Origin of the sequence: Pseudomonas sp. PvP009, from assembly GCF_017832995.1 — a bacterium.
Taxonomy (GTDB): domain Bacteria; phylum Pseudomonadota; class Gammaproteobacteria; order Pseudomonadales; family Pseudomonadaceae; genus Aquipseudomonas; species Aquipseudomonas syringae.
The window spans coordinates 5,342,310-5,398,609 of the sequence record NZ_JAFIBG010000001.1 but is presented as its reverse complement, the minus strand read 5'-3'; the positions used below and the strand labels follow the sequence as shown (position 1 = coordinate 5,398,609).

The 56,300-nt window shown below is 59.3% G+C and carries 52 protein-coding genes, 1 other RNA gene and 3 pseudogenes (2 of these 56 cut by a window edge); 37 read left to right on the top strand and 19 right to left on the bottom strand.

From position 1 onward, the window contains the following. From JOE29_RS23175 to JOE29_RS23160, 4 genes are all read left to right on the top strand, one after another. Positions 1-1,017: the 3' portion of an FAD-dependent oxidoreductase gene (locus JOE29_RS23175; RefSeq protein WP_074953812.1), read on the top strand. It extends 393 nt beyond the left edge of the window; only the last 1,017 of its 1,410 coding nucleotides appear in the window; the start codon falls outside the window, past its left edge; the stop codon is at positions 1,015-1,017. Continuing rightward, entirely contained in the window at positions 1,014-2,183 is a 1,170-nt protein-coding gene (locus tag JOE29_RS23170; protein ID WP_074996775.1) for an FAD-binding oxidoreductase, read from the top strand. The genes JOE29_RS23175 and JOE29_RS23170 overlap by 4 nt, the downstream gene beginning before the upstream one ends. Further along, on the top strand, positions 2,180-3,337 hold the full coding sequence (argE, locus tag JOE29_RS23165) for an acetylornithine deacetylase (protein WP_044312666.1): 1,158 nt from the start codon (positions 2,180-2,182) through the stop codon (positions 3,335-3,337). Before JOE29_RS23170 ends, argE begins: the two co-directional genes overlap by 4 nt. Before the next feature lie 114 nt (positions 3,338-3,451). Continuing rightward, positions 3,452-4,909 (top strand): NAD-dependent succinate-semialdehyde dehydrogenase, encoded by a 1,458-nt coding sequence (locus tag JOE29_RS23160; RefSeq protein ID WP_003437314.1) that lies wholly within the window; start codon positions 3,452-3,454, stop codon positions 4,907-4,909. Positions 4,910-5,301: 392 nt separating this feature from the next. On the opposite strand, the gene JOE29_RS23155 is transcribed toward JOE29_RS23160, so the two are convergent. After that, positions 5,302-6,249, bottom strand: a complete 948-nt coding sequence (locus JOE29_RS23155; RefSeq protein ID WP_024648092.1) for an IS110 family transposase — start codon at positions 6,247-6,249, stop codon at positions 5,302-5,304. A 772-nt stretch (positions 6,250-7,021) separates the two neighbouring features. Beyond that, a complete protein-coding gene (locus JOE29_RS23150; RefSeq protein WP_044312665.1) occupies positions 7,022-7,951 on the bottom strand; it encodes a glyoxylate/hydroxypyruvate reductase A in 930 nt (309 codons plus the stop codon). A gap of 285 nt (positions 7,952-8,236) precedes the next feature. Here JOE29_RS23150 and gabT point away from each other — a divergent pair, with 285 nt between their 5' ends. The 3 genes from gabT (at position 8,237) to JOE29_RS23135 (ending at position 10,815) form a co-directional block, all read left to right on the top strand. Further along, the gene (gene gabT, locus JOE29_RS23145; protein WP_210079901.1) at positions 8,237-9,541 is read left to right on the top strand and encodes a 4-aminobutyrate--2-oxoglutarate transaminase; all 1,305 of its coding nucleotides are present in this window, start codon (positions 8,237-8,239) and stop codon (positions 9,539-9,541) included. Positions 9,542-9,622: 81 nt separating this feature from the next. Beyond that, on the top strand, positions 9,623-10,279 hold the full coding sequence (locus JOE29_RS23140; RefSeq protein ID WP_032634241.1) for a 2-haloalkanoic acid dehalogenase: 657 nt from the start codon (positions 9,623-9,625) through the stop codon (positions 10,277-10,279). 47 nt (positions 10,280-10,326) lie between these two features. After that, positions 10,327-10,815 (top strand): Lrp/AsnC family transcriptional regulator, encoded by a 489-nt coding sequence (locus JOE29_RS23135; RefSeq protein ID WP_002555947.1) that lies wholly within the window; start codon positions 10,327-10,329, stop codon positions 10,813-10,815. A gap of 401 nt (positions 10,816-11,216) precedes the next feature. Here the strand turns inward: JOE29_RS23135 and JOE29_RS23130 are convergent, their stop codons facing one another. From JOE29_RS23130 to JOE29_RS23115, 4 genes are read right to left on the bottom strand one after another with little or no spacing between them, the layout of a single operon-like run. Continuing rightward, entirely contained in the window at positions 11,217-11,951 is a 735-nt protein-coding gene (locus JOE29_RS23130) for an amino acid ABC transporter ATP-binding protein (RefSeq protein WP_003317352.1), read from the bottom strand. After that, positions 11,938-12,588 (bottom strand): amino acid ABC transporter permease, encoded by a 651-nt coding sequence (locus tag JOE29_RS23125; RefSeq protein WP_032619528.1) that lies wholly within the window; start codon positions 12,586-12,588, stop codon positions 11,938-11,940. The genes JOE29_RS23130 and JOE29_RS23125 overlap by 14 nt, the downstream gene beginning before the upstream one ends. Beyond that, complete coding sequence (locus tag JOE29_RS23120; RefSeq protein ID WP_003317350.1) at positions 12,585-13,250, bottom strand: amino acid ABC transporter permease; 666 nt, start codon at positions 13,248-13,250, stop codon at positions 12,585-12,587. The genes JOE29_RS23125 and JOE29_RS23120 overlap by 4 nt, the downstream gene beginning before the upstream one ends. A 29-nt stretch (positions 13,251-13,279) precedes the next feature. After that, entirely contained in the window at positions 13,280-14,065 is a 786-nt protein-coding gene (locus JOE29_RS23115; RefSeq protein WP_003317349.1) for a transporter substrate-binding domain-containing protein, read from the bottom strand. A gap of 250 nt (positions 14,066-14,315) precedes the next feature. On the opposite strand from JOE29_RS23115, the gene JOE29_RS23110 reads away from it, so the two are divergent. The 6 genes from JOE29_RS23110 (at position 14,316) to JOE29_RS23085 (ending at position 20,401) form a co-directional block, all read left to right on the top strand. Continuing rightward, on the top strand, positions 14,316-15,020 hold the full coding sequence (locus JOE29_RS23110) for a FadR/GntR family transcriptional regulator (RefSeq protein WP_210079900.1): 705 nt from the start codon (positions 14,316-14,318) through the stop codon (positions 15,018-15,020). 121 nt (positions 15,021-15,141) lie between these two features. After that, positions 15,142-15,471 (top strand): thioredoxin TrxA, encoded by a 330-nt coding sequence (gene trxA / locus JOE29_RS23105; protein ID WP_044312661.1) that lies wholly within the window; start codon positions 15,142-15,144, stop codon positions 15,469-15,471. Positions 15,472-15,702: 231 nt separating this feature from the next. After that, positions 15,703-16,962, top strand: a complete 1,260-nt coding sequence (rho, locus tag JOE29_RS23100) for a transcription termination factor Rho (protein ID WP_002551560.1) — start codon at positions 15,703-15,705, stop codon at positions 16,960-16,962. A gap of 127 nt (positions 16,963-17,089) precedes the next feature. After that, positions 17,090-18,556, top strand: coding sequence for a 4-hydroxy-3-polyprenylbenzoate decarboxylase (ubiD, locus tag JOE29_RS23095; protein WP_003317344.1), 1,467 nt, complete (start codon positions 17,090-17,092; stop codon positions 18,554-18,556). Beyond that, positions 18,556-19,524, top strand: a complete 969-nt coding sequence (locus tag JOE29_RS23090) for a CDP-6-deoxy-delta-3,4-glucoseen reductase (protein ID WP_103694653.1) — start codon at positions 18,556-18,558, stop codon at positions 19,522-19,524. Before ubiD ends, JOE29_RS23090 begins: the two co-directional genes overlap by 1 nt. Before the next feature lie 208 nt (positions 19,525-19,732). Then, positions 19,733-20,401, top strand: a complete 669-nt coding sequence (locus JOE29_RS23085) for a gamma-glutamylcyclotransferase (RefSeq protein ID WP_003317342.1) — start codon at positions 19,733-19,735, stop codon at positions 20,399-20,401. Here the strand turns inward: JOE29_RS23085 and glpT are convergent, their stop codons facing one another. Beyond that, positions 20,402-21,751 (bottom strand): glycerol-3-phosphate transporter, encoded by a 1,350-nt coding sequence (gene glpT / locus JOE29_RS23080; protein WP_003317341.1) that lies wholly within the window; start codon positions 21,749-21,751, stop codon positions 20,402-20,404. A 292-nt stretch (positions 21,752-22,043) separates the two neighbouring features. On the opposite strand from glpT, the gene JOE29_RS23075 reads away from it, so the two are divergent. Continuing rightward, positions 22,044-22,691: an energy transducer TonB gene (locus JOE29_RS23075; protein ID WP_074954059.1), complete on the top strand. Its 648-nt coding sequence runs from the start codon at positions 22,044-22,046 to the stop codon at positions 22,689-22,691. Then, a complete protein-coding gene (locus JOE29_RS23070) occupies positions 22,688-23,323 on the top strand; it encodes an energy transducer TonB (protein ID WP_210079899.1) in 636 nt (211 codons plus the stop codon). The genes JOE29_RS23075 and JOE29_RS23070 overlap by 4 nt, the downstream gene beginning before the upstream one ends. A 451-nt stretch (positions 23,324-23,774) precedes the next feature. Here JOE29_RS23070 and JOE29_RS23065 read toward each other — a convergent pair. From JOE29_RS23065 to JOE29_RS23050, 4 genes and pseudogenes are all read right to left on the bottom strand, one after another. Next, positions 23,775-24,179: pseudogene (locus JOE29_RS23065) on the bottom strand (hypothetical protein); the annotation flags it as partial. Beyond that, positions 24,178-25,275, bottom strand: a pseudogene (locus tag JOE29_RS23060) (IS630 family transposase). The pseudogenes JOE29_RS23060 and JOE29_RS23065, both read right to left, overlap by 2 nt. Before the next feature lie 613 nt (positions 25,276-25,888). Continuing rightward, on the bottom strand, positions 25,889-26,266 hold the full coding sequence (locus JOE29_RS23055; protein ID WP_058444841.1) for a hypothetical protein: 378 nt from the start codon (positions 26,264-26,266) through the stop codon (positions 25,889-25,891). A 115-nt stretch (positions 26,267-26,381) separates the two neighbouring features. Further along, complete coding sequence (locus tag JOE29_RS23050) at positions 26,382-27,368, bottom strand: NADPH:quinone oxidoreductase family protein (protein ID WP_210079898.1); 987 nt, start codon at positions 27,366-27,368, stop codon at positions 26,382-26,384. Positions 27,369-27,498: 130 nt separating this feature from the next. Between JOE29_RS23050 and JOE29_RS23045 the strand changes: the two genes are divergently transcribed. Further along, complete coding sequence (locus JOE29_RS23045; RefSeq protein WP_003403230.1) at positions 27,499-27,906, top strand: flagellar basal body-associated protein FliL; 408 nt, start codon at positions 27,499-27,501, stop codon at positions 27,904-27,906. Between the two features lie 6 nt (positions 27,907-27,912). Here JOE29_RS23045 and JOE29_RS23040 read toward each other — a convergent pair whose 3' ends face one another. Beyond that, on the bottom strand, positions 27,913-28,362 hold the full coding sequence (locus JOE29_RS23040; RefSeq protein ID WP_210079897.1) for an EVE domain-containing protein: 450 nt from the start codon (positions 28,360-28,362) through the stop codon (positions 27,913-27,915). Positions 28,363-28,555: 193 nt separating this feature from the next. Here JOE29_RS23040 and JOE29_RS23035 point away from each other — a divergent pair, with 193 nt between their 5' ends. After that, a complete protein-coding gene (locus tag JOE29_RS23035; RefSeq protein ID WP_003317333.1) occupies positions 28,556-28,708 on the top strand; it encodes a hypothetical protein in 153 nt (50 codons plus the stop codon). Between the two features lie 45 nt (positions 28,709-28,753). Here JOE29_RS23035 and JOE29_RS23030 read toward each other — a convergent pair whose 3' ends face one another. The 4 genes from JOE29_RS23030 to JOE29_RS23015 all read right to left on the bottom strand — a co-directional run bounded on the left by JOE29_RS23030 (position 28,754) and on the right by JOE29_RS23015 (position 30,204). After that, on the bottom strand, positions 28,754-29,365 hold the full coding sequence (locus tag JOE29_RS23030) for a 5-formyltetrahydrofolate cyclo-ligase (protein WP_210079896.1): 612 nt from the start codon (positions 29,363-29,365) through the stop codon (positions 28,754-28,756). 94 nt (positions 29,366-29,459) lie between these two features. Then, positions 29,460-29,638: non-coding RNA, 6S RNA (ssrS, locus tag JOE29_RS23025), on the bottom strand. Between the two features lie 30 nt (positions 29,639-29,668). Further along, positions 29,669-29,998 (bottom strand): cell division protein ZapA, encoded by a 330-nt coding sequence (locus JOE29_RS23020; RefSeq protein WP_003317331.1) that lies wholly within the window; start codon positions 29,996-29,998, stop codon positions 29,669-29,671. Beyond that, positions 29,995-30,204: a TIGR02449 family protein gene (locus tag JOE29_RS23015; protein WP_002551573.1), complete on the bottom strand. Its 210-nt coding sequence runs from the start codon at positions 30,202-30,204 to the stop codon at positions 29,995-29,997. The genes JOE29_RS23020 and JOE29_RS23015 overlap by 4 nt, the downstream gene beginning before the upstream one ends. Before the next feature lie 150 nt (positions 30,205-30,354). Here JOE29_RS23015 and JOE29_RS23010 point away from each other — a divergent pair, with 150 nt between their 5' ends. From JOE29_RS23010 to JOE29_RS22995, 4 genes are all read left to right on the top strand, one after another. Next, entirely contained in the window at positions 30,355-30,909 is a 555-nt protein-coding gene (locus JOE29_RS23010; RefSeq protein WP_004414488.1) for a YecA family protein, read from the top strand. Positions 30,910-30,984: 75 nt separating this feature from the next. Beyond that, positions 30,985-32,319: a Xaa-Pro aminopeptidase gene (pepP, locus tag JOE29_RS23005; protein WP_003426021.1), complete on the top strand. Its 1,335-nt coding sequence runs from the start codon at positions 30,985-30,987 to the stop codon at positions 32,317-32,319. Next, positions 32,316-33,503 (top strand): 2-octaprenyl-6-methoxyphenyl hydroxylase, encoded by a 1,188-nt coding sequence (ubiH, locus tag JOE29_RS23000; RefSeq protein WP_003426025.1) that lies wholly within the window; start codon positions 32,316-32,318, stop codon positions 33,501-33,503. Before pepP ends, ubiH begins: the two co-directional genes overlap by 4 nt. Before the next feature lie 51 nt (positions 33,504-33,554). Then, entirely contained in the window at positions 33,555-34,784 is a 1,230-nt protein-coding gene (locus JOE29_RS22995) for a 2-octaprenyl-3-methyl-6-methoxy-1,4-benzoquinol hydroxylase (RefSeq protein WP_103362808.1), read from the top strand. A gap of 170 nt (positions 34,785-34,954) precedes the next feature. On the opposite strand, the gene JOE29_RS22990 is transcribed toward JOE29_RS22995, so the two are convergent. Beyond that, a complete protein-coding gene (locus JOE29_RS22990) occupies positions 34,955-35,947 on the bottom strand; it encodes an AraC family transcriptional regulator (protein ID WP_210079895.1) in 993 nt (330 codons plus the stop codon). 638 nt (positions 35,948-36,585) lie between these two features. Between JOE29_RS22990 and JOE29_RS22985 the strand changes: the two genes are divergently transcribed. The 4 genes from JOE29_RS22985 to JOE29_RS22970 all read left to right on the top strand — a co-directional run bounded on the left by JOE29_RS22985 (position 36,586) and on the right by JOE29_RS22970 (position 40,685). Continuing rightward, positions 36,586-37,869, top strand: a complete 1,284-nt coding sequence (locus JOE29_RS22985) for an MFS transporter (protein ID WP_210080034.1) — start codon at positions 36,586-36,588, stop codon at positions 37,867-37,869. A gap of 214 nt (positions 37,870-38,083) precedes the next feature. Continuing rightward, a complete protein-coding gene (locus JOE29_RS22980; RefSeq protein WP_003317322.1) occupies positions 38,084-38,665 on the top strand; it encodes an alpha/beta hydrolase in 582 nt (193 codons plus the stop codon). A gap of 83 nt (positions 38,666-38,748) precedes the next feature. Further along, a complete protein-coding gene (locus JOE29_RS22975; protein ID WP_058444829.1) occupies positions 38,749-39,699 on the top strand; it encodes a sigma 54-interacting transcriptional regulator in 951 nt (316 codons plus the stop codon). Positions 39,700-39,902: 203 nt separating this feature from the next. Further along, positions 39,903-40,685, top strand: coding sequence for a MetQ/NlpA family ABC transporter substrate-binding protein (locus JOE29_RS22970; protein WP_210079894.1), 783 nt, complete (start codon positions 39,903-39,905; stop codon positions 40,683-40,685). Between the two features lie 257 nt (positions 40,686-40,942). Here the strand turns inward: JOE29_RS22970 and JOE29_RS22965 are convergent, their stop codons facing one another. Next, positions 40,943-42,196: a lipase family protein gene (locus tag JOE29_RS22965; RefSeq protein WP_210079893.1), complete on the bottom strand. Its 1,254-nt coding sequence runs from the start codon at positions 42,194-42,196 to the stop codon at positions 40,943-40,945. A 178-nt stretch (positions 42,197-42,374) separates the two neighbouring features. Here JOE29_RS22965 and JOE29_RS22960 point away from each other — a divergent pair, with 178 nt between their 5' ends. Then, positions 42,375-43,601, top strand: a complete 1,227-nt coding sequence (locus tag JOE29_RS22960; protein ID WP_210079892.1) for an MFS transporter — start codon at positions 42,375-42,377, stop codon at positions 43,599-43,601. A gap of 115 nt (positions 43,602-43,716) precedes the next feature. Here the strand turns inward: JOE29_RS22960 and JOE29_RS22955 are convergent, their stop codons facing one another. Continuing rightward, positions 43,717-46,815, bottom strand: coding sequence for an autotransporter domain-containing protein (locus JOE29_RS22955; RefSeq protein ID WP_210079891.1), 3,099 nt, complete (start codon positions 46,813-46,815; stop codon positions 43,717-43,719). Positions 46,816-47,033: 218 nt separating this feature from the next. Between JOE29_RS22955 and JOE29_RS22950 the strand changes: the two genes are divergently transcribed. From JOE29_RS22950 to JOE29_RS22900, 11 genes and pseudogenes are all read left to right on the top strand, one after another. Continuing rightward, positions 47,034-47,930 (top strand): TauD/TfdA family dioxygenase, encoded by an 897-nt coding sequence (locus JOE29_RS22950; RefSeq protein ID WP_003392455.1) that lies wholly within the window; start codon positions 47,034-47,036, stop codon positions 47,928-47,930. A 16-nt stretch (positions 47,931-47,946) separates the two neighbouring features. Next, complete coding sequence (locus JOE29_RS22945; protein WP_003392453.1) at positions 47,947-48,828, top strand: ABC transporter ATP-binding protein; 882 nt, start codon at positions 47,947-47,949, stop codon at positions 48,826-48,828. 232 nt (positions 48,829-49,060) lie between these two features. Beyond that, positions 49,061-49,927, top strand: coding sequence for an ABC transporter permease (locus JOE29_RS22940; RefSeq protein WP_003317308.1), 867 nt, complete (start codon positions 49,061-49,063; stop codon positions 49,925-49,927). Between the two features lie 38 nt (positions 49,928-49,965). After that, entirely contained in the window at positions 49,966-50,985 is a 1,020-nt protein-coding gene (locus JOE29_RS22935) for an ABC transporter substrate-binding protein (RefSeq protein ID WP_003341510.1), read from the top strand. 741 nt (positions 50,986-51,726) lie between these two features. Next, the gene (locus JOE29_RS22930) at positions 51,727-51,942 is read left to right on the top strand and encodes a hypothetical protein (protein WP_003392450.1); all 216 of its coding nucleotides are present in this window, start codon (positions 51,727-51,729) and stop codon (positions 51,940-51,942) included. Positions 51,943-52,052: 110 nt separating this feature from the next. Beyond that, positions 52,053-53,000 carry an RHS repeat-associated core domain-containing protein gene (locus JOE29_RS22925; RefSeq protein WP_137983484.1) on the top strand — a complete coding sequence of 316 codons (948 nt, stop codon included), beginning with the start codon at positions 52,053-52,055 and terminating at the stop codon, positions 52,998-53,000. Between the two features lie 71 nt (positions 53,001-53,071). Continuing rightward, positions 53,072-54,130, top strand: coding sequence for an RHS repeat-associated core domain-containing protein (locus tag JOE29_RS25530; RefSeq protein ID WP_245226739.1), 1,059 nt, complete (start codon positions 53,072-53,074; stop codon positions 54,128-54,130). A 196-nt stretch (positions 54,131-54,326) separates the two neighbouring features. Next, positions 54,327-54,556: pseudogene (locus JOE29_RS22915) on the top strand (RHS repeat-associated core domain-containing protein); the annotation flags it as partial. Then, entirely contained in the window at positions 54,530-54,703 is a 174-nt protein-coding gene (locus JOE29_RS22910; RefSeq protein WP_177205333.1) for a hypothetical protein, read from the top strand. The pseudogene JOE29_RS22915 and the gene JOE29_RS22910, both read left to right, overlap by 27 nt. 304 nt (positions 54,704-55,007) lie before the next feature. After that, positions 55,008-56,126, top strand: a complete 1,119-nt coding sequence (locus JOE29_RS22905; RefSeq protein ID WP_044312640.1) for an efflux RND transporter periplasmic adaptor subunit — start codon at positions 55,008-55,010, stop codon at positions 56,124-56,126. Further along, positions 56,123-56,300: the start of an efflux RND transporter periplasmic adaptor subunit gene (locus tag JOE29_RS22900; protein WP_024649145.1), read on the top strand. It continues 908 nt past the right edge of the window; the window shows 178 of its 1,086 coding nt (coding positions 1-178); it begins with the start codon at positions 56,123-56,125; its stop codon lies off the right edge, out of view. Before JOE29_RS22905 ends, JOE29_RS22900 begins: the two co-directional genes overlap by 4 nt.

Genomic DNA, 56,300 nt, shown 5'->3' with positions numbered 1-56,300 from the left:
CTGATGCCGATCAAGGGCTGGCAACTGGCAGGCACCTACAGCCTCGGCGGCTCGCAGATTGCGCTCAAGTCGCAATCGGTCTCGATTGGCAGTCGCGTGGTGTTCATGGGTAGCGGCCCGCTGCTGTACCTGGTCGCCAGCCAGTACGTCAAAGCCGGTGCCGATGTCGCCGCAGTGCTGGACACCTCACCGTTCGGCAAACGCGTCAGCGCGATGCCCAAATTGCTGGCGCGTCCCGGTCTGCTGTTCAACGGCATGAAACTGCTGGGCCAACTATACAGCGCCGGGGTGCCGGTGCATCTGGGCGTGCAGCCCGAGGAAATCATCGGCAGCGAACAGGACGGCGTGACCGGCGTGCGTGTGAAGCTGGCCAATGGCACCGCGCTGAGCGTCGATTGCGATGCCCTGGCGCTGGGTTATCACCTGCGTCCGGAAACCCAGCTGGCTGATCTGGCCGGCTGCCAGTTACGCTTCGACGAAGCGTCCGGGCAATGGCTGCTGGCAGTCGATGAAGAGGGGCGTACCTCGGTCAAAGGTTTTTACGCCGCAGGTGACGGCGCGAAGATTCGTGGCGCCGATGCGGCGGAACAGGCCGGTCGACTGGTGGCGATGGCGCTGCTGGAAGACCTTGACCTGCCTGTGGATAACTCGCGTCAGGCAGAAGTGCGCAAGAGTCTGGTGGCGATGGATCGCTTTCGGGTCGGTCTGGCCGAAGCGTTTCCGTGGCCTGCGGCCCAGGCGGCTGCCTTGCCCGATGACGCCATTGTCTGCCGCTGCGAGATGATCAGCGCAGGCGAATTGCGCGGCGTCGTACGAGAAAAGGGCGCCTGCGAAGTCAACCGCGCCAAGGCTTTCAGTCGCGTCGGCATGGGCCGCTGCCAAGGCCGTTACTGCTCGCAGGCCGGGGCCGAGGTGATCGCAGCCGAAGCCGGCGTGCCGGTCGAACAGGTCGGTCGTCAGCGAGGTCAGGCACCGGTCAAACCGTTGTCGATGCTGATCGACGAGGTGATGTCATGAAGCAAGCGAAGGTGGACGTACTGATTGTTGGCGGCGGCTTCATGGGCTCGGCATCAGCGTTCTTTCTGCGCCAGCGCGGCAAGTCAGTGACGCTGCTGGAGCGCGACGTGATCGGTCAGTACGCCAGCGGCGTGAACTTCGGCAACGTGCGACGTCAGGGCCGGCATCTCGGTCAGCTGGAACTCGCCAACCGCTCCAGAGCGTTATGGCAGCGGCTGCCGGAGCTGATCGGTGAAGACCTGGAATTTCTGCCCAGCGGCCACATGCGCGTCTGCTATCGCGAGGACGAAATCGCCGAACTGGAAGCCTACGCAGCGGCCCCGGAAGCCCGTGAGCTGGACCTGAAAATCTACAGCGGGAAAGCGCTGCACGAGCGCTTTCCGTTTCTTGGCCCTGACGTGAAGGGCGGTTCCTACGCGCCACACGATGGCCACGCCAACCCGCGTCTGGCGGCACCGGCTTTCGCCCGCGCAGCGATTCGGGCCGGGGCGCGGATCGAAGAGCGTACCGAAGTGGCCCATGTGGAAAAGGTCGGTAACGAATTCGAAGTCACCACCACTGACGGGCGCATTTTCAGCGCCGATCAGTTGCTGATCACCGCTGGCGCCTGGGGGCAGAAACTCTCCACGCAGTTTGGCGAATCCGTACCGCTGGACACCCATGGTCCGCAGATGGCCGTGACCGAGCCGGTGCCGTATGCACTGCCGACAGTGATCGGCGTGTTCACCAAAATCCCTCACGAAGTGATCTACTTCCGGCAGATCGCTCGCGGCAACATCATCATCGGCGGTGGTTTTCGCAGCAAGCCGGACATGATCAACCGCCGCGCCTATGTCGAGCCGCGCAGCATCGTCAATCAGGTGCAGCAGATGCGTCGCCTGTTGCCCGGTGTCGGCAACCTGAACATCATCCGCGTGTGGAGCGGCATCGAAGGCTACACGCCGGACTCGCTGCCAGTGATGGGCCGCAGCGGCAAGGTCGACGGACTGTTCTATGCGTTCGGCTTCTGCGGCCACGGCTTCCAGCTCGGCCCGGGCGTGGGCGACGTGATGGCCGAACTGATCAGCACCGGCACGACCAGCACCTCGATCAGCCCGTTCGACATCCGCCGGTTTGACGTAAGCCTTGTGGACAACCTCACCGAACAGACGAGTAAAGCCTCATGAGCCCCCGCGCACTGGAAATCCTCAAGCGTCTGATCGCCTTCGACACCGTGTCGTCGGAGCCGAACATGGCGCTGATCGAATACGTCCGCGAACTGCTGGCCAGCAAAGGCATCGAGTCGCTGATCGTCAAGGACGAGACCGGCAAGAAAGCCAACCTGTTCGCCAGCACCGGCCCGCGCGATGTACCGGGCGTGCTGCTGTCCGGCCACACCGACGTGGTGCCGGCGGCCGGTCAGGCGTGGACCATGCCACCGTTTCAGGCAACCCTGCGTGACGGGCGCATCTACGGCCGTGGCACCTGCGACATGAAAGGCTTTATCGCCCTGGCTATCGACGCAATGCTCGATGCCGCAGACATGACCCTGATGCGCCCGCTGCAACTGGCCTTGTCCCACGACGAAGAGATCGGCTGTGTCGGTGTGCGGCGTCTGCTCGATGTCCTGCATCTGGCACCGGTACGTCCGTTTCTGTGCGTGGTTGGCGAACCGACCCTGATGCAGTTCGCCGTCGGCCACAAGGGCAAGGCGTCCTATCGCACCTTCTGTCGAGGTCAGGAGGCGCATTCCTCGCTGGCACCGCGCGCGGTCAACGCGATTCACCTGGCCAGCGATTTCATCGCCGAACTGCGCAAGAGTCAGAAGCAGATCGAGCAGCACGGCGCGCGTGACGAGGGTTACGACATCCCTTACAGCACCGTGCACATCGGCCGTATCGATGGCGGCAAGGCGCTGAACATCGTGCCCAACCTGTGCACCATGGAATTCGAGTACCGCAACCTGCCGGGCGACAACCCCGATGCGTTGCTGGAGCAATTGCGCGAGCGTGCCGAGGTGCTGGTACGTGAAGCGCGACAGCTGTCGGGTGTGGCAGACATCGAGATCGAGGTCATGAACGAATACCCGGCGCTGGAGACCCATCCAAGCGTTGAGGCAGTGCGCCTGCTGCATGCGTTTGCCGAACCGGGCACACAGCACATCAAGGTCTCGTATGGCACAGAGGGCGGCCTGTTCGCCGGGCGCCTGAACGTGCCGGTGGTGGTCTGCGGGCCAGGCTCCATCGAGCAGGCACACAAGCCGGACGAGTTTATCGACGAGAGTCAGATGGACGCAGGCGAGCGCTTTTTGCAGAGTCTGCTGGGGTCGTTGAAGCAGTAGAGGCTGCCGTCCGCAGGCAAATTTCAGCATCGGACGCTGCCGTTATCGCGCTTTCAGCATCCTGGACTGTGGCGTCTGCCTAGACTGGCAGTCATCCCGGAACAGGACTTGATCATGCTCAAGAATCAGTTGAAAGACCCCAGCCTGCTGGTAGACCGCGCCTACGTCGATGGGCAATGGATCAGCGCTGACGATGGTGCAACCTTGACCATCAACAACCCGGCCACCGGCGAGGCGCTGGCGCAGGTGCCGGCCCTGCAGGGCGTCGAAACCCTGCGCGCCATCGAAGCGGCTGATCGCGCCTGGCCGGCCTGGCGCGCACGTCCCGCAGCCGAACGCGCGGCGCTGCTGGAGCGCTGGCATCAGGCGATGCTCGACAACGTCGAAGACCTGGCGCTGATCATGACCTTTGAGCAGGGCAAGCCACTGAACGAGTCGCGCGGCGAGATCCGCTACGGTGCCAGCTTCGTCAAATGGTTCGCCGAAGAGGCGCGTCGTTCGTACGGTGAAACCATTCCCGCGCCCAGTGCAGACCGTCGCTTGATGACCCTCAAGCAACCAGTGGGTGTCTGTGCCGCGATCACACCGTGGAACTTCCCCAACGCCATGATCACCCGCAAGTGTGCGCCGGCCCTGGCTGCCGGATGCCCGATCATCGTCAAGCCATCGGACCTCACGCCCTTGTCAGCCCTGGCGCTGGCGGTGCTGGCCGAACGCGTGGGCATTCCTGCCGGGGTGTTCAACGTCATCACTGGCATGCCCACCGGGATTGGCGAAGAGCTGACCAGCAACCCGGTAGTGCGCAAGATTTCCTTCACCGGTTCGACGCCGGTCGGCCGTCTGCTGATGCGCCAGAGCGCCGAACACATCAAGCGTCTGAGCCTGGAACTGGGTGGCAACGCTCCCTTCATCGTGTTTGACGATGCGGATCTGGAACAGGCAGTGACGGGCATCATGCTCAGCAAATTCCGCAACGCCGGGCAGACCTGCGTGTGCGCCAACCGCATTCTGGTGCAAAACGGCATTTATGACCGCTTCGCTGCACGGCTGGTGGAAGAAGTGAGCAAGCTCAAGGTCGGCAACGGACTGGAAGAGGGCGTGACCATCGGCCCGCTGATCAATCCGGCGGCGGTCAGCAAAGTCGCCCGGCATATCGACGATGCGCTGAGCCAGGGAGCGAAACTGCTGCACGGCGGTTCTCCAGACGGCACCAGCCAGTTCGTCCAGCCCACGGTATTGGGCGATACGCACGCGGGCATGCTGCTGGCCAACGAAGAAACCTTCGGGCCTGTTGCGCCACTGATGCGCTTCACAGATGAAGCCGAAGCCCTGGCACTGGCCAACGCCACGCCTTATGGCCTTGGCGCTTATTACTTCACCCAGGACCTGCGCCGCTCATGGCGTTTCGGCGAGGCGCTGGAGTTCGGCATGGTCGGCCTCAACACCGGCATCATCTCCATGGAAGTCGCCCCGTTCGGCGGCATCAAACAATCCGGCCTGGGCCGCGAAGGCTCCAGCTACGGACTGGATGAATACCTGGAAGTGAAGGCGTTTCATGTGGGGGGGTTGTAGAGGCGGAGAAAACAGCGAGTCCCCTTCGCGAACAAGCGAAGCGTCGCCCGGTTCGCTCCTACGGCCTGCGGCCAGAATCAAAAGCAGACCGTATTCGCCTTGGCTTCTGCCCGAAGGGCGTAGGAGCGAACTTGTTCGCGAAGACTGGCATTCACACAACCTGGCTTCCGGACATAAAACGCCCGTTTTCGAGGATCAAAGCGCCAAGCGCGCAACCATGCCGTTGAGGTCGATTGCCAGGCGTGGCAGTTGAGGCAGCTTTCGCGAACAAGCGAAGCGTCGCCCGGTTCGCTCCTACGGCCTCCGGCCAGAATCAAAAGCAGACCGTATTCGCCTTGGCTTCTGGCCGAAGGCCGTAGGCCGTAGGAGATTCTATGGTTTTGGGAAAGCCCTCAAGCCACTTTTGTTTGATATTCGCTCTGGTTCTTTAACAGAGCGAAGACTACTCGAGCCAACTTTCGGGAGAGCATGACCAGCGCTTGAGTTGTACTAAAGCCACGCTTTCTCTGCTCTTCATAAAAAGGCTTCCAGGCCGGCGTACGGCTCCCGGACATAGCCGCGTTGTGCAGCAACCGTCGGGCTTCTGGATCGCCGCGTTTGGTCAATCGACGAGGTCCATCACTTTGCCCTGATTTGGATACTCTCAGGTCCAGCCCAAGAAACGCGATAAAGGCGTTCGCTGCGCTGAACTCGCCTCGCTGAAAAGAAGTGACCAAACGAGCTGCAGTCAGAAAGCCGATCCCTTCTACTTTCATACAGCGGTTGACCTGCCTCATCAGCCCGGCTTCCTGCAGTACATCGCGAATCTTCTTTTCAACGAGCGCCTCAAATCGTTTCATCGAGTTGACCTGATTGGCGAACGCTGTTCTCAGAAAAGGCTCGTTGGTCCAGCTTTGTACCAGGCCAGTACGAGCCTGAACCAAGGCTGCACGACGTCGGAACAGGCTCAGAAGCTGCCGATAAAGCGGGCTCGCAGGTATCCAGGGCCGCAACTCATCAAGCTCGTTTTTCAGGTATCGGGCCAACAAACGAGCATCTTGGGCATCGGTTTTGGCGCGTATGTTGACGCCTTTACGGTAATGACTGAGCTGATAGCCATCCACCATATAAACGTCACAGCCTGCTTCGTGGGCCGCATCCGCGAACAGGACGTGATAGACGTTAGTGGCTTCGATGGCGATGGCGCAGCTGCTCGCCAAGGCCTTCAGCCATTGGGTGATGGCGACTTTGGTATTGGGGATTGCCTCAAGTCGATCATATTGATCGTGGTAGATCACCAGCTCATTCTTGGCGACATCTACACCGATGATCGGTTTTTCCAGAGTAACCCGCATTGCCATAACGCCTCCTCGGGGATAAGGTTTACAGACTTGAAGGGGCCACCCAGAGGCGCAGGCTTGTTTCTATCGTAGGTTGTGAGCCTTAAGCATTCTTTATCGGCGCTTGGGTGAAAGGAGGAGGGGTGAAATCTCCTACGGGTCTGTACTGCGCGAACAGTCAAAAGCGAACTAAGTCCCTCCTCCTCCCTTCAAGTCTTACCATACAAGCGAACTTGTTCGCGAAGGCGGTATTCCTGACGCAGAAAGTCCATCGACTGCAACGAACTCTTCGCGAGCAAGCTCGCTCCCACAAGGTACCGCGTGCTCCTGTAGGAGCGAACTTGTTCGCGAAGGCTATATTCCAAACGCAGCCAATGCATTGAATGTACCGCCCTCTTCGCGGACAAGTCCGCTCCTACAGGGCACCGCGTACTCCTGTAGGAGCGAACTTGTTCGCGAAGGCGGTATTCCTGACGCAGAAAATCCATCAACTGTACCGGCCTCTTCGCGAGCAAGCTCGCTCCCACAAGGTACCGCGTGCTCCCGTAGGAGCGAACTTGTTCGCGAAGACTGGCATTCACACAACCTGGCTTCCGGACATAAAACGCTCTTTTTCGAGGATCAAAGCGCGAAGCGCGCAACCATGCCGTTGAGGTCGATTGCCAGGCCTGGCAGTTGAGGCAGCTTTCGCGAACAAGCGAAGCGTCGCCCGGTTCGCTCCTACGGCCTCCGGCCAGAATCAAAAGCAGACTTGTGTATGACGCTGGGTACGGAGCGTGGGAACGATCATCCGTCAGTAACCCTGGCCGCGATCCACCTGTCCTTGCATCGCTTCACCGCGTTCAAAGCGGCGGATGTTATCGAGCAGGCCAGGAAAGGCGCTTTCCGGCTGGGTCATGGCCGCCACATGCGGGGTCAGCAGGATCTTCGGGTGGTTCCAGAACGGATGGTCGGCTGCTGCCGGTTCCTGCTGCAGCACATCCAGCACTGCAGCGCTGAGTTGGCCGCTGTCCAGCGCTTCAATCAGATCCGCTTCCACCAGATGCCCACCACGGCCCATATTGATCAGTGCAGCACCTTCGGGCAGTTGCTCGAAAAGCCGGCGATTGAGGATGCCCTCGGTCTGGCCGGTCAGCGGCAGGACACACAGCAAAATGTCGCACTGCCCCAGAAATGCGTCCAGTTGCTCTTCCCCGGCATAGCACTGCACAGCGTCGATTCGATGCGCGCTGCGCGCCCAGCCCGACAGTTGGAAACCGAACGGTTTGAGGCTCGACAGAATATGCTGCGCCTGCAAGCCCAGCCCCATCACGCCGACTCGCCGTTGGTTCGCCGGTATCAGCGGGTGGGCTTTCCAGACGCCTTCAACCTGCTGCTGCCGATAACGCAGCATTTCCCGATGCAGGCTCAACACGGCGAAGGTCGCGTACTCACACATCGCGTGACTGATGCCAGGGTCCAGCAGACGCACCACCGGCAGTGCTTTCGGAATACGGCTCAGGTCCAGCTGGTCCACACCCGCCGACAGGGCAAACAGCACTTTCAGGTTGGGCAGCAGTTCCTGCAGATCATCGGGCGCCAGCCAGGCGCCCAGATAGTGGATGTCGGCCGGGTCGCCGATGTCCGGCCATACGCGCCATTCAATGTCCGGCGCGTGCTCGGCAAACAGGACGCGCCAGCGTTCGGCACGTGCGGGATCGGCTTTGTAGAGCAGGGCGGGCATGGGCGTTTCCTGAGCATGAAAGATGAGCCCCATCATGCCGTAAAAGCAAAGCACGATCTGTCGAAACGCCTGCTTCCAGGCCTCTCTAATGTCCGAAAAGCGCCGCTGCCCGGCAGATTGCATGGTGATTTGCGGGCATGAAGGAATCTGCCGTTTGCGAGGCGAAAAACAGTCGATATGGACATCTGAGGGTGCAAGTTCGGCGTAGATCATTTCGCTGAACGCTTAACCTGAACAACATCGCAGCCACCCCCGCCGGCTGCCTGGCCCATGATAGGTAAAACCATGAACAGCAAAGTCGACGACACCCCTCATCTGATCCGCCAGCGCGACCAGTTTGTGCCGCGTGGCATTGTCACAGCCCACCCGCTGGTCATCGACCGCGCCCAGGGTTCTGAATTGTGGGACGTCGATGGCAAGCGCTATCTGGATTTCGTCGGCGGTATCGGCGTGTTGAACATCGGCCACAACCACCCCAACGTGGTCGCGGCGATTCAGGCGCAACTGACCAAAGTCACCCACGCCTGCTTTCAGGTGGCCTCCTACCAGCCCTATATCGACCTGGCCAAACGCTTGAGCCTGTTGATCGCAGGCCAGAGCGGTATCGATCACAAGGCCGTGCTTTTCACCTCCGGCGCCGAAGCCGTGGAAAACGCGGTGAAAATCGCCCGCGCCCACACCAAACGCCCGGCGATCATCTCGTTCCGGGGCGGCTTTCATGGCCGTACGCTGCTCGGCACCACGCTGACCGGCATGAGCCAGCCGTACAAACAGAATTTCGGCCCGATGGCCCCCGAAGTGTTCCACACGCCGTACCCGAACGAATACCGCGGCGTGACCACCGACGTGGCGCTGGCGGCGTTGCACGAGCTGTTGGCCACTCAGGTCGCACCGGAGCGTGTGGCGGCGATTCTGATCGAGCCGATGCAGGGTGACGGCGGCTTCCTGACTGCGCCAGTCGAGTTCATGAAGGCCTTGCGTGCCCTGACCGAACAACACGGCATCGTGCTGATTGCCGATGAAATCCAGTCCGGTTTCGGGCGTACCGGCAAATGGTTCGGCTTCGAGCATTCGGGCATCCAGCCTGATCTGGTGACCGTGGCCAAGAGCCTTGCGGGCGGCATGCCGCTGTCGGGCGTGGTCGGGCGTGCCGAGATCATGGATGCACCGCTTCCGGGCGGCCTGGGCGGCACCTACGGCGGTAATGCGCTGTCCTGCGCCGCGGCACTGGCAGTGATCGACACCTACGAGCAGGAAAACCTGCTGGCGCGTGGCGAACAGTTGGGCGAACGCCTGCGTGCCGGCCTGCTCGCGCTCAAAGAGCGTTACAGCTGCATCGGCGACGTGCGCGGCACCGGTTTCATGCTCGCCATGGAGATGGTCAAGAATGACGCAGCCCGCAGCCCGGACGCCGACCTCAACCAGAAGATCATCGATCAGGCGCGCCTCGGTGGCCTGCTGGTGATCAAGTGCGGCGTGTATCGCAACGTCCTGCGTTTCCTCGCCCCGCTGGTGACCACCGAGCAGCAGATCGATGAAGCGCTGGGCATTCTCGACGCTGCCTTGGCACGAGTATTGAAGTCCAGCTGAGCGCCAGTGTGGTCGCGGCTGTCGTGAGACGCTGCGATCACCCGCGCTGGGGATCATTGTTGAATGGAGACGTTGCCTGCCATGGGGCTTATTGATTACCGCGCACTGTTGATCGATTGTGATGAAGTGCTGGTGGACCGTGATTCCGGTGTCTGGACGGCATTGCAGCCGTTGCTGGACAACGGTCTGAACACACCCGGCAAAGACCAGGTACTCGCTGAATTCAATGATGTCATTCGCACGTTGTACCCGCGCTTTGACGAATTGGGTTTCAGCGGGCTGCTGTGCTTTGCGCATCGCCAGCTGGCCGAACGACTGGGGATCAAGGCGAGTTGGGAGGAAGGCATGAGTTTCGCCCGCTCGGTGCCGAACTGGACGCTGTTCGAGGATGCGCCCGGCGCGATGCTCTACCTGCGCAAGTTCTACCGACTGTTGGTTTACGCCGACCGGGATCTGCAGGATCGCGGTCTCCTGTGCGAGCGATTGGGGCTTGAGGCTGACAGTTTGCTGTCGTTGACCACGCACCCGCTGGACGACACGCGCTGGCTTGCCAAGATGGATCTGGACACCCGAGACACCTTGCTGGTATCCCGCCCACCGGCCTCTGCTCCGGGCCTCGGCGGGCTGTGCCTGATCCGCCGCAGCCGCGAGCAGCACAGCCAGCCCTGCGCCGCAGATATCTGCATCAACAGCATGGCGGATCTGGTTGCTCAGCATCAGCTGTCTTTACGGCGCTGATTTTGCTAGAAGGTAGGCACGGTGAATGGCAATACATGAGGTAGGTAATGGAAGGCTTGGTCAAACTGGATCGGATTGATATCAATATCCTGGTAGAACTCCAGAAAGACGGGCGCATGACCAACGTCAGCCTGGCCGATGCAGTCGGGCTTTCCGCGAGCCCTTGCCTGCAACGCGTCAAACGACTTGAGTCGGCGGGTTACATCTCCAGTTACAAGGCGCATCTCAATCTCGCGAAAATCACCGAATCGGTCACGGTGTTCACGGAAATCTCCCTCAGCGACCATAAGCGCGAAGACTTCGCCAAATTCGAAGCCAACATCCGCCACGTCGACGAAGTGCTGGAATGCCACCTGATCAGCGGCGGCTACGATTACCTGGTGCGCTTCATGACCCGCAGCATTCAGCATTACCAGGAAGTGATCGAAGAACTGCTGGACAAAAACATCGGCATCTCCAAGTACTTCAGCTACATCGTCATCAAATCTCCGGTCATGAAAGACGGCGTACCGCTGCGCAAATTGCTGCGCCACTGAAATACCAGCCAGGAGAGGACGCTGAGCGTCCAGAACGGCATGCCCACGCTGGAGCATGGGCACGATAGCATTCGCCCGGACACCTCGCGCTACACCCGTTCCGCGATCTACCTGCCGACTATCGTTCCTCACGCTCTGAGGAACGATAAGTGCCCGCAATATGCTCCGCGCTCAGCGTTACACACAATTCTTCGTGGGAGCGAGCTTGCTCGCGAAGAGGCCGGTGCAGCACCCGGAAATATGGCGTTTGGACCAAAGTCTTCGTGAGCAAGCTCACTCCCACAAAGATTTCTGTCCAGCCAGACACTGCCGCTTCAGCCCTTTTCCAGGCTCTTCGGGGTTTGTGTATAACGCTGATCGCTTCGCGTGGACATGCTGTTCCGGACGCTCTGCGTTCAGCGTCAGGCGTGCTCCACTGTGCCGATGAAGTTCGCCAGTTCCGGGGTTTTCGGGTTGGCGAAGAGTACTTTCGGATCGCCCACTTCATGCACCTTGCCTTGGTGCATGAACACCAGCTTGTCGCCCACTTCGCGCGCGAAGCGCATTTCGTGGGTGACCATGATCAGGGTCATGCCATCGGCTGCCAGCTGGCGCACCACGCTGAGTACTTCGTTGACCAGCTCCGGGTCCAGCGCCGAGGTGATTTCGTCGCACAGCAAGACCTTGGGCGACATCGCCAGCGCGCGGGCAATCGCCACGCGTTGCTGCTGACCACCGGACAGGCGATCCGGAAAGGCGTCGAACTTCTCGCCCAGTCCGACGCGTTCGAGCATCTTCCTCGCCAGTTTGGCGGCCTCGGCCTTTGGTACTTTCTGCACGACCTGCGGCGCAAGCATGACGTTCTCGCCCACGCTCAGGTGCGGGAACAGGTTGAACTGCTGGAACACCATGCCGACCTTCTGGCGCAGCGTGCGCAGGTCGGCGCGTGCCGCATCCAGGTATTCGCCATCGACCTCGATCACGCCATCGTTGATCGACTCCAGGCCGTTGAGCGTGCGCAACAGGGTGCTTTTGCCCGAGCCGCTGCGACCGATGATCGCCACGACCTGGCCTTCTTCGACCGACAGATCGATGCCTTTGAGCACGTGATGATCGCCATAGTATTTATGCAGGGCGGAAATTCTAAGCAGAGGCATGCAGTCTCCTTTCCAGATGGCGCGCGCACAGCGACAAGGGGTAGCACAGGATGAAGTAGCCCAGAGCAACGAAGCCATAGACCATGAAAGGTTCGAACGTGGCGTTGGCCAGCATGCTGCCGGTCTTGGTCAATTCGGTGAAGCCGATGATCGACGTCACCGCCGTGCCTTTGACCACCTGCACCGAAAAGCCGACCGTCGGCGCGACCGCGATGCGCAACGCCTGCGGCAGAATCACATAGCGCATCTGTTCGAACGGAGTCAGCGCCAGGCTCGCGGATGCTTCCCACTGGCCCTTGGAGATCGATTCGACGCAGCCACGCCAGATCTCCGCAAGGTAGGCGCTGGTAAACAGCGTCAAGGCCAGTGCCGCCGCAGCCCAGGGCGAAATGTTCAGTCCCATCAGCGCGACACCGAAGAACACCAGAAACAACTGCATCAACAGCGGTGTGCCCTGAAACAGCTCTATATAGAGTTTCGCGGTCACGCGCGGGCCGGATTTTTCCGAGGTGCGCATGCCCATGATCAGCAAGCCGATCAGCCCGCCGCCGATGAAGGCCACCAGCGACAAGGCCAAGGTCCATTGCAGGCCGATCAGCAGATTGCGCACGATGTCCCAGAGGGTGAAATCCATCAGCGGTTCCTCGAGATATAGCGCCGCCCGATCCAGGCCAGCAATTGCCGGATCAGCAGCGCCATGGCCAGGTAGATCAGCGTGGTCACAATGTAGGTTTCGAACGAGCGAAAGTTGCGTGACTGAATGAAGTTGGCATAGAAGCTCAGTTCTTCAGTGGCAATCTGCGAGCAGACTGACGAGCCCAGCATGACGATGATGATCTGGCTGCTCAGTGCCGGCCAGACCTTGCCCAGCGCTGGAACCAGCACCACGTGGCGAAAGGCTTCATAGCGACTCATCGCCAGTGCTGCCGATGCTTCAAGCTGACCCTTGGGAATCGCCTGGATACCTGCCCGCACGATTTCAGTCGAGTAGGCACCCAGGTTGATGACCATCGCCAGCACCGCTGCCTGCCATTCCGTGATCTGCACGCCCAGCGACGGAAGACCGAAGAAAATGAAGAACAGCTGGACCAGAAACGGTGTGTTGCGGATCAGCTCGACATAGATGGCAAAGATCGTCGCAAAAGGCTGAATCTTCCAGGCCCTCACGACGGCACCGACAATACCGAGACTGACGCCCAGCAGCGTGCCAATGGCCGTCAGTTCCAGCGTGAACAAAGCCCCGCGCAACAGCAGATCGATGCTCTGCAGGACCGGCGTAAAGTCGAAGTGATAAGCCATTGGTGAATCCTGTTACCGGAAAGCGGTGATCAGAGATCGGCAGGCAGCGGTTGCTTCAGCCAGGTCTGGGAGGCTTTTTCCAGCGAGCCGTCAGCCTTGGCGGCATTCAGAATCTCATCGACCTTGCCCAGTAGTTCCGGCTGACCCTTGTTCACGCCGACATACACGGGCGAATCCTTGAGTTTCACTTTCAGCGCCGGGATGCGCTTGGGGTTGCGCTCGCTGATCGCGACCATCACCACGTTGCCGCTGGCGATCAGGTCGGTCTGACCGGCCAGATAGGCTGCGATGGTCGAGTTGTTGTCTTCGAAGCGCTTGATGACCGCGCCTTCCGGAGCCACTTTCGACAGTTCGATGTCCTCGATGGCGCCACGGGTGACGCTGATGGTCTTGCCTTTCAGGTCAGCGATGTCCTTGACCGGCGAATCAGGTGGACCGAATACCGCCAGGTAGAACGGTGCGTAAGCGCGCGAGAAGTCGATGACTTTCTCGCGGTCCGGATTCTTGCCCAGGCTGGAGATCACCAGGTCGACCTTGCCAGTAGTCAAGAACGGAATGCGGTTGGTGCTGTTGACCGGAGTCAGCTCCAGCTTGACCTTGAGCTTGTCAGCCAGCAGCTGTGCGGTGTCGATGTCCAGGCCGCGCGGCTTCATGTCCGGCCCGACCGAGCCGAATGGCGGGAAGTCCTGTGGAACGGCCACCTTGAGGGTGCCGCGCGCTACAACGTCGTCCAGGCCGTTGGCGTGGGCGGGTGTCTGGCTCAGCATCAGACTGGCAAACAGTGCAGTAAGCAGGGCGCTGTAACGCTTGGTCATATGAAGTCTCCGGGCGAAACGAAAGGTGTTGGCCTGTCTCCAGTGCACAGCGCATGCCATTCGCTCGTGAGCTGCCATGAATCAAGGTTTGCAGCGTGTTTATGGTCTTACTGGTCTGACCAGTCGAGCGGCTTCGCGCCCTGCTTTGGCGCGCTTTAAAGCCTTGCCGCCCCAGGGCTGGGCGTCGCTTGCCGAATGTTCGAGATGGGGATAAAAGGGATTTTTACTGGACTGACTGGCCTGAACAGTGATGCCGCACACTTCACTCGCAGTACCCGAATCAGCCCTCCGGGCCATTCGCAAATTGATCGCCGAGCAAGGGTACAAGCCCGGCGAAAGCCTGCCGTCGCAACGCGATCTGGCGGTTTTGCTGGGGGTCAGTCGGGCGTCTTTGCGTGAAGCTCTGTCATCGCTCAGCGCACTCGGAGTGGTCAGTGTCCAGCCCGGCAAAGGCGTCTTCGTGCAGTCGATTTCTGAACCAGAACAGCGCACGAGTGGTTTTTCCTGGCCTTATGAAGCTCAGGTTTCCCCGGCCGACACTTTTCAGTTGCGCTATGCACTGGAAGGTTTCGCAGCAGGCATGGCTGCCGTGACCCTGACCGCCGACGAGCGCGATGTACTGGAGGACAACGTCGAAGCCATGCGTCTGGAATTGCGTGCCGGTGACTTCGAGGCTGCGGCGCGGCTGGACTTCGAGTTTCATCGGCACATTCTGGTCGCCAGCGGCAATCAGGCGATGCTGGGGATCGTGACTGCCGGGGCCGACATCTTTCTGGAAAGCCAGAAGATGCCGTTCATCCGGGCGGCCAGGGTCATGGAAACCTGGCAGGAGCATCGCAAGATCCTCCGTGCGCTGGCCCGACATGCGTCAGGGTCAGCGCAAAAGGCTATGCAGGACCATATTCGTGGCGCGGCACTTCGCACCGGCATCGTGTTCGTGTCGCCTTCCAACTGAGCCCCTGCCATAACTCCAGTCATGCACCACCATAGCCAGACTCAATGAACCTTCGCTTCCTGAATGACTTGCAGCCCGCTATGATGAGCGTCGTTTTTCGCCTATGACCTCGGAGACTTCCATGAGCAACGAAAAGATCAAACACGTCACCGACGCTAACTTTGACGCCGAAGTACTCAAGGCTGAGGGTGCTGTGCTTGTAGACTACTGGGCTGAGTGGTGCGGTCCGTGCAAGATGATTGCCCCGGTGCTGGACGAAATCGCCGACACCTATGCAGGCAAGCTGACAATTGCCAAGCTGAATATTGACGAGAATCAGGAAACCCCTGCCAAGCATGGCGTGCGCGGTATCCCGACGTTGATGCTGTTCAAGAATGGCAACGTTGAAGCGACCAAAGTCGGTGCGCTGTCGAAGTCGCAGCTGGCTGCGTTCCTCGACGCCAACATCTGAAGCGTTTCAAAGCCCCGCAAATCGCGGGGTTTTTTTCGGGTGTCGTACTAGACGCCTGGAAAATCAGGTGGTACATTCGGCCCCGCAACGGCTTCTCCGTTGCCCCCTGCTAGCCGTCGCCGACGCTCTCCTTTCGATTTAGTACGCGATCCTGTCGCCTTCTCTGCGGCGCGGCCTCATTAAGCCAAAAGCTTAATTTCCCCCTCCATACATGATTACGTCATTCCCCATATGAACCTGACTGAACTCAAGCAAAAGCCGATTACCGAATTGCTCGAAATGGCCGAACAGGCTGGCATCGAGAATATGGCCCGTTCGCGCAAGCAGGACGTCATTTTCTCCCTGCTCAAACGGCACGCCAAAAGTGGCGAGGAAATATCCGGTGATGGCGTGCTGGAGATTCTCCAGGACGGCTTCGGTTTCCTGCGCTCTGCAGACGCTTCCTACCTGGCCGGCCCGGATGACATCTATGTCTCCCCCAGCCAGATCCGCCGCTTCAACCTGCGTACCGGCGACACCATCGTTGGCAAGATCCGTCCACCCAAGGAAGGCGAGCGTTATTTCGCTCTGCTCAAGGTCGACACGATCAACTACGACCGTCCGGAAAACGCCAAGAACAAGATTCTGTTCGAAAACCTGACGCCGTTGTTCCCGACGATCCGCATGAAGATGGAAGCCGGTAACGGTTCCACCGAAGACCTGACCGGTCGTGTGATCGATCTGTGCGCACCGATCGGTAAAGGTCAGCGTGGTCTGATCGTTGCTCCGCCGAAGGCGGGCAAGACCATCATGCTGCAGAACATCGCGTCGAACATCACGCGTAACAACCCGGAAGTGCATCTGATCGTTCTGCTGATCGACGAGCGCCCGGAAGAAGTGACCGAGATGCAGCGCACCGTGCGCGGCGAAGTGGTCGCCTCGACGTTCGACGAACCGCCAACCCGTCACGTACAGGTTGCCGAAATGGTGATCGAGAAGGCCAAGCGCCTGGTCGAGCACAAGAAAGACGTCGTTATCCTGCTCGACTCCATCACCCGTCTGGCACGTGCTTACAACACCGTCATCCCGAGCTCCGGCAAGGTATTGACCGGTGGTGTCGATGCTCATGCGCTCGAGAAGCCAAAGCGTTTCTTCGGTGCTGCGCGTAACATCGAAGAAGGCGGCTCGTTGACCATCATCGCCACCGCACTGGTTGAAACCGGTTCGAAGATGGATGAAGTGATCTACGAAGAGTTCAAGGGTACCGGCAACATGGAGTTGCCTCTGGATCGCAAGATCGCAGAGAAGCGCGTGTTCCCGGCCATCAACATCAACCGCTCCGGCACACGCCGTGAAGAGCTGTTGACCGCTGATGACGAGCTGCAGCGCATGTGGATCCTGCGCAAGCTCCTGCACCCGATGGACGAAGTCGCGGCTATCGAGTTCCTCATCGACAAGCTCAAGCAGACCAAGACCAACGACGAGTTCTTCCTGTCCATGAAACGCAAGTAACTGGCAGGCTGAAACAAAAATTGGTGTCCTTCGGGGCACCATTTTTTTTGCCTGCATGCCGCCGATTAGCTGCCTTGACGGGCTGGAGCAGGTACGATGTGCGTCTATTGGATAAATGGCCGGGTTAATGAAATTCAAAGATCTTAGGGATTTCGTGCAGCAGCTTGAGCAGCGCGGAGAGTTGAAACGCATCCAGATGCCGATCTCGCCTGTGCTGGAAATGACTGAAATCTGTGACCGTACCTTGCGTGCCAAGGGTCCGGCGCTGCTGTTCGAAAAACCGGTCGGTTTTGATATCCCGGTGCTGGGCAACCTGTTCGGCACGCCAGAGCGCGTAGCCATGGGCATGGGTGCCGAAGCGGTCAGTGAACTGCGTGAAATCGGCAAGCTGCTGGCGTTCCTCAAGGAGCCCGAGCCACCCAAGGGCCTGAAGGATGCGTGGTCCAAGCTGCCGATCTTCCGCAAGGTCATCGCCATGGCGCCGAAAGTCGTCAAGGATGCGCCCTGCCAAGAGGTCGTCATCGAAGGCGATGACGTCGACCTCGGCATGCTGCCCGTACAGACCTGCTGGCCGGGCGATGTTGCGCCCCTGATTACTTGGGGCCTGACGGTCACCAAAGGCCCGAACAAGGAGCGCCAGAACCTCGGCATCTATCGCCAGCAGGTCATCGGTCGCAACAAGATCATCATGCGCTGGCTCAGCCATCGCGGTGGTGCGCTGGACTTCCGCGACTGGTGCGTCAAGCATCCTGGCGAGCCTTATCCGGTCGCCGTCGCACTGGGCGCGGACCCGGCGACCATTCTTGGCGCCGTGACGCCGGTACCGGACAGCCTCTCCGAATATGCCTTTGCCGGTCTGCTGCGTGGCTCGCGCACCGAACTGATCAAGTGCCGTGGCAGCAATCTGCAAGTCCCGGCCAGCGCCGAAATCGTGCTCGAAGGCGTGATTCATCCGGGCGAGATGGCCGACGAGGGGCCTTACGGCGACCACACCGGCTATTACAACGAAGTCGACAGCTTTCCGGTGCTGACCGTCGAGCGCATCACGCACCGTATCAAGCCGATCTACCACAGCACCTACACCGGTCGTCCGCCTGATGAACCGGCGATTCTGGGCGTCGCGCTGAACGAAGTGTTCGTGCCGATTCTGCAAAAGCAGTTTCCGGAAATCGTCGATTTCTACCTGCCACCCGAGGGTTGCTCGTACCGCATGGCGGTGGTGACCATCAAGAAACAGTATCCCGGCCATGCCAAGCGCGTGATGCTGGGTGTCTGGTCGTTCTTGCGCCAGTTCATGTACACCAAGTTCGTGATCGTTACCGACGACGATATCAATGCGCGGGACTGGAACGACGTGATCTGGGCCATCACCACGCGCATGGACCCCAAGCGCGACACGGTCATGATCGACAACACGCCCATCGATTACCTCGATTTCGCCTCGCCGGTGTCCGGCCTGGGATCGAAAATGGGACTGGATGCCACGAACAAATGGCCAGGTGAGACCAGTCGCGAGTGGGGCAGGGCGATCGTCAAGGACGAAGCCACCACACGCCGGGTGGACGAAATCTGGACTCAGTTGGGAATAGATTGATGCGCGTAACCTTGCAGCCGTCAGGTGCGGTGCTGGAAACCCTGCCGGGCGAGCGGATACTCGATGCGGCACAGCGCCTGGGTTACGAGTGCCCACAGAGCTGTCGCAATGGCAACTGCCATGTTTGCTCGGCTCTGCTGGTCGAGGGCCAGGTAATGCAGTCGGGGCAGACGCTCGATCACGGCGAAATTCATACCTGTGTGGCCGAGCCGCTGACAGCGTGCGTGGTGCTCTGGGATGGCGTGCTGGCCAAGGGTGAGCTGCCGGTGCGCAGTTTTGCCTGCCAATTGAGCGAGTGCGTCGAAGTGGGTGGTGATGTCTGGCGGGTCGGCCTGCGCGCTCCGGCCGGCAAGCCACCGCGTTATCACGCCGGGCAGTACCTGATGATCGAGCGTGAGAACGGCGAGAAGTCGGCATTCTCCATCGCATCGGCGCCGCACTGCGGTCGTGAACTGGAGCTGCACGTACTGGCTCGTGAAGACAGTGCGCGCAGCCTGATCGAGCAACTGCAACGCAACCGCATGGCGCGGGTCGAGCTGCCCTTTGGCGACACCCACCTTGCCGAGCTGCCGGACGGGCCGCTGGTGCTGATCGCGGCCGGTACGGGCATGGCGCAAATGAACAGTTTGTTGGAACACTGTCGCTCCACAGGCTTCAGTCATCCCGTGCACCTGTACTGGGGCGTGCGTCGCCCCGAGGATTTCTACCAGGTCAGCCACTGGGATGAGTGGGCGAAACTGCCGAATCTGTTCCTGCACAAGGTCGTCAGCGACCTGTGCGGCTGGGAGGGGCGTTGCGGTCTGCTGCACGAGGCGGTTTGCGAGGACATCAAGGACCTGTCGGCCGTCCACGTCTACGCCAGCGGCTCGCCAGCGATGATCTACGGAACGCTGGACGCTCTGGTCGCCGCCGGAATGGACGCCCATCAGATGCGCGCAGACGTATTCGCCTACGCACCGCGTGCGTAATGCCGGACTGACGGCTGCAGGAGTGGAGTGTAAATTGCTTTAACTGATTAAAACCGATGGCGATGCCTGTTCGTCGCCAGGCAACTTTTAGTAGAGGCAGGCCGTTGGCCTGTGGCAACAACCGAACCACGACACCCTGATGCCGCTCAACCACGAGCGAGTCGGCGGGGCTCGGTAAAAACTGACAGTCAGACTGTCAGGGAGGCAAATGGAGAATCCAATCAACGAGTTGGCCGCTGCGGTGCATGACGGCCTTGGCCTGACGTACCCGCCCGTTATCGATATGGGCCCGCAGCTTACCCGCGAGCAACTGCTCGCATCCATGAACACCACCATGCGTCGTCACAAGGGCGGCCCGGTCTGGCTGTTCGCCTACGGCTCACTGATCTGGCGTCCCGAGTGCACCGCCGTGGAGAGCCAGCGCGCCCGAGTGCACGGTTATCACCGCGGGCTTTACCTCTGGTCGCACGAACACCGTGGCACGCCGGAAGTACCGGGGCTGGTATTCGGTCTGGACCGTGGCGGTTCATGCACCGGCTTCGCCTATCGTCTGCCGGATGAATGCCTGGAAAAATCGCTGCTGGCCTTGTGGGAGCGCGAGATGCCGTACCCCTCGTATCGCCCGCACTGGCTCAATTGCCGCCTTGAAGATGGCCGGAAGGTGCAGGCCCTGGGCTTCGTACTCGAGCGGCATCTGCCCAGCTACGCAGGCAACCTGCCGGACAGCGTGCTCAGCCAGGTGCTGGCCAGCGCCAGAGGGCGCTACGGGACCACCCGCGAGTACGTGGAGCAGACCGCCAAGGCCCTGCGTAGCCACGCCATGCCAGACCTGAATCTGGAGGCGCGGCTCAAGCGCTGCAAGTCGGAGACTGCCTGATTAGCCTTTGATGTCGCGGGATGTGCTGGCGACCTGTTTGTGCCGCAGCGTCGGCGCAAGGAACACCATCGCCAGAATGCACGCGCCGATCAACAGCACGAACCCACCATCCCAGCCAAAGTGGTCAACCGTGTAGCCCATCGCCGCGCTGGCCGCGACCGACCCGCCCAGATAGCCGAACAGCCCGGTAAAGCCGGCGGCCGTGCCTGCTGCCTTCTTCGGTGCCAGCTCCAGCGCCTGCAGACCGATCAGCATCACCGGGCCGTAGATCAGGAAGCCGATGGACACCAGCGCGATCATGTCGACGGTCGGATTGCCTTCAGGGTTCAGCCAGTACACCAGCGTGGCGATGGTCACCAGAAACATGAACACCATGCCGGTCAGGCCGCGATTGCCCTTGAAGATCTTGTCCGACATCCAGCCGCACAGCAGCGTGCCCGGAATGCCCGCCCACTCGTACAGAAAGTAAGCCCATGAGGTCTTGTCGACCGTGAAGTGCTTGGCTTCCTTGAGATAGGTCGGTGCCCAGTCCAGTACGCCGTAGCGCAGCAGGTAAACGAACACGTTGGCCATGGCGATGTACCACAGGAATTTGTTACGCAGCACATACTTGACGAAGATTTCCCGGGCGCTGAATTCTTCTTCGTGGCTGGCATCGTAGCCTTCCGGATAATCGTTCTTGTAGTGCTCGATAGGCGGCAGGCCGACCGATTGCGGGGTGTCACGCATGGTCGCGAAGGCGAACACCGCGACCAGCAACGCAACCGCCGCCGGCACGTAGAACGCCGCATGCCAGTCGTTGGTCCAGCCCATGCCAAGCAGGAACAGCGGGCCGATCAGGCCGCCGCCGACGTTGTGCGCCACGTTCCACACCGACACCACGCCGCCGCGCTCTTTCTGCGACCACCAGTGGACCATCGTCCGCCCGCTCGGCGGCCAGCCCATGCCCTGGGCCCAGCCATTGATGAACAGCAGCACGAACATGATCGTGACACTGGACGTCGCCCACGGCGCGAAGCCGAAGATGAACATGATCCCGGCAGAGACCAGCAGGCCGAACGGCAGGAAGTAACGCGGGTTGGAGCGATCCGAAACGATGCCCATGAGGAATTTCGACAAGCCGTAGGCAATCGCAATGGCAGACATCGCCACGCCCAGCTGGCCACGCGTATAGCCTTCGTCGATCAGATACGGCATCGCCAGCGAGAAATTCTTGCGCAGCAGGTAGTAACCCGCATAGCCGATAAAGATGCCTGCGAAGATCTGCCAGCGCAGACGGCGATAGGTGCTGTCGACCTTTTCTTCGGGAAGGGGTGCCTGATGCCTGGCAGGGCGGAAAAACCCAAACATGGAGAAGCTCCTGATTATTGTTGTTTTTGCGAATGCGAATATTACATTTTCATTACAGAAAAAAGCAGTGCCTTCGGGCTGATTCTTTGTAGGAAATGCAGGCAATCAGCTGTTGTTTTATGAACATTGCGCAAGTGTTTACAGACGTTTCAATTGTTTGGGATGGGTCCTACAGGCGTATCGGAAGTCGTGTGCTGACTGATGTGTCGGCAGGTTCATACCATCGTCATCACTGCGCCCTGGAGGTGCACCACGACGATGAGCCCCTACAACAATGAGAATCACCGCGTTCATGATTGCCGCAGCACTGGCCCCTCCCGTCGGCGCTGCAGAGCCATTTCTGGTGCCGATATACACGCCGACACCGGTTTTTCCACCAGAGCTGGTCAAGACCCACTATGCAGGCAAGGTCCGCGCCCAGCTGTGGATCAAATCCGACGGACAGGTTCGTGAAGCCAGGGCGATCGAGAGCGGGCATCCGCAGCTCGCCGCAGCGGTGGAGCGGGCACTCCGCCAATGGCGCTATAAACCCTGGGTCGGAACAGTCGGCGCGCCGCCCATGACCACGATCACCGTGCCCGTCATTTTCGGTTCCCACGGCTATCGGCGCTTCAACACCGAAGTGACCGTGGGCCTGGGAAACATCCGCTGCGGCTACCTGAACCACGAAGTGAAATCCGCCCGCCAGGACTATCCCAAGGAACCACTGAGTAAGGTCGACGTGTTCTGGTACACCGGGCAGGCGCTGTTCGGCAGCCATATTGCCCACCTGCGCAGCGAGCCCCAACGCCAGGTCCTGCTTGAGCAACTGGGCGCCGCGATACCGATGATGGTCAGCAATTGCCGAAGCAATCCCGATCGTCTGTACGGCGACTATCTGCCGACGCCGATCAAGGCATTGATGGTGGGGTTGGCCGAGCAAGCGGAGGGCAGCGAATGAGCTGCGTGCTGGGTTGCATGATGCTTACGGGGTTGCTTTCGGCGGGGGGAGCACAGGCGTTGCCGTCGTATCCGGTGCCGTTGCATATGCCTGAGCCGGGCTATCCGACATCGATGCTTCGTTCCTTCGTAAAACGCAGTGTCAGCATCAGAGTTTTCATTCAGGCCGATGGAGGCGTGCGCTTCCTCGAAGTGCTGGGCGCGCCCGATCCTAGGCTCATCAGCCTGACCCGAAGTGCTGTCGAACAGTGGGTCTTCGAACCCTGGCAGCCGTCTGCTTCTCATCCCGAGGGCGAAGCAGTTACGGTCACGTTCAATTTCACGGGGCGTCCACATACCAACCCGCCGCTGGCAGCCAATGTCGAGCTGAGGCAGGTGTTGTGCTGGCAGCTGAATACGGAAATGTTCGAGGGACGCAAATGGCGCAAGGACGTCAAACCGGATGCGCTGATGCGCACAGAGCTGTACCTGTCGAGCAGTCCGGTCATAGAGCATTTTCTCACCCTGGACGAGCGGCAGGCCCTGGTTCTTGAGCTGCTGGAAGCGACGCCGGGCATCGTCGCTCAATGCCAAAAAAATCCGATGCGCAGGTATGTTGATTATTTGCCGGAGAATGTGAGGAAGGCGCTGTAAGGGTTGAGCGGTATTGATTACGGACATCGTGCGCGCCGCGTACTTGTGGGAGTGAGCTTGCTCACGAAGGGGCCGGTACAGCCGACGGATATCTCTCGTTTCGCACGCGTCAGCGGGAACGCCTTTCTTAAGGCTCCGCGTCACCATTCGCTCCATGAGGCACATTCAAGATTGGACGCGGAGTCTCCAGAGAAGCATGAGCGAGCATGGCAACGAAAATTTTTGTTGCCCTGTGAATAAGCCTTCGCGAGCAAGCTCGCTCCCACAGTTCAGGTAATCCTCCTGCTTTTGAGTGAGTTTCAGTCTGGAGGTCTGAACCGGATATCGTCGTCAGTTACCAAATGATCCGACCTTCAGGTAGGTGGATTATTTGCCGGAGAATGTCAGATCTATCGTGTGGTGCCGGGGTCAAATCAGTGCTGACTTGACCCCGGCAACTTCAGCGAAATGATCAGTGAACCGCGCTCATATTTTGAATCGCTTCAAGCTGACTCATGTCGAACGCCCCGTGAGCGCTGATCGTATTCGAGAAGTCGGTGATCGCGATTTCGATAGTGCCTCTCAGCACCTTGATCGCATTATCGATTTCTCGCGACGCCTCAGGCCCGAACGTCATCTCTATCGCTCGGTTGGATTCGGCCTCTTTAGCGCGAGCTTCCTCGGCGTTGCGTAGGGCCAATGCGTGCTCGGCTTCTTCGACCTGACGCTGTGCAAGCTGGAACGCTGCCTCTATGGCTCGCTGCTGCGCAGCCTGTTCTTCCGTCTCGGCTCTTACGCGCGCTGCTTCTTCGGCTTGGCGTTGTGCGGCTTCCTGGGCAAGGCGCTCTGCGTGTTGGCGACCAAGTTCTACTAGCCTAGTGTGCTGTTTTCGAAATAATTTGCTTTTTGCCTGCGGTTTCAAGTGCTTCACGCGCCCGTTGAATTTTGTTCAAAATCTCCTCTCCCTTTGCGTTCCAAACGTATCGGGTCGGCTGAGCATTACGTAACGCCATGAACGCTGTAATGGAGCTCTCCAGCTCGCGAACCGAGGCAAAACTGCCGTCGCGAAGATACACCGTGGTGTCTTGAAAGAAGCGTTCAACCATGTTCATCCAAGAGCTGGAGGTCGGCGTGAAATGAATATGAAAGCGAGGATGTTTCGCCAGCCACGCTTTCACAGCAGCATGCTTGTGGGTCGCATAGTTGTCGACGATCAGGTGAAGCTGGAGGTGTTTGGGCGTTTCTTTATTGATCTTCTTGAGAAAATCCAACCACTCTTGATGCCGGTGCTGACGCTCGATGCTGCTGATCAGTTTTCCTTGGAGGTAATCCAGTGCGGCGAATAACGTGACCGTGCCATGGCGGGTGTAATCGTGCGATCTAGTCTGGATATGACCGATGCCCAAAGGTAAACCCGGCTGTGTTCGCTCCACTGCCTGAACCTGACTTTTCTCATTGCAGTACAACACCAAAGCCTTGTCCGGTGGGGCCAGATAAAGCCCGATCACATCCCAGAATTACTCCTCAAACTGCGGATCGTTAGACAACTTGAATGTGCGCGTCAGGTGGGGCTTTAAATCATTGGCAGCCCACAGTTTATGGACGGTGGTCGAGGAAATACCCGCCGCCTTTGCCATGCTCCGACAGCTCCAGCGTGGTTCTCCGATGCGAGGACGGGTGACCTGTTCCAGGACACGGCGAACTGTCTCGGCAGGCAAAGGCGACTTGCGTCCGCGTCCCGGTTTGTCGATCAGCCCATCAAGCTGATGTGCTTGGAAACGCTGGCACCAGTCGGTGATTGTCGGGCAGGAAAAACCGGTCAATCGCGCAATGCTGTCTCGGGTTTCGCCTTCGGCAGCCAGTAGAATAATCCGTGCTCGCCGGCCTTCTCGCTGAGGAATGGTGGCAGAGCGCATCCGTCGTTTCAGCTCGGTCTTTTCTTCGGGGCTAAGTGTGATGTCCAGAGCGCTCATGGCAAGCTCTCCAAGGCAGGGATAACGTTTGAAGTGTAGACGAAATGCACAGGAAATTATTTCGCGAACAGCACACTAGCGGCGGTGATGACGCGGGCAAAGATGAACTAATATGTTCATCATCACTCGCTGCATTGGCTTATAAAATTTACTTTAGAAGGTCGGCAAGTTCGCCGATGGTTTTAGTGTTTTTTATTTCGGGGCGGCCGTTTGCGCCAGGTGCTCTGTATCAGGTTGTTTTAAAGTGCGCTTCCGCGGGGTGATGAAAGACATGGCTCAGTTGACCGCGCTGTTCGCGTTGTCGAATCTGTGGACGGCACGGAAACACTGATGGGCATTGGTGAATTGCGCGCGTTTGATAGGGAAGATGATGCGAAAAAAATAAATCCCCCATGGGTTTTTCAAAAAAGTAGCTCATTTCGGGAAAAGTCCGGCTATCCGTCAATGCGCGGTAGGTTGGTCGGTAAAGCTTAGGCATTTCTGATTGAAGTTTCAGTAGAAGCTATTAAGGGTTTAATGCCTATATAAAGGTGCTGATATTTTTGAGGTTGGTAAATATAAGTGAGTAAGATGACTTTAGATGTATCTTACCCACTGCGTTGATTTTTCCATGTTACTCTAGAAATTTGGCAAGCTCACCAATGGTGCTGGTTTTTTCGATTTCGTCTTCTAGTGTGCTATTAAGTTTGATGTGGTTTAAGGATACGTAAGTATAGTCGTTGTCGTTCCATTCTTTAGTATAGTTCTCTTTAAGTTTTTCAGGGATTTTAATGTCGTCCTGCCTCATGATTTCAAATGATGCGTAGGCTAGGTCTATTTTACTTATGTTCTTGTACTTTCTGGTTAGATCAGAGAATTTAGTTTCACTGCTTATTTCAGTTCTTATTTCAGTCATGATTCTGGAGGCGGTTTTAGGATCTAGACCTGGTGTGTTTGCAATTGGAGCATAGATAGCTTTTTTAATTATATCTATATATAAACTCTGGGACATTTCACACCTCTCTTAGCACCGAAAATGGTGCGCTTGCATAATCTCTCCAATAGAGGTAGGTGCCTACTCTCATATCTACTAGGGTCTGTTCCCGTTCCCCTGCTGACGAGTAGGATCAGGCACTCTTCGCAACCAACACCACCACCTTCCCCACAGCCCTCCGTCCACCCAACAAATCAATCGCCTCCCCAGCCCTTTCCAGCGGATAAACCGTCGACACCAGCGGCTTCAATTTCCCTTCTTCAAACCACGCAAACAGCTGCTTGAAGTTCGCCGCATTGTCCTGCGGTTGTCGCTGCGCAAACGAGCCCCAGAACACGCCGACCACCGAAGCGCCCTTGAGCAGGGTGAGGTTGACGGGCAGTTCCGGAATGCGGCCGCTGGCGAAGCCGACGACCAGCAGGCGGCCGTTCCAGGCGATGCTGCGGATGGCCTGGTCGAAGAGGTCGCCGCCGACCGGGTCGTAGATCACGTCGGCGCCGTTGCCTTGGGTGAGGCGTTTGACTTCATCCTTGAGGCTGGTTTCGCTGTAGTTGATCAGTTCGTCGGCGCCTGCGTTTCTGGCGACTTCGAGTTTCTCGGCGCTGCTGGCGGCGGCGATGACGCGGACGCCGAGGGCTTTGCCGATTTCTACGGCGGCCAGGCCGACGCCGCCGGATGCGCCGAGTACCAGCAGGGTTTCGCCGGGTTGCAGGCGGGCGCGTTGTGTGAGGGCGTGCATGGAGGTGCCGTAGGTCATGCTGAATGCGGCCGCCGTGGTGAAGTCCATGCCCTGTGGAATCGGCAGCACGTTGTAGTGGGGCACGGCGACCTGCTCGGCAAAGCTGCCCCAGCCGGTGAGGGCCATGACGCGGTCGCCGGTTTTCAGGTGGCTGACGTTCTCCCCGACGGCGGCTATCACGCCTGCGGCCTCACCCCCCGGTGAGAACGGGAAGGGTGGTTTGAACTGGTATTTACCCTCGATGATCAAGGTGTCGGGAAAGTTGACCCCGGCGGCGTGCACGTCGAGCAGAATTTCGTTCTTTTTGATCGCGGGGCCGGGGACGTCTTCGAGCACCAGTGTGCTGGCAGGACCGAAGGCTTTGCATAACAGGGCTTTCATCGGGCTATTCCTTTTCCGGTAATGGCCGATAAAGTCAGTTAAGCGGGTTCCCGGGTCAACAAGCATGGCCCTGCCTGATAAGCACACATAAGCTGTAAGCTACGTGGCAAACCGTATTAAGGAGTGGACTGTGAAAGCGTGGATTCTGATGTTGCTGGCCTTGTCATTGCCTGTCATGGCGCAAGAGGAAGCCAAGGAAGAAGGCGGCCCGCCAAAAGCGGCCTATGTCTCGCTGACGCCTCCGTTCGTGGGTAACTACGCCCTTGATGGCGGCCCGAAGCTGCGTGTCTACAAGGCTGACATTGCCCTGCGTGTAACAGGTGCCGATGCCGAGGCTGCCGTGAAGCGCAATGATGCACTGATCCGCAATCAACTGGTGTCGCTGTTCACTCAGCAGACCGTTGATTCCATGAGCAGCGCCGAAGCGAAGGAAAACATTCGTCAGGAAGCGCTCAAGCAGGTTCAGCGCGTCATGAACGATGAAGAAGGCAAGCCGATTGTCGAAGACTTGCTGTTCAATAACTTCATCGTTCAATAACGTTCGTCAGCGCAATGTCAGGATCGCCGCCCATTGTTCGGCGGTCACCGGCATGACCGAGAGCCGGCTGCCTTTTTGTACCAGAGGCAGTTGCTCCAGCTGACTTTGTTGCTTGAGATAACCCAGCCCCAGCACGCGCTTGAAGGTCTCTACGAACTCGACGTCGATGGCACTCCACGGATTCTTTTCCTCCGTGGCCTTGGCGTCGTGATAGTGGCTCTCGGGGTCCAGTGCAGTGGGGTCCGGGTAGGCTGATCTGGCGATTTTGCCGATGCCGGCGATGCCCGGCTCCGGGCAACTGGAGTGATAGAAAAAGAACGCGTCGCCCTCTGCCATGGCTCTCAGAAAATTACGCGCCTGATAGTTGCGCACCCCGTCCCAGCGAGCGTTGCCCAGTCGTTGCAGGTCTCTGATCGAGAATTCATCAGGCTCGGACTTCATCAGCCAATAGGCCATTGTGCTCACTCCACAGACAAAAGGTTTACGGTATGACGAACAGTTTGATGACAAACCGACAATCGGTTCGCGCCACTATTTGCGTACTGGTTCACGTTACCGCAAAATGCCGCCCTTCAAAGTTCCACGCTGTTGCACGGCCTATACAAAACCGATGCTGACATCGTATTGATTTGCCTAAGGAGGGCAGTCAATGAAACGCAAGCCTGATTTACTCTGGATTCTGGTTATTCTGTTTGGCTTGGGTGTCGTGACAACCGGTTATGCACAGAGCTTGTGGTCCACCAAGGATGATGCTCCAGTCGAGATCACACAGCAGCAGCAAAAAGTCCCCGGCAGGCATTGAGCCCTGCTTGTACTCTGATCGTTGATAGCCTTGTTGGCTGAACGATCAGAGTGTCTGCGTCACATACCAGCCTTTATCCGATACCGTGCCTTGCAGCGGTACATCCCAACTGGCCTGCGCCAGTCGATCGACTTTCTGACACTCGTGAGCCAGCCCCAGTAACACCGGCTTGCGCCAGGTCTTTCTGCGCGCCAGGTACGCCAGGCTGCGGTCGTAGAAACCTCCGCCCATGCCGAGGCGACCGCCTTCGTCATCGAAACCTACCAACGGCATCAGAATCAGGTCGAGCGCCCATATAGTGCGCTGCTTTGCCCGGTCGATGCGCGGCTCAGGGATGCGGAAACGGTTGGGGATGAACGTCTCGCCGGGGCGTACGCGCTGAAAAACCATGCGGGTGCGCGGCCATGCGTTGAGCACCGGCAGATAGGTTGCCTTGCCGCGACGCTGGGCTTCGCGCAGTAACAGCCGCGGGTCGATCTCGCCATCCATCGGCAGGTACAGCGAAACATGCCGGGCACGTCGAAACAGCGGGTGCTGCGCCAATTGACGATAAATATCCCGTGCGGCTTTGCGTTGCTGGCGTTGACTCAGGGCTTTGCGTGCCTTGCGTAGCTGGCGGCGCAATTGCGGACGAGTAAGTGATTGGGCGCTGGTCATGAGCAGAAGGTCATGCAGGCTGATCCGGAAAGGAGGTTGAAGCCGGAGCGGGGTCGTCGTTGCCAGACAACAGGGCTGGCAACGAACTGAATATGGACTCCCCGACGAACCGCTGTCGGTTTAGCCCTTGAACCCGAAAGTTCAAGGTGGAGATTGCAGGAGGTTTTAAGGCTTTCCGTCGAGCGGACATGCACACCAACCCCAACGTGCAACCCCCGTGGTTGTGCGTATCGGCTCAGGGACATGACCGACTGGCAAGCACTCCAGGGAGCAGAGCGAGTATACAGAAATGCCCCGCAATAATCAGCCCCGAGTTGAATCCGGTGTGCCGGGCGTGTCTGTCGCCAGCACCAGATCGACCTTGTCGAGCAGATCGCGGACCTGTTCGCGGGTCGAACCGCTAGTCTGTACGTCAGGCAGATGTTCCTTGTGCAGCAGGTCGTGAGTGATGTTCAGGGCAGCCATCACGGCGATGCGATCTGCACCGATGACTTTGCCGCTGCTGCGGATCTCACGCATCTTGCCATCCAGGTAGCGGGCGGCGCTGACCAGGTTGGTGCGCTCTTCCTGAGGGCAGATGATCGAATATTCCTTGTCCAGGATCTGAACGGTAACGCTGTTGCCATTGCTCATGAGTCTTGCTCCAGGGCTTTAAGGCGCGAAATCATTGACTCGACCTTCTGCCGGGCGATTTCGTTTTTTTCAATCAGTTGGGCACGTTCCTCGCGCCAGGTCTTTTCCTGAGCTAATAAGAGTGCGTTTTGGCCTTTAAGTTGCTCGGCATACTTCAGGAGCAGCTCCACACGTTTCATCAGCGCTTGCAGGTCGGTGTCTTCCATTGTTTTCCACTGAATACTTTCTGATGAATGGCAGGGGGAGCGATGCTTGTGCTCAAGCTCGAACCGCCGTCCGGGTGATCTTGTCGCGCGGATAGTCTAGGATACAAGGCCTTCATTCTAGACATTGCGCCGTTTGGCGACTAGCTACCCATGCCCATTCAGAATTCTCCGTACAAAGCGTTCGCCACTCTGCTCAACAGTGGCGGTCACCAGGTATCTCCCGCCGAGCTGCATGGCCTGTTGCTGGGGCGCAGTTGCGCAGGTGCCGGTTTCGACAACGAAGGCTGGTTCGCCGACGCGTCGGTCCTGCTCGAAACCGAGCCGCAAGACAATATCCGTCAGGCGCTCGTCGGCTTGCAAGAGATGGTCAAGGGCGAGCTCACCGGCGACGACATGACCGTCGTGCTGTTGCTGCCGGGCGACGACGAGCCGCTGACCGAGCGTGCTGCTGCGCTGGGCCAATGGTGTCAGGGGTTCCTGGCAGGTTTCGGTCTGGCCATTGGCGACAAGCCGCTGGGCACTGAAGCCAAGGCGGTTCTGGAGGATCTGGCGGCGATTGCCCAGGTTCAGGACGCGCTGGAAGAGTCCGAAGACGGCGAAACCGACTACATGGAAGTCATGGAGTACATGCGCGTAGCGCCGCTGCTGCTGTTCACTGAATTCAACGAGCCGTCCGCGCCGCAACCCAAGCCTTCACTGCACTGATAGCCGATCACTGCGACACCGGCCTGCGCTTGCCATAGCGCGAGCCGCTGGACTCCATCAGGACGCCCGCTGCCCATGATTCAGATCCCGAAGTCCGAGTACGCCCGCCGCCGCAAGGCTCTGATGGCTCAGATGGAGCCGGACAGCATTGCCATCCTGCCTGCCGCTGCGGTTGCCATTCGCAATCGTGACGTCGAGCACGTTTACCGGCAGGACAGCGACTTTCAGTACCTGAGTGGCTTTCCCGAACCGGAAGCGGTGGTGGTGCTGATCCCTGGTCGCGAATACGGCGAGTACGTATTGTTCTGCCGCGAGCGCAATCCCGAGCGCGAGCTGTGGGAAGGCCTGCGTGCAGGACAGGAAGGCGCGATCCGCGAGTACGGTGCGGACGACGCGTTTCCCATCAATGACATCGACGAAATCCTGCCCGGCCTGATCGAAGGCCGGGATCGGGTGTATTCGGCGATGGGTAGCAATCCTGAATTCGACCGGCACCTGATGGACTGGATCAACGTGATTCGCTCCAAGGCGCACCTCGGTGCCCAGCCGCCCAAGGAGTTCGTGGCGCTGGACCACCTGTTGCACGACATGCGCCTGTACAAGTCCGCTGCGGAAATTAAGGTCATGCGTTGCGCGGCGGATATTTCCGCGCGGGCCCATGTGCGCGCTATGCAGGCCTGCCGCGCGGGGCTGCATGAATTCAGCCTGGAGGCCGAGCTGGACTACGAGTTCCGCAAGGGCGGTTCGAAGATGCCTGCCTACGGCTCGATCGTCGCCTCGGGGCGCAACGGTTGCATTCTGCATTACCAGCAGAACGACGCGGTGCTCAGGGATGGTGATCTGGTGTTGATCGACGCCGGCTGCGAAATCGACTGCTATGCCAGTGACATCACCCGGACCTTTCCGGTGAACGGCAGGTTTTCCACCGAGCAGAAAGCCATTTACGAGCTGGTGCTCAAGGCCCAGCATGCGGCCTTCGAGGCCATTGGTCCCGACAAGCACTGGAACCAGGCGCACGAGGCGACGGTCAAGGTGATTACCGCCGGGCTGGTCGAGCTGGGCCTGCTGCGCGGCGACGTCGGCGAGCTGATCGAAAGCGAGGCCTACAAAATGTTTTACATGCACCGTGCCGGGCACTGGCTGGGCATGGATGTACACGACGTCGGCGAATACAAGGTCGGCGGCGAGTGGCGCGTACTGGAGGTCGGCATGACGCTGACCGTTGAACCCGGGATTTACATATCCCCCGACAACCTGGAAGTCGCGAAAAAATGGCGAGGTATTGGTGTGCGAATCGAGGATGACGTGGTTGTGACCAGGCAGGGGTGTGAAATTCTGTCCGGCGGCGTGCCCAAGACCGTCGCCGAGATCGAGGCGCTGATGGCGGCTGCACAGGAACACGTCGCATGAGCCGCTTCAATATCGCCATCGTCGGCGGCGGACTGGTCGGTGCAAGCCTTGCGTTGTCGCTGCAGGCCGGTGCCAAGGCGCGCGGCTGGAAAATCGTGCTCATCGAGCCCTTTGCGCCGGGTGAAGCCTGGCAGCCCAGCTACGATGCGCGTTCTTCGGCATTGTCGTTTGGCTCGCGACGCATCTATGAACGGCTTGGCCTGTGGCAGCAGATTTCCAGACGCGCCGAGCCGATCCTGCAAATCCAGGTGTCTGACCGTGGTCGCTTCGGCGCCACGCGCCTGTCTGCGATCGAAGAGGGCGTTCCGGCGCTCGGCTATGTGGTCGAAAACGCCTGGCTCGGTCAGGCTCTGTGGGCCGGGCTGGATCGTGATGTGGTCAGTTGGCGTGTGCCGGCCGAGGTCAAACACATGCAGCCATTGGCCGACGGTTATCGCCTGAGCCTGAGTGACGACAGCGAGCTGGACTGCGACCTGGCGGTGCTGGCCGACGGTGGCCGTTCCAGCCTGCGCGAGCAGTTGGGTATCGGGGTGCGGCAACGGCCCTACGACCAGCATGCGCTGATTGCCAATATCACGCCGAGCGAAGCTCACTGTGGTCAGGCGTTCGAACGTTTTACCGAGGACGGGCCGATGGCGCTGCTGCCATTGCCGGATAACCGCTGTGCGCTGGTCTGGACACGTCCGGGCAACGATACCCAGCGTCTGGCCGAGCTGGACGACCGCAGTTTTCTGGAAGAGCTGCAGGGCGTCTTTGGCTATCGCCTGGGCACGCTGCGTCAGGTCGGTGCTCGGCATGTCTACCCCTTGGCACTGATCGAAGCCGAAGAGCAGGTGCGCTCGCATCTGGTGATCCTGGGCAACGCGGCGCACAGCCTGCATCCGGTCGCCGGACAGGGGTTCAATCTGTCCTTGCGCGACGCCGATGCACTGGCCGAGACGCTGCTGGACAGCGACGCGCCGCCCGGTGAGCTGCCGACTCTGCAGCTCTACCGTGAGCGCCAGCGCCAGGATCAGCAATTGACCGTGGGCTTCTCCGACAAGGTGACGCGCCTGTTCGGCAGCTCCCGGTCGGCGGTTGCCACCGGGCGTAACGTCGGGTTGCTCGGGCTGGACCTGCTGCCTGCCGCCAAGCGCTGGTTTGCCCGCCAGGCCATGGGTTTGGGGACTCGATCCGATGTGTGAATCACACACTTTAAACACTGGGCTTCGGCCGCAAGCGAGAACGGTTTGACCATGGAAACGCGCGCAGATGTGCTGATTGTCGGAGCCGGAATGGTCGGCAGTGCCCTTGCCTTGGCATTGCAGGACAGCGGCCTTGATGTGCTGGTGGTCGACGGTGGGCCGCTGAGCGTCGAACCGTTTGATCAGCAGTCGAGCTTCGAGCCGCGGGTCAGCGCCTTGTCGGCGGCCAGCCAGCGAATCCTCCAGAGGCTGGGCGTGTGGGAAGGCATCGCAGCCCGGCGCATCAGCCCGTATGCGCATATGCAGGTCTGGGATGGCAGCGGCACCGGGCAGATTCACTTCTCGGCCTCCAGCGTGCATGCCGACGTGCTCGGTCACATCATCGAGAATCGTGTGGTGCAGGACGCGCTGCTCGACCGTCTGCATGCCAGCGACATCGGCCTGCTGGCCAACGCGCGGCTGGAACAGATGCGTCACTCCGGCGATGACTGGCTGCTGACCCTGGCTGATGGCCGTCAGCTGCGCGCACCGCTGGTGGTGGCTGCCGACGGTGCCAATTCCGCCGTGCGCCGCCTGACTGAAACGCCGACGCGTGAATGGGATTACCTGCATCACGCGATCGTCACCAGCGTGCGCACCGCCGACCCCCACAGAAAAACCGCCTGGCAGCGTTTCACCGATGACGGGCCGCTGGCCTTTCTACCGCTGGAGCGCGAGGGCGAGCACTGGTGCTCCATCGTCTGGTCAGTCACACCTGCCGAAGCCGAGCGCCTGATGGTGCTGGAGGATGACCTGTTCTGCCGCGAACTGGAGCAGGCATTCGAGGGACGACTGGGCCAGGTGCTGTCTGCCGATAGCCGCCTGTGCGTGCCGCTGCGTCAACGTCACGCCAAGCGTTACGTTGCCAGAGGATTGGCACTGATTGGCGATGCGGCACACACCATTCACCCGCTGGCCGGGCAGGGCGTGAACCTCGGTTTTCTCGACGCCGCAGTGCTGGCTGAAGTGCTGACCCATGCCGCAAAGCGTGGCGAGCGCTGGTCTGACCTGCGTGTGCTGGGCCGCTACGAGCGCCGCCGCATGCCGCACAACCTCGCGCTGATGGCCGCGATGGAAGGCTTCGAACGCCTGTTTCAGGCCGACCCGCTGCCCTTGCGCTGGTTGCGCAACACCGGCCTGAAAATGGTCAACCGCATGCCCGAAGCCAAGGCGCTGTTCGTCCGCGAAGCGCTGGGGTTGTCGGGAGATCTGCCCGAGCTGGCGCGGATCGAAGCACGCTAGAAGCCAACACATACCTGCGCGGAGCCCAGGCGCGACGGTGTTCTCAAGAACATCATCGTTCCTCACGCTCCAGCGTGGGAATGCTCTTCGTGACGCTCTGCGTCATGGATGTGCGCCGCGCCGCTTAATCAATAGTGGACGCGGAGCATGGGCACGATGGAGCCCCTCCATCAACGCACCACGGCGCTGCGGTACTGTTCCGGTGTCAGCCCGGTCCAGCGTTTGAAGGCGCGGCTCAGGCAGTCGGTGTCGGAAAAACCTAACAGGTAGGCGATTTCGTTCAGCGAGCTTTGCTGATCGTTCATGTGCAAAAGCGCCAGGTTCTGGCGGCATTGATTGAGCAGCAGGTCATAGCAGCAGCCCTCGTCGGCCAGATGGCGCTGCAGGCTGCGCGGGCTCAGGTGCAGGGCTTCGGCAATGCTTCTGACAGTGGGCTCGCCGTCCGGCAGCAGGGTCTCGATGGCCGAGCGTACGCGCTGCTCCCAGATCAGTGACGGTAGCGGATCCCCTTGGGATTCCTGATTGTTCAGCTGTACCGGGCCGTCATCCAGGTGGCTGTCGAATTGATCACCGTCAAACTCCAGCAAGTTCTCCTGCGCCGCAAACATGACCGGTGAACGAAACAGGTCGTGCCAGGGACGCGGGTCCTCGGGCGCGGGACGTTGCAGGTGCACGGCAAGCGGCGCATAGCCCCGGCCGAGCCGATTGCGGCAGGTGCGTACGTAAATCGCGGCAAATGCATCCAGCAGCTCATGAACCGGTGACTGACAGGAGGGTGGTGTACCGAAGCGGAATTCATAACGCTCGCCGACTGTTCTGAAGTCCAGCTCCAGAGAGTCCTCGGCCATCGAGCGGTAACGTACGATGCGCTCGAAGACTTCACGCAACGAGCCGCTGGCCACCAGTGTGTAGCCCAGCGCATGAAACGCCGTCGGGCTGACAAAACGTGAAACACGTAGACCCAGAGCCGGATCAAGGCTGGCCTGAACTGCGCGTTGCCAGAGCGTGGCGGTGACATCCGGCGAGAATTGCGCATTGGCCTCACTCAGCCTGTCCAGGTCAATGCCTGCGCTCTGGCACAACGCATCGCTGTCCATGCCCAAGGCCGTGAGCTGCTTGCGCAGAGCGGGGGTCCAACTGGCGAGACTGCTTGGCTCAGGCATGCACACGCCTCTTCCTGACATGGGGTGACTTCAGCGTCAGGCCCGTGCCGATAAGGTCTCACCGAGCAACTCCCTTGCCTGACGCCGCCTTCAAGAATGAGAGCATTTATGACAGTTGTGCAAGTGTCATAGACGCTTTTCTTGCCGTCAGGCAGAAAATTCCCGCGCTTTAATCACTAAGCGACGCCCGATAGACGCAGACAAGCGATGTGCAGACGCTGATTGCAGAGTCGTCGTATAACGCGAAACCGCTTCTTCCATTCTCGATCCCTCGCTAACCCATCCCTGATGCAGGTCATAGCGTTTCTGCCATTTGACACCGGAATGGCAAATGACTATAAGTTCACTATGTTGTACGACAACATAGGACTTGAAGAAAATTACAACCACAAAAATAATTCAAAGAGTAACAACCTCATGATCAGTCTGAATTCTCAGGCCATAGACGCGTGCTCCTCGTGCGAAAAATCTGTTTTTACGCATGATCGTCGGCAGAAAGCGCCTAAAAGTCTTCTGAAGAAACCGTAATCTGAAGTTACATAAAACCAGCCGCCTCACGGCCTTGGCCGCGGGACGCTCATCGCCAATCTAAAAATAAACAGGGTGAAGAGATGAAGATAAAAGGCATTCGGTGGTGGATGGTGGGGCTGGTAACGGCCGGCCTGGTCGTCAACTACCTGGCACGCAACACGCTGTCCGTCGCAGCACCGACGCTCATGAGCGAACTGAGCATTTCCACCGAGCAATACGCGCACATCGTGGTCGCCTGGCAATTGTGTTACGCCGTCATGCAGCCCGTGGCGGGCTATATCATCGATTTGATCGGCACCAAGATGGGCTTTGCGATTTTCGCCATCGCCTGGTCTGGCGCCTGCGCTGCCGCCGCATTTGCAACCGGTTGGCAGAGTCTGGCGATCTTCCGCGGCATGCTCGGCCTGACCGAAGCAGCAGGGCTGCCGGCAGGCGTCAAGGCGACCACCGAATGGTTTCCGGCCAAAGAGCGCTCGGTGGCCATCGGCTGGTTCAACATCGGCTCGTCGTTTGGCGCATTGCTTGCGCCGCCGCTGGTGGTCTGGGCCATTCTGCAGAGTGGCTGGGAGCTGGCGTTCCTGATTGTCGGCGGTCTTGGCATTGTGTGGAGCGGCCTGTGGCTGCTGCTGTACAAGCACCCGCGCGATCAGAAACGTCTTGGCGATGCCGAACGTGACTACATCCTCAGCGGCCAGGAAGCGCGTCTGAAGGATGCACCTGCCCAGAAAGGCAGCTGGAAGCGACTGTTCAAAAACCGTAATTTCTACGCAATTGCCTCGGCGCGGATCCTCTCCGAGCCTGCCTGGCAGACCTTCAATGCGTGGATCCCGCTGTACCTGATGACCGAGCGTCACATGAATATCAAGGAAGTCGCGATGTTCGCCTGGCTGCCGTTTCTGGCGGCTGACATCGGCTGCGTACTCGGCGGCTACCTCAGTCCGTTGTTCCACAAGTACTGCAAGGTGTCGCTGTTCACTTCGCGCAAGATGGTCATGCTGTTCGGCTGCTCCTGCATGATCGGGCCAGCGTGCATCGGGCTGGTCCAGAGTCCCTACACCGCCATCGCCTTGCTGTGCATCGGCGGCTTTGCCCACCAGACCCTGTCGGGCGCGCTGTATTCGATCACCTCGGATTCATTCGGTAAAAACGAGGTTGCAACAGCGACCGGGATGGGCGGAATGTTCGGCTTTTTCGGGGCGGCGGCGTTCACCATGGTATTCGGCGTGCTGGTCACCAAAATCGGCTACAGCCCGCTGTTCGTGGTGCTGGCGATCTTCGACATTATCGCTGCAATCGTGGTCTGGAACGTTGCCCGTGAAGTCCCGCAGCACGACGAACCATTACCGCTGGCTGCGGGCGAGCAGGGGCCGCGTACTGTGCCTGCAACCTGAGGCCGTCGTAATCCTGTAACGAAGTGTGGATAGTCTTTGCCCTGAAAGTGATTTTTATTGGAGGCCGTTCCTCGAAGGCAGGGAGTGGCCTCTTTTTTTTGCCTGTCAGCTGATATTCGTTTTGGGAATTAACAAATAGCTTCTTATTCCTTAGCGAATATACCTTCCATCCCTATACTCGTCTCATGAACGCATACATGCAGGAGGCGAATCCATGCATAACGAGTCGATCCGGTATCTGATCGTGCCAGGCTGGCAAGGGTCTCCTGATGATCATTGGCAGACCCACTGGCAGAACAGTCTGCCCAACAGCACGCGCGTGGAGCAGGCCGACTGGCTCAAGCCACGTCGTGAGGACTGGGTGGGTGAGTTGCAACGCACGATCGCCGCGCACGACACGCCAGTGATCCTGATCGCGCATAGCCTGGGTTGCGTCACCGTAGCGCACTGGGCCCGACTCGCGCCGCTGGAAACATTGCGTCAGGTGCAGGGCGCACTCCTGGTGGCACCGGCCGACGTCGATCGTCCGAATTGCCCGCCTGCGTTGCGTAATTTTGCACCGATCCCTACTGATCTGTTGCCGTTTCCGACGCAGATCGTCAGCTCTGACAACGACCCTGCGGTCAGCTCCCAGCGTGCCATGGAGATGGCGCGTCACTGGGGTGCCGAGCTAGGCTTTCTGAGTCAGGCCGGGCATATCAACGTCAAGTCCGGCCATCAACGCTGGGAGCAGGGTTTCGCCTACCTGTATCGCCTGCAAAACCGTCTGGAGCAACACGCGCGTCGTCGTGCATGACCGGGCAGCGTGTTTATCGGACTCACCGGGTCCCGTCTTTTTAAACGCTTGAGCCATCGCAAGGGCTCAGGCGGGAGTGTGTCATGAGCCTTCACGAAAACTTCGGTCAGCCGCTGCTGACCTTTCCCGATGCGGAAAAAAGCCCACTGAGCATTCGCGCCAAGGCGCTGGTGTTTATCGATCCACGCTCGCGCCGGTTGCGTGAAGAAATGGAGCAACTGGCTCCCCGTTCTTTACCGGTACTGATCCGTGGCGAGTCCGGGACCGGCAAGGAATTGCTGGCGCGGCATATTCATCGCGGCAGCGATCGCTCCGGGTTGTTCGTTTCAGTCAACTGCGGTGCCATCAGTCCGACCTATGCCGACGCCGAATTATTCGGCTACGCCGCCGGAGCTCACAGTGGGACGGTCAGCAGTCGCGCAGGCTGGTTCGGTTCAGCCAATGGCGGCACCTTGTACCTGGACGAGATCGGCGACCTGCCGTTGCCGATCCAGGTCAAGCTGCTTGCGGCCCTTGAAAATCACGAAGTCACGCGAGTGGGCGCCCAGCAGCCGAGCCCGGTCGATGTGCGTCTGGTCGCCGCTACCAGTATCGATCTGGCCCAGGCCGTGGCCGCCGGGAAATTCCACGAGCGTCTTTATCATTACCTGAGCGAGGGCCGCCTTGATCTGCCTGCTTTGCGCGAGCAGCCGGGCAATATCCTGCCGTTGGCCGAATATTTTGTGGGGATCTACAGCCAGCGTCTGAACCTGCCGGTGCAACTGATCAGTGAGGATGCGCAGCGCACGCTGGAGGCTCACAGCTGGCCCGGTAATACCCGTGAGCTGGAGAACGTCATTCACTTTGCCTTGCTGGTCAGCAGCGGTGATGAAATTCGCGCACACGATATCAATCTGCCGGACATCGCCGATCCGTTGACGCTGATCGAGCGCCAGACGCAGCTATTGCTCGATGGTGGTGATCGCAGGCCGCTTTCCGCGCTCAGGCAATTGCTTGAAGCAGTCACCTCGGAGCTGGCGCGGCGTCCCGCTTGAGCGTGAGCCAGCGTGGTCTTGATGAGGTAAAGTAGATCCTGATGCAAAAAAGCATAAGCACTCGATTAAAAAGTATTTTATCGGAATATAAAACACCGGTAATGTCAGCATGATGTCGCAGGGTTCATACAACTGTGGCAAACCATTGAATAATAAGGTGTCATTTTCTGGATGACGCTCTCGGATTTCGTTAAGGACATTGCATGAAAAAGACGTTTTTGCTGACCGCTCTGGCGGCTGTGTTCTCGATTGGCCTGGCTCACGCAGGTGAAAAGCTGGTAGTCGGCGCGACGCCCGTACCGCACGCGGAAATCCTTGAGCTGATCAAGCCGACCCTGGCCAAGGAAGGTGTGGACCTGGAAATCAAGGTCTTCACTGACTACGTACAGCCGAACGTGCAACTGAACGAGAAGCGTCTGGACGCCAACTACTTCCAGACCAAGCCTTACCTGGATGGCTTCAACAAAGCCAAGGGCGACAACCTGGTGACTGGCGTGGGCGTACACGTGGAACCGTTCGGTGGCTACTCCAGCAAGTACAAGACACTGGCGGATCTGCCTAAAGGCGCAACCATCGCCATTCCAAACGAAGGCAGCAACGCAGGCCGCGCACTGCTGCTGTTGCAAAAAGGTGGCCTGATCACCCTGAAGGATCCAACCAACGCCCTGTCTACGCCGAAAGACATCGCAACCAACCCGAAGAAATTCAAATTCCGCGAACTCGAATCAGCTGTACTGCCACGTGCGTTGAAGCAGGTTGACCTTGCCCTGATCAACACCAACTACGCGCTGGAAGCCAAGCTCAATCCGAAGAAAGACGCGCTGATCATCGAGGGTGCCGATTCGCCTTACGTGAACTTCCTCGTCACCCGCAAAGACAACGCCCACACCGACGCCATCGAAAAGCTGTCGAAAGCGTTGACCAGCCAGGAAGTCAAAGACTTCATCAACAAGAAGTACGACGGCGCGGTATTGCCTGCGTTCTGATCACTGACTCTCGCTCTCCCAACTATCGTGCGACGCTCCGCGTCACAGCTACATGCTGTATTGGGCTGGACAGAAATCTTGGTGGGAGTGAGCTTGCTCACGAAGGCGTTGGTCCAAACGCCATATTTCCGGGGGCTGCACCGGCCTCTTCGCGAGCAAGCTCGCTCCCACAAAGACATGTGTGTAAAGCTGAGCGCGGAGCATGTTGCGGGCACTTATCGTTCCTCACGCTCTGGTGTGAGGAACGATAACCTCAACTATCGTGCGACGCTCTGCGTCTCCCCACAATTCCCCGTCATAAACTCCCCCGAAAATGCTTTCTCGACAAAACGTGTCGAGTCCGGCAGTGAGCCATTCACTGCGCCGGAGTGATCCAGTTGCGGGTAGTAATGCCATTCGATGCGGTCGCCTGCCCTGCAAGCGTCCTTGACCAGCGCGATCTGGCTGCGAACAGGTGAGATGACGTCCTTGCCCCCGGTACCGATAAATACCGGAATGTCCGACTTTACCGTCGGGTAGTCCGAATGGCGATTGACCTGATCCAGTGCTTTCTCGGGTGAGCGTTTGAAACTGTTGTTGAACGTCAGTCCATCCGCGACCACCTTGCGCTCGATGGCTTGCAGGCATTCACGCTGGCTGGTTTCAAACGCGGGCTTCGCGCGGTCGCTCAGGTAATCGGCGGGATGCAGCAACGGGTTGATCAGCGCGGCGGTACTCAATCGCAACAGGTTGTAGGCCAGCGACGGCGAGACCTGATCGCGGAAGTTATCCGGTCCGGTATGTTTCTCATGCAATTGAGCCATCGGATAAGGCGTCCCGGTCGCGACCACACCGACAATGTTCAATTCGGGCGCGTAAGCCTTCTGATACACGGCCGTAGCGAAAGCGGCACGGCCACCCTGGGACTGCCCAAACACAACCACCCGCGAAGACAGCTTGAACCCAGCACCTTGAACGGCGCGAATGCTGTCGAGCACACCATATGCCAGCGGACTGCTCAGCCCGAACGGATGCAGCCCCGGCGTCCCCAAACCCTCATAGTCAGTAGCCACAATCGCATAACCCCGGCCAAGCCATTCATTCAGGTAGCGCGTATCGCGATCACTGCGCCCTGTGAATGAAGGCGCACAGATGTCCGCGCTACCGACAGTACCGTGCGCCCACGCCATCAGTGGCCATCCGCCCTTTGGCGACTTGCCTCTGGGCATGAACAGAGCACCTGACACTGCGACTGGCTGATTGTTGAGCCCGTCTGTTGAGGTGTACAGGATGCGGACATTCTGTCCGGCATTTTCGAGACTCTGCTTGTCCGTCAGCGGTTCGGAGCGCAGCAGTCGGCCCGGTGTCGGCGGCACTTTATCCGGCCATGTATAAAAGGCAGAAACACCGCCCTCGCCATATCTGGTCGCATTAACAGATGGCCTGGCAGACCCTGGTGCGGCGCTGCAACCTGCGAGCAGGACCGTCAACAGGATGGCCAGAATGGCCGAGGACCTTGACAATGAGTTCATCAGTATTTCTCCACGAGCTCACAGGAGAGGGCGTCTCAGCATGGATGTATCAAGCCAGGTATGACCTGAGGAATACTAACTGTCGCGAGCGCCGCCAGCATTAAAATCGTAAATCCAATAAGCTCCAACGCCTGGCTCGGTTAATCGCGATGCACATCCCGGCCTACAGGAGTTTTCCATGCGTAAGGATTACCTCGCTTTCTTCGTCTCGCTTTTCCTGTCCAGGCTGGCGGATCAGATTCTGTTGTTCATTGTGCCGCTGGTGGTGTTTCAGACCACCAACAGCGCATCGTGGGCCGGGCTGGCGTTTTTCGTTGAATCGCTGCCGAGGTTTCTCGCGTTTCCGTTGTGTGGTGCCCTCTGCGACAAATACCCGCCAGTCAAAATTCTGCATATCAGCCAGATCTACCGGGCATCGCTGTGCGTGCTGGCGATGGTGCTCTACGCCATCTTTGGCGGTATCGGATGGCTGGTGGTGCTGTCGGCATTGTGCGGGGTGCTGACCACGCAAGGCATCATGGCGCGCGAAGTGCTCATGCCGCATATCTTTCAGCACTACAGCTACACCAGAACGTTGTCCTATTCCCAGATCGCCGACCAGTCCGGGCTGGTTCTCGGGCCCTTGGTCGCGGCACTGATGCTTGAAGTGTGGGCCTGGCACTGGGTCGTACTGTTGACCGCTGGCCTGTTCCTGCTGGCAGACCTGAGCATGCTCGCGTGGCAACGTCTCAGCCGTATCACGCTGGAGGTGTTCGAGCAGCATCAGGACATCTGGCTGCAGCCGTTGCGGATTGCATTCGGGCATATCCGCAGCCAGGCGGAATTGAAAAAGATCATCACGCTGGCAGTAGGCGTCAACCTGATCGTCGGCGTCACGCTGGCGACCTCGGCAGCCATGGTGATCGGTGAGTACAGCGCCGGCAAAGATAGCTATGCCGGGCTGCAAGCGGCGGGCGCGGTGACGACCATCGTGATCCTGTTCTTCCTGGCCCGCGTGGCTCTGCCTATGCGCGTGCTGGGTGGCGTCGGCTTTTCGATGATCGCGACCGGGGCATTCATCAGCGCCGTGAGCCCGAACCTTACCGGTTATGCGCTGGGGTTTCTGTTGATCGTCGGCTTCGACAAGATGTTCAACGTCTACATGCGCACCCTCCGGCAGCGGGTGATACCGCCTCAGGACTTCGGCAAGACGGTGGGCGTGATCACGCTGCTCAACAACCTGTCGCAGCCTCTGGCGGGTTTGCTGGTGGCCCTGCTCGCAGCGCCCTTGGGCATCCGCCAGGTCATCCTGATGCTGGCCGTGCTGACGAGCGTTATCGGGGCGGGTGCCCTGTGGTGGTTTGCAAAGGCACGCAGCCCATTCCCGACCCCGATTGTTGAGGCTGATCGGGAGGCTGGGAAATGAAAGCGAGAGGGTTGGAGTGTGATGGAATTGAGGGTCAACGCAAGCGCGCTCAGACCCCCTGATAACTTCGGCAGGCTGCTCTCCGCCCCTACAGAGAGCAGCCGCCGCTTCAGCCTTAAAACGCCAATGTCACCCGGGCATTCAGAGACTGATCCGATGCGTCGTTGCTCACCTGACCGTCGTAGCTCAGGCCCACGCTCAAGGTATCGCTCAACCCCAGGTCGACACCTGCGCCGAGCACGGCTGCGCTGCGGGCGATGGGGGCGCCGGAGAGTTCGAAGGTGTCACCGCCGCTGAAGGCCGAGCGGCTTTCCGGGGTGACGTCGCCGTAGGCGCGACGCCAGCCCAGTGTGGCGTTGGGTTTGATCACGACGCTGCCTGCGTTCAGGCGGGTCGCTGCACGCAGGCCCAGGGTGCTGAAGGTGATGTGGTTGTCCTGGGATTTGTTCTGCAGGCTGATGGCGTTGCTGTTCTCGTCGAAGGCGTCGGTGTCCAGGCGTACGTGTGCCAGGTTGGCGAAGGGTTCAAGCTGTGCGTTGCCCATTTCCAGGGTGTAGCCCAGTTCGCCGAAGACCTGATTGGTCGCTGCCTTGTAGTCTTCCTTGAAGTGCTCGGACGAGCCCGGCAGGTCCAGCGTGCGCTTGGCGGTCAGCTCATGCCAGGTGCGTATCGCGCCGAGGCGCAGGCCCAGTTGGCCCCACTTCGCGCCGCCGTAGACACCCAGATGATAGTTGTCGCTGTCGGTCGAGCCGGACGCGTGGCGCAGGTCGAAGCTGCTGTTGCTGAAGCCTGCCAATGCACCCACACGCCAAGTGTCGTCGAGCGGTACGTCGGCGCCGAACAACAGGCCGCTGGTGCGGGTTTCGAGGCCCGAGGCGTCGCGGCTGCTGTCGGTCTGGCCGGTCGCGCCGATGGCCTGGGTCCACACCACACCGCGCGAGGCGTCACCGGCGAGGGTTTGCGTGGTGCTGCCGAATGCCTGTGCTGATTGGGCTTGTTGCATGCGAGCATTCATGGCATTGCGCACCAGCCGACTGTCTTCGATCAGTGCAGATTGGGTCGATGCATGCAGCTCGTTGGACAGCGCGCTGAACGTGGCCTGCGCAGTCGAGGCGTCGTCCTGTACCACCTGACGCCAAAGCGCGTTGGCTGCGCCCGCGCTGTCCAGACCCTGCGCGACCGCCTTGGCGTTGCGCGTGGTCGCCAGGCTGGCGAAGGTTTGTGCGTTGCGATCCAGCGTCAGCCCGACATCGGTGGCGGTGTAGTTCAGCGTCGGGGTAAGGAATGCGAAGTTGGTTTGTACGGCGGCAAATGCACCGCTCACGCCACCGGCTGCGGAGATGATCGAATAACGGCTGGCGGCCACCCAGTTACCGCCCTCGACCAGTGACAGCGTGCTGTTATTGATCGTCGCGCGGCCGCTGGCGACGATGCGGTCGGCTTTGCCACTGGCGTCCGACTCCACTTGATAAACCGAACCCTGAGCCAGGTTGACGTCACCGTTGACGTTCAGTTGCCCGACCGAATTACCCGGTGCGACCACGCCACCCTGAGCGATGTTGATGCCGCCGACGGTGCCGTTGCCACCCAGCGTTGCGCCTTGCTGCACGCTGACGATGGAGTTACCGAGGTTGCCATTCACTGCCAGGCGACCGGCCTGCACGGACGTCGCGCCGGACAGGCTGCTGTTGCCGGTCAGGTTCAGCGAGCCGATACCGCGCTTGATCAGCGCGCCGGTGCCCGTGAGGGTGTTGGCGAGGGTATCGTTGGTGGACTGATCGACCACCAGCGTTGCGTTGTCGGTGATCGTGCCGCTGCCGAAGGCCTGGGCATGACCGGTCAGGGTGCCGCCGTTGATCAGCGTGCCGCCCGAGTAGGTGTTGTTGCCGGTCAGGATCAGGTTGCCCGTTCCGTTCTTGATCAGCGCACCGCTGCCGCTGATGTCGTTGCGCCAGGCGTCGATGGCGTTATAGCCGCCAAGGCTGGCGTTCATGTTGACGGTGACGTTGGAATTGAACGCGCCGTAACCATCGCCTGCGGCATACAGGTTCAAGCGACCATAGCCACCTGACTGATCGATCACTGCGTAGCCCGATGACAGTTCGGTGGTCGCCAGAATCTCGCGGCGCTGGCTGGCGTCCAGGTACGGGAAGCGTGTTTCCAGCAGCACTTCAGCGTTGGTCGGCACAACCGGCGCGAGATTGGTCGGGCCGACCGGGTCGAAGCCGTAGGTCATGCGCGCGGTGTACAGCGCCTTGTCCTGTGCGTGCTGGGAAGTGCGGTCGGTGGCCGGGTCGATGGCCGTCATGCAATTGTTGACGTCGCCGCCGCACTGAGCAGTGAAATAGGCCAGCGCCTGTGCGCGAGCATCGGCGCGCAGTTGGGCGTTGGCCGGGTTGGACAGGTTGTCGATGGCGAAATAGGTCGCGGTGATTCGCCCACCCATCACGTCGAAGGGCGAGTGCATGCCCGCTTCGATGCGGTTGTCGCCGATCTCCGAAGCACGCAGCATCAGCTCGCTGAACCGCTCCGGGATCGCGTAGGCCAAGGCGTAGGCTGACAGGTAAGCGGCGTTGGTGTGACCGCTGGGGAAACCCGAGTCACTGGCCGGCGTGGTGCTTTCGGCCGGGCGCAGGGACGGCGCGACGACGAATGCCAGGCTCTGTCCGTCGAGGCTCTGCCGCCATGGCCGTGGATACAGATAGTGGGACTTGGCTGGAGTCGTGGAGGCATCGTTGCGCACGGCGCCGACCAAGTCGACCACCTTGCCCAGCGCTGAAGACGAACTGCCTGCGCCATTGCCTTTGTCGTCGTACTTGACGGTTTTGTTGCTGTCGTCGAATTGCGTGATGGTCGTAAACGCGCCCGCGCCTGCTTTGTAAGCATCGCTCAGCGAGCCCAGGCCGCTGATGGCGCTGTAGCTCTGGTCGCGGCGGTCATCGAAGTAGGCGGCGGTTTCCTGCGCCAGCGTGCGCGAGTTGGCACGGTCGACCACGATCTGCAGGTTGCGCCGAAGCAGGCTCTGACCGAGGGCCGTCGGCGTGCCAGTGTCCCAGGTTGCGCCGGTTGTCCACAGGGTGTTGAACCCGGAGAGCAGATCGACACCGTTTATACGATTGTCATTGGCACGGCTCGCAGCCTGAACCGAGACGGCAAGCAGCGACAGTATCAATGACGACACCATTACATGGACAACCGGTTTATTGGATCGCATAGCGGGCGCTTCACTCAGGTCGAATAAGGCGCCGACCCTAGCAAGCCGTTCTGACACTTCGATGTAACTGTCATGACACATTTATGCTGGATTGGGCCTGCGAGGCACCCGCATGAAATATTCGGCGCTATCGTTATTCCCCAACGGTATTTAAATTCTCTTTCTTATACCTATAGAGTTTCGTCTTTCAGTCACACAGTCCTGGAGTCGGAGTTCTCATGCCAGCAGCCTCCCTCGCTTCATCGTCCGCTCAACCGGCTTCGCAATCCTTCGAAGTGCGTCCATTCACCGAAAAGGTGGGCGCGGAAATCGTTGGGCTGGATCTGTCCAGGCCGTTGAACGATGCCGACTTCGCTCGTGTGCATCAGGCACATCTGGATCACCACGTGCTGGTGTTCCGCGATCAGCAGATCACGCCGCAACAGCAGATCGATTTCAGCCGACGCTTCGGGGTGCTGCAGATCCATGTGCTCAAGCAGTTTCTGTTGGCCAACCATCCGGAAATCCTCATCGTCTCCAACATTGTCGAGAACGATAAGCCTGTGGGCCTGGGCGATGCCGGCAAGTACTGGCATTCGGACCTGTCTTACAAGGAACTGCCGAGCCTGGGCTCGATGCTTTACGCTCAGGAGCTGCCGAGTGAAGGCGGCGATACGCTGTTTGCAGACATGCACCTGGCGTGGGAAACGTTGCCGCAACACCTGCGCGATGCAGTTGAAGGGCGTTCAGCGGTGCACAGTTACACCGCACGCTACGCCGAGGGCCACAACGCCGCCAACTGGCGTCCGACCCTGAGCGCCGAGCAACTGGCGCAGGTGGTCGAAGTCAGCCACCCGATCGTTCGCACCCACCCTGAAAACGGGCGCAAGGCGTTGTTCGTCAGCGAGGGTTTCACGACACGCATCCTCGGTCTGCCGGAAGACGAGAGCCGTCAGATTCTCAACGAGATTTACGCCCACAGCGTTAAGCCCGAGCACATCTATCGGCACCAGTGGCAGGCCAACGACATGGTGTTCTGGGACAACCGTTCCCTGATCCATCTGGCCGCCGGCTGCCCGGCGCATCTGCGCCGCAAACTGCATCGCACGACCATTCAAGGCACCGCGCCATTTTGATTCAGGAGAGCCGTTCATGAATGCTGTCGCGCAAGGCCACACGGCCAGCACCAGCACCCAACCGCAGCCGGCTGCACAGCCCACTGCTGAAGCCTTGCTGCAAGTTTGCGGCGTCAGCCTCGAATACCGCACGCCAGAACGCGTGGTGCGGGCGACGCATCAGGTCAGTTTCGAAGTCGATCCGGCCGATCGTTTCGTGCTGCTCGGCCCATCCGGTTGCGGCAAGTCGACGCTGCTCAAGGCGGTGGCCGGTTTTATCGAGCCCAGTGAGGGCGAGATTCGCCTGGCGGGGCATCAGGTCACCGAGCCTGGCCCGGACCGCATCGTGGTGTTTCAGGAGTTCGACCAGTTGCCACCGTGGAAAACCGTGATCGAGAACGTCATGTTTCCGCTGCTGGCATCACGCACGCTGAAGCGCCCCGAAGCGCTGGAGCGCGCACGTTATTACCTGGAAAAGGTCGGCCTCAGCGCGTTTGCCGATGCCTATCCGCACACCTTGTCCGGTGGCATGAAGGCCCGTGTAGCAATTGCCCGAGCCTTGGCCATGCAGCCGAAAATCCTGCTGATGGATGAGCCGTTCGCCGCGCTGGATGCACTGACCCGCCGCAAGATGCAGGAAGAGCTGCTGGAGCTGTGGGACGAGGTGCGCTTTACGCTGCTGTTCGTCACGCACTCCATCGAAGAAGCGCTGGTGGTCGGTAACCGCATCCTGCTGCTTTCGCCGCATCCGGGCCGTGTACGGGCGGAAATCAACAGCCATCAATACGACCTGAAAAGTCTCGGCGGCGTCGGCTTTCAGCAAACCGCGCAGCGTATTCATCGGTTGTTGTTCGATGAGGGCGAGGCCGGGCCGGTGGAGCAGGATCTGAATTTTCAGGACATCCGGATTGCTTATTGACTGGCTGCACTGGTACAGGTTTTTGATTCTGGCCGAAGGCCGTAGGAGCGAACTCGTTCGCGAAGACGGTAGTTCAGACAATGCATCTTTTGAGAATGTAACGGCCCATTCGCGAACAAACTCGCTCCACGCCCTGCGAGCAGAATCAAAGGCTAAATAATGAATGCTGTGCGTATTAACGCTTCCCAGAGCGTTCTGTATACGCTTTTTACGACTACCGAGAACCCGAATCATGAGCCTCGCACCTCCCGCTCGCGAAGAATATGAAATCACGCTGGAGCCTTTCACTCAGGAAGACCTGGCCCGCGATCTGCCTCTGGCACAGCGTATCTGGCAACTGAGCTGGGTGCGCAAATGCGTCATCATGATCGCCCTGGCGGTGATCTGGGAACTGGCCGCACGTCTGCAGAACAACGACCTGCTGTTGCCGAGCTTTCTACAAACGGCTGCCGCTTTTTATGACGGGCTGATCTCCGGTGAGTTGCCGGGCAAGGTCTGGATCTCCCTGACCGTGCTGATTCAGGGCTACCTGATCGGCATCGTGCTGGCGTTCGCCCTGACCACCCTGGCAGTGTCCACCCAACTGGGCCGCGACCTGCTCAGCACGCTGACTGCGATGTTCAATCCGTTACCGGCCATTGCCCTGCTGCCGCTGGCGCTGCTGTGGTTCGGGCTGGGTCAGAACAGCCTGATCTTCGTGCTGGTGCATTCAGTGTTGTGGGCACTGGCGCTCAATACTTACGCGGGCTTTCTGGGTGTCTCGGAAACCCAGCGCATGGCAGGGCGCAACTATGGTCTCAAAGGCTTGCGCTTTGTCTGGCACATCCTGATTCCTGCTGCCCTGCCATCGATTCTCGCCGGTCTGAAAATCGGCTGGGCCTTTGCCTGGCGCACGCTGATTGCTGCCGAACTGGTGTTTGGCGCGTCCTCCGGCAAGGGCGGTCTGGGCTGGTACATCTTCCAGAACCGTAACGAGTTGTATACCGACAAGGTTTTTGCGGGTCTGGCGGCGGTGATCCTCATCGGCCTGCTGGTCGAGAACCTGCTGTTCGCCAACATCGAGCGCCTGACCGTCAAGCGTTGGGGCATGCAGCGTTGAAACGCCGTCTTTTTTTGAATAATCAGGGTGAGAACCACATGAATACTGCATTTCAACGCCCGGCACTGACTGTGTTGGCAGCGACGCTCGGCTTGTTTGGCGCGCTGCTCAGCGGCGGCGCTCAGGCTGAAGGCAAGATCAGCATCGCTCAGCAATTCGGCATCGGCTACCTGATCCTCGACGTGGTGCGCGATCAGAAACTGATCGAGAAACACGGCAAGGAGCAGGGCCTGGACATTGAGGTCGACTGGAACAGCATCTCAGGTGCCACGGCGATGAACGAAGCGCTGCTGGCCGGCGCACTGGACGTGGTGTCGGCAGGCGTGCCGCCGATGCTGACCGTCTGGGACCGCACCAAGGGCAAACAGAACGTCAAGGCGATTGCCTCGCTGGGTTCGATGCCCAATTACCTGCTGACCAACAACCCCAACGTCAAGACCCTCAAGGACTTCACCGACAAGGACCGTATCGCCGTACCGGCTGCGGGCGTGGGCTTCCAGTCGCGCACATTGCAGATCGAAACCGCCAAGCTGTTCGGTAACGACAACTACAAGAAATTCGACAACATCTCGGTCAGCCTCGCGCACCCGGATGCGACTTCCGCGCTGATTGCCGGTGGTTCGGAAATCAACTCGCACTTTTCCAGCCCGCCGTTCCAGTATCAGGAACTGGAGAACCCCAACGTCCATAAGGTGCTCAGTTCCTATGACGTGCTGGGCGGCCAGGCGACGTTCAACGTGCTCTACACCACCGAGAAATTCCACGACAAAAACCCCAAGACCTACAAGGCGTTCTACGACGCGCTGGCTGAAGCCGAGAAGATCATCAAGGCCGACAAGCCCGCTGCCGCGCAGACCTACATCCGCGTCGAGCAATCGAAGCTGCCGTTGCCACTGGTAGAGAAAATCGTCGCCGACCCGGAAATCGACTTCACCGTCACGCCGCAGCGCACCTTCATCTACGCCGAGAAACTGCATGAGCTGGGTGTGTTGAAAAACAAGGCGGCGAGCTGGAAGGATTTCTTCTTCGAAGAAGCACACGGCACCGAGGGCAGCTGATCGGCGCGGTTTGCGGATGACGCGGAGCGTCACGAACGGCATTCCCACGCGGAGCGTGAGGAACGATAGGTGATCTCGGAAACATCATCGTACCCATGCGCGTGGGTATGGATTTCCGGACGCTCTGCGTCCGATCCTGAACGTGTGACGCGGAGCGTCACGAAGGGCGTTCTCACGCAGAGCGTGAGGAACGATAGGCGATCTCAGGAATGTCATCGTACCCATGCTCCGCGTGGGTATGCATTTCTGGACGCTCTGCGTCCGATCCTGAACGTGTGACGCGGAGCGTCACGAAGGGCGTTCTCACGCAGAGTGAGGAACGATAGGCGATCTCAGGAGCACCATCGTACCCATGCTCCGCGTGGGTATGCACTTCCGGACGCTCTGCGTCCTCTTCTGAAAGATTCAGGTTACTTCCGCTCACGAAAAACCTGTCCTGCAGGACCTTTCCTTCAGTCTTTTCTCTTTCCTGCGTATGACCTTTCCTAGAAAATCCCGGGCCCTTGTGCCTGCCAACTCTGCACACTAGGCTGCGTCGGTCGCTGATTTTTTCAGCGACCGGGTTTAGCAGCCTGTACAGAGATACGCAGCGCAATTACCGTTTTATGGCGGCTTTGCGTGGGGCACTTTCGAGTGCGCCGGGTCTGTGTTCTCTACCGGTCTGCTAACCCGCGTCAAAGTCGCCACCCTTGTTTGTTTAGCAGCGAACATCTGATGGCCCTACTCGCAGAGGCACACATGATGATCAACTCAACCCCGTCCCCGCCGCTCCCCAACTCTCTGGAAGACTCTCTGATGCAGGTCAGCGACATACTGCGCTGTGCCTCGGCCACCGCGTATGAAACCGGTGACAACCTCGATGGCCTGAAACGTGATCTGGCGTTCTCGGTGGTGCATCTGATCAATATGGCCAAGGCCGAGCTGGAGCGCTCGCTGGAATGCGTCCAGAACCCCTGAAAGCCCTGATGCAACCTAGCAGTTCTACGAGTAGCCGCTGCGGTCCCTGCAATGCATTGTGTGCTTGAAGAGGCCCGCCTCGCTGATCAAGACCACTCCGGTTACTCGCCATGCGCCAGCCAACCACATCGTGCCATTACCGCTACGACGCGCTTGACCGGCTCGCGGCTCGCACGCCTGCGATAGGAACCATTGCCCGTTCGTTCTATCAGTCCGACACGCTGGTCAGCGAAGTTCAGGGGGCGGAACACCTTCGTTTCCTGCATCGCGACCGTCAGTTGCTGGCCATGCAGTCAGCGCTAGCCACGTTGTTGATCGGCTCGGACCAACAGCACAGCGTGCTCCACACCGTATCGGCCGGATTGCCTGGCCCTATCGCCTACACCCCTTACGGGCATCGGCAAGCATTGAACCAGCTGCCAGGCTTCAACGGTGAGCGACCCGATCCGTTGACCGGTCATTATCTGCTGGGCAATGGTTATCGCGCCTACAACCCGGCACTGATGCGTTTCAACAGTCCGGACAGTATGAGTCCGTTTGGCAAGGGTGGTATGAATGCGTATGCGTACTGCGCGGGGGACCCGGTTAATCGGTCTGATCCGACCGGGCATGAGGTGGATGTTGGTCAGGTACTTTCATTTGTCTGGATAGGGCTCGGCTTGTTCGGTGCTTTCGTGGGAGTAAAGACGGCTGTTCCTGCGATAAAGGCTATCGCCAAGGGCAGTGCACCCTTATCAACGAAACTGACAGCGGCCTCAGCAGTCGGCCAGCTTGCAGCCAGCAGCGTATTTACAGTAAGCCGGGTAATCAATGCGGTCGATCCTGACGCTCCTGCTGCGAATATTTTGCTCGCGACGGCAATAAGCTTGTTGATTCCAGTGCTAGCTGTTCGGACAGTCAGCCCACGCATCAAGCGTTGGGAGGATGCAGGGACCAATATAGAGCTGGTTAAGCAAGGGCCTTCAAGGGGTGTAGTTGCTACTGCCGCTGTACACATTCGAAGACCATCCGTCAGGGGTCATCAGCCAAACGATTCTGATACAGCTATTTGGTATTGATATGTTTTATCTGTACATGATTTCTCCAGGCTGACTCACTTGAGTGCTTACTCCATCATCAAGGATCGATCATGGCTATTCTCTGCAAGTACACCTACGACCCGCTGGACCGCGTATCCACAGTGACGCCGTTGGCCCAGGCCGTCGCCAACCGCTTCTACAATGGCGAGCAACTGATGACCGAGTTGCACGGCGACAGGCAACGAACCTGTATCCGTGCAGGCGCACAATGGCTGGCGCAACAGAGTAGGGAGGGCGATGAGGTCGTGACAATGATGGTCGCCAGCGACCTGCACAACAGCGTTCTGCATGCGAGTGAAGACGGACACCAGGCGGACATTGCCTACTCGCCTTACGGTCACCATGACATTGCCCAGGCCCTCGATGGAATGCCCGGTTTCAACGGCGAACCGAGCGACCCTCTCACCGGTTATTACCTGCTTGGCAACGGTTATCGCGCCTACAACCCAGTGCTGATGCGCTTCAACAGCCCGGACAGCCTGAGCCCGTTTGGCAAGGGTGGCGTGAATGCGTATGCGTATTGCGCGGGAGATCCGGTCAACCGGGTTGATCCGACAGGGCATGAAAGCGCGTGGTTTTGGGTGGGTTTAGGTCTGTCGGTACTCGGCGCGCTTGGAGGGGTGCGAGGAATGATCGCATCGAGGGGGGCCAAGACAATGGCAGTCTCGGCCGCCGGCTTATTAACAGGTGGTGCTGGCGTTATTCCAACGATAGGGTCAATGTTGACGAAAGACGCGCACCCCGAGACCAGCTCAATACTTAACTATGTAGGATTTGGCTTAGGAGTCGCTTCGACAGTGCTTAGGCGGGGCTCCTTAGCTGCGAGACGAATCAGTAAAAGACGCATTATTCAAGCTAGAGCAAGGCAGAACGACGCGAAAAGAGCAGCGCAAGCTCCTAACCCCGACAACGATCTACCGCCTCCGTATGAGCTACCGCCATCGTATGATCAGGCATATCCAGATTCTCGCTCCCGAGACATCGCTAGGACGAGGGCTTTTGACACTTCTGGCTCATCAATAAGGTCAAGGGATTCGTCCGACATCCCTTTACAGAACGTGGGGAGCAACGCTCAGGCTACTAGCGCAGATATCAGAACGCCCACTTAGTGAGTGCCGTCTTGATGCCATCCAGCCTTCTGCCAGAACCTGGGCGATTTTACAGAGCCATGACAACCCATGAGCTTGTTACCCAGGTCACCCGGACTCTTGCTTTCGGGTGACCTACTGATAGTTTTGCCAGTGGACGGTCGGCCCCGACGGGCTCACGCTAAAGCCCTGACTTCGTCATCATCAGGGAACGATAATGGCCATCCTCTGCAAGTACACCTATGACCCGCTGGGCCGCGTATCCACAGTGACGCCCTCGGCCCAGGCCGTCGCCAACCGCTTCTACAACGGCGAGCAACTGATGACCGAGTTGCACGGCGACAGGCAACGAACCTGTATCCGTGCAGGCGCACAATGGCTGGCGCAACAGAGTCGGGAGGGCGATGAGGCCGTGACAATATGATTGCCAGCGACCTGCACAACAATTCAGAGCAGTTGCCTACCATTCATAGAACGGGCTATCCCAAAAACAAGAGGTTAACCAAGAAAAGATTCAAGCAACATTTGTCAGAAGTAGACAAGATGGAAGCAATAGTAGAAGAGCCTGTCGATTCAATTCGTGCAGGTCATTGAGAGTCGTTTAGTCCTGGTCGTTTAGTCCTATAAGCTACCTGCACTTTTTCAAAGAGGCCCAAGGTCATTTCTTTCCTGAAATTTGAACGGGCAACACTATAAAAGCCGGAGGCAGAGCGCGCCCGGACCTATCTTCAGGGCAAAGAGCTTGTGAATCAGCCGTCTCATGTCGCAACGTCCGAGTCATCGTAAACGTGTTCTGATCACTCCCCCAATGAACCCTCCCTCTCGCACACAGTCGCATACTCACGCTATTCTCTCGCCCTGATCACGCCCGCATCCGGCAGTTGCACAAGGAGTCTGCATGCCCGTTCGTATTTCAAGACTGGTTACGTTCGGTCTGGCCGCTGCATTGGCGGCGCTGGCCGGTTGTGGCGAGGAAAAACCGGCGGCGCCCGAACTGCCCAGAGTTTATGTGCAGACGGTAAAAAGTGCCGACTTCGCCGCCAGTGTCGCCCTGACCGGTGATGTTCAGGCGCGAGTGCAGACCCGTCTTTCGTTCCGGGTCAATGGCAAGATCATTCAGCGTAATGTCGATGTGGGCGATCGGGTCACTGCCCGGCAGGTGCTGGCGCGGCTCGATCCCAAGGATCTGCAGATCAATGTCGATTCGGCCGCTGCTGCTGTGGCCGCCGAGCAGGCCCGCGTGAATCAGGCCAGCGCTGCTTTCGTTCGACAACAAAAACTGTTGCCCAAGGGCTACACCAGTCGTAGCGAATATGACTCTGCACAGGCCGCCTTGCGCGGTAGTGAAAGTTCGTTGAAGGCGGCGCAGGCGCAATTGGCCAATGCCCGTGAACAACTGGGTTATACCGCTCTGGTGGCCGATGCACCGGGTGTGATCACCGCGCGTCAGGCTGAAGTCGGGCAAGTGGTGCAGGCCACCATGCCGATTTTCGATCTGGCGCGCGACGGTGATCGCGATGCGGTGTTCAATGTCTACGAGTCGCTGTTCGTCAAGCCGCCGACCAATCAGGCTGTGCAGGTCACGTTACTCGATAACCCGAACATCAAGGTCAGCGGCAAAGTGCGCGAAGTGACCCCGGCGGTATCCGCGCAGACCGGCACCTTGCAGGTCAAGATCGCTCTGGACCCGTTGCCTGAAGGCATGGACCTGGGCTCGGTGGTCAGCGTGGCGCTGAGCGCACCGGCCAACGCCAGTGTCGAGTTGCCATGGGCAGCGCTGACCAAGGACCTCGGCGAACAGTTGGGCAAGCCTGCCGTGTGGGTGGTGGACGAGCAGGGCAAGGTCAATTTGCGCAAGGTCACCGTCACCCGTTACCTGACCGCCAAAGTCATCATTGGCGACGGGCTCAAGAGTGGAGAGAAAGTCGTGGTGGCAGGCGGACAGTTGTTACATCCGGACATGCAGGTCGAAATTGCCGAACAGCCCAAGCAACAGAACGCACAGGTGCAGCCATGAAGCGTATGTCGTGCCTGCCGCTGGGCGGCCTGCTGTTGAGCGGTTTTCTATTGAGCGGCTGTGGCAAGGATGAAACACCTCCCGAGCCGGTGCGCCCCGTCGTCTTCGTCGAAGCAAAGCCTGAGTCGAATCAGGATTTCGGGCGTTTCGCCGGCAACATCCAGGCGCGTTATC

Coding starts and splice junctions, on each gene's coding strand:
- JOE29_RS22975 (WP_058444829.1), top strand. CDS start 38,749: ATGAGCCTTCACGAAAACTTCGGTCAGCCGCTGCTGACCTTTCCCGAT.
- glpT (WP_003317341.1), bottom strand. CDS start 21,751: ATGTTTGGGTTTTTCCGCCCTGCCAGGCATCAGGCACCCCTTCCCGAA.
- JOE29_RS22995 (WP_103362808.1), top strand. CDS start 33,555: ATGGAAACGCGCGCAGATGTGCTGATTGTCGGAGCCGGAATGGTCGGC.
- JOE29_RS25530 (WP_245226739.1), top strand. CDS start 53,072: ATGGCTATTCTCTGCAAGTACACCTACGACCCGCTGGACCGCGTATCC.
- ubiD (WP_003317344.1), top strand. CDS start 17,090: ATGAAATTCAAAGATCTTAGGGATTTCGTGCAGCAGCTTGAGCAGCGC.
- trxA (WP_044312661.1), top strand. CDS start 15,142: ATGAGCAACGAAAAGATCAAACACGTCACCGACGCTAACTTTGACGCC.
- JOE29_RS22970 (WP_210079894.1), top strand. CDS start 39,903: ATGAAAAAGACGTTTTTGCTGACCGCTCTGGCGGCTGTGTTCTCGATT.
- pepP (WP_003426021.1), top strand. CDS start 30,985: ATGATTCAGATCCCGAAGTCCGAGTACGCCCGCCGCCGCAAGGCTCTG.
- JOE29_RS23120 (WP_003317350.1), bottom strand. CDS start 13,250: ATGGCTTATCACTTCGACTTTACGCCGGTCCTGCAGAGCATCGATCTG.
- JOE29_RS22940 (WP_003317308.1), top strand. CDS start 49,061: ATGAGCCTCGCACCTCCCGCTCGCGAAGAATATGAAATCACGCTGGAG.
- JOE29_RS23055 (WP_058444841.1), bottom strand. CDS start 26,266: ATGTCCCAGAGTTTATATATAGATATAATTAAAAAAGCTATCTATGCT.
- JOE29_RS23030 (WP_210079896.1), bottom strand. CDS start 29,365: ATGACCAGCGCCCAATCACTTACTCGTCCGCAATTGCGCCGCCAGCTA.
- JOE29_RS23110 (WP_210079900.1), top strand. CDS start 14,316: ATGCCGCACACTTCACTCGCAGTACCCGAATCAGCCCTCCGGGCCATT.
- JOE29_RS23010 (WP_004414488.1), top strand. CDS start 30,355: ATGCCCATTCAGAATTCTCCGTACAAAGCGTTCGCCACTCTGCTCAAC.
- JOE29_RS23020 (WP_003317331.1), bottom strand. CDS start 29,998: ATGAGCAATGGCAACAGCGTTACCGTTCAGATCCTGGACAAGGAATAT.
- JOE29_RS22935 (WP_003341510.1), top strand. CDS start 49,966: ATGAATACTGCATTTCAACGCCCGGCACTGACTGTGTTGGCAGCGACG.
- JOE29_RS23075 (WP_074954059.1), top strand. CDS start 22,044: ATGATTGCCGCAGCACTGGCCCCTCCCGTCGGCGCTGCAGAGCCATTT.
- JOE29_RS22905 (WP_044312640.1), top strand. CDS start 55,008: ATGCCCGTTCGTATTTCAAGACTGGTTACGTTCGGTCTGGCCGCTGCA.
- JOE29_RS23135 (WP_002555947.1), top strand. CDS start 10,327: ATGGAAGGCTTGGTCAAACTGGATCGGATTGATATCAATATCCTGGTA.
- JOE29_RS23130 (WP_003317352.1), bottom strand. CDS start 11,951: ATGCCTCTGCTTAGAATTTCCGCCCTGCATAAATACTATGGCGATCAT.
- JOE29_RS22965 (WP_210079893.1), bottom strand. CDS start 42,196: ATGAACTCATTGTCAAGGTCCTCGGCCATTCTGGCCATCCTGTTGACG.
- JOE29_RS23140 (WP_032634241.1), top strand. CDS start 9,623: ATGGGGCTTATTGATTACCGCGCACTGTTGATCGATTGTGATGAAGTG.
- JOE29_RS23070 (WP_210079899.1), top strand. CDS start 22,688: ATGAGCTGCGTGCTGGGTTGCATGATGCTTACGGGGTTGCTTTCGGCG.
- gabT (WP_210079901.1), top strand. CDS start 8,237: ATGAACAGCAAAGTCGACGACACCCCTCATCTGATCCGCCAGCGCGAC.
- JOE29_RS23050 (WP_210079898.1), bottom strand. CDS start 27,368: ATGAAAGCCCTGTTATGCAAAGCCTTCGGTCCTGCCAGCACACTGGTG.
- JOE29_RS23160 (WP_003437314.1), top strand. CDS start 3,452: ATGCTCAAGAATCAGTTGAAAGACCCCAGCCTGCTGGTAGACCGCGCC.
- JOE29_RS23085 (WP_003317342.1), top strand. CDS start 19,733: ATGGAGAATCCAATCAACGAGTTGGCCGCTGCGGTGCATGACGGCCTT.
- JOE29_RS22955 (WP_210079891.1), bottom strand. CDS start 46,815: ATGCGATCCAATAAACCGGTTGTCCATGTAATGGTGTCGTCATTGATA.
- JOE29_RS23090 (WP_103694653.1), top strand. CDS start 18,556: ATGCGCGTAACCTTGCAGCCGTCAGGTGCGGTGCTGGAAACCCTGCCG.
- JOE29_RS23040 (WP_210079897.1), bottom strand. CDS start 28,362: ATGGCCTATTGGCTGATGAAGTCCGAGCCTGATGAATTCTCGATCAGA.
- JOE29_RS23170 (WP_074996775.1), top strand. CDS start 1,014: ATGAAGCAAGCGAAGGTGGACGTACTGATTGTTGGCGGCGGCTTCATG.
- ubiH (WP_003426025.1), top strand. CDS start 32,316: ATGAGCCGCTTCAATATCGCCATCGTCGGCGGCGGACTGGTCGGTGCA.
- JOE29_RS22985 (WP_210080034.1), top strand. CDS start 36,586: ATGGTGGGGCTGGTAACGGCCGGCCTGGTCGTCAACTACCTGGCACGC.
- JOE29_RS22950 (WP_003392455.1), top strand. CDS start 47,034: ATGCCAGCAGCCTCCCTCGCTTCATCGTCCGCTCAACCGGCTTCGCAA.
- JOE29_RS23150 (WP_044312665.1), bottom strand. CDS start 7,951: ATGCCCGCCCTGCTCTACAAAGCCGATCCCGCACGTGCCGAACGCTGG.
- JOE29_RS23035 (WP_003317333.1), top strand. CDS start 28,556: ATGAAACGCAAGCCTGATTTACTCTGGATTCTGGTTATTCTGTTTGGC.
- JOE29_RS23115 (WP_003317349.1), bottom strand. CDS start 14,065: ATGACCAAGCGTTACAGCGCCCTGCTTACTGCACTGTTTGCCAGTCTG.
- JOE29_RS23155 (WP_024648092.1), bottom strand. CDS start 6,249: ATGGCAATGCGGGTTACTCTGGAAAAACCGATCATCGGTGTAGATGTC.
- JOE29_RS22960 (WP_210079892.1), top strand. CDS start 42,375: ATGCGTAAGGATTACCTCGCTTTCTTCGTCTCGCTTTTCCTGTCCAGG.
- JOE29_RS22990 (WP_210079895.1), bottom strand. CDS start 35,947: ATGCCTGAGCCAAGCAGTCTCGCCAGTTGGACCCCCGCTCTGCGCAAG.
- JOE29_RS22930 (WP_003392450.1), top strand. CDS start 51,727: ATGATCAACTCAACCCCGTCCCCGCCGCTCCCCAACTCTCTGGAAGAC.
- JOE29_RS23015 (WP_002551573.1), bottom strand. CDS start 30,204: ATGGAAGACACCGACCTGCAAGCGCTGATGAAACGTGTGGAGCTGCTC.
- argE (WP_044312666.1), top strand. CDS start 2,180: ATGAGCCCCCGCGCACTGGAAATCCTCAAGCGTCTGATCGCCTTCGAC.
- JOE29_RS22925 (WP_137983484.1), top strand. CDS start 52,053: ATGCGCCAGCCAACCACATCGTGCCATTACCGCTACGACGCGCTTGAC.
- rho (WP_002551560.1), top strand. CDS start 15,703: ATGAACCTGACTGAACTCAAGCAAAAGCCGATTACCGAATTGCTCGAA.
- JOE29_RS22980 (WP_003317322.1), top strand. CDS start 38,084: ATGCATAACGAGTCGATCCGGTATCTGATCGTGCCAGGCTGGCAAGGG.
- JOE29_RS22910 (WP_177205333.1), top strand. CDS start 54,530: ATGATTGCCAGCGACCTGCACAACAATTCAGAGCAGTTGCCTACCATT.
- JOE29_RS22945 (WP_003392453.1), top strand. CDS start 47,947: ATGAATGCTGTCGCGCAAGGCCACACGGCCAGCACCAGCACCCAACCG.